Source organism: Pseudomonas sp. P1_F1_2 (assembly GCF_056405815.1).
Genome location: NZ_JBFUBK010000006.1, coordinates 1 through 55,526, shown reverse-complemented (window position 1 = coordinate 55,526; position 55,526 = coordinate 1). Strand labels below are relative to the sequence as shown.

The window sequence follows — 55,526 nt, the reverse complement described above, 5'->3', positions numbered from 1 at the left end:
ATTTTCCTTCGCGAATTGATCTCGAACGCCTCTGACGCTGTCGACAAATTACGTTTCGAAGCCCTGTCCAAGCCTGAGTTGCTGGAAGGTGGCGCCGAACTGAAAATCCGTGTGAGCTTCGACAAAGACGCCAAAACCGTCACCCTCGAAGACAACGGCATTGGCATGACCCGCGAAGACGCGATCACCCATCTGGGCACTATCGCTAAATCCGGTACCGCCGATTTCATGAAACACCTGTCCGGCGATCAGAAGAAAGATTCGCACCTGATCGGCCAGTTCGGTGTGGGTTTCTACTCTGCATTCATCGTCGCCGACAAAGTCGACGTGTTCAGCCGTCGTGCCGGTGATGCGGCCAGCGAAGGCGTGCACTGGTCGTCCAAGGGCGAAGGCGATTTCGAAGTCGCCACCGTTGAGAAAGCCGAGCGCGGCACTCGCATCGTCCTGCACCTGAAGTCCGGTGAAGACGAATTCGCCGATGGCTGGCGTCTGCGCAACATCATCAAGAAGTACTCCGACCACATCGCGCTGCCGATCGAGTTGCCCAAGGAAGCGGCCGCCGCAGAAGGCGAAGAGCAGCCAGCCGTTGAGTGGGAAACCGTCAACCGTGCCAGCGCCCTGTGGACTCGTCCTCGCACTGAAGTGAAAGACGAGGAATACCAGGAGTTCTACAAACACGTCGCTCACGATTTCGAGAACCCRCTGAGCTGGAGCCACAACAAGGTCGAAGGCAAGCTCGAATACAGCTCGCTGCTGTACGTGCCCGCCCGTGCTCCGTTCGATCTGTACCAGCGTGAAGCGCCGAAAGGCCTGAAGCTGTACGTGCAACGCGTGTTCGTGATGGACCAGGCTGAGTCGTTCCTGCCGCTGTATCTGCGCTTCATCAAAGGCGTGGTCGATTCCAACGACCTGTCGCTGAACGTGTCGCGGGAAATCCTGCAGAAAGACCCGATCATCGATTCGATGAAGTCGGCGCTGACCAAGCGCGTTCTGGACATGCTGGAAAAACTGGCGAAGAACGAGCCTGAGCAATACAAGAGCTTCTGGAAGAACTTCGGTCAGGTCATGAAAGAAGGCCCGGCAGAAGACTTCGCCAACAAAGAGAAAATCGCTGGCTTGCTGCGTTTCGCCTCGACCAATGGTGAGGAAGGCGAGCAAGTGGTTGGCCTGGCCGAATACCTGGCTCGCGCCAAGGAAGGTCAGGACAAGATTTACTACCTGACCGGCGAAACCTACGCGCAAGTCAAAAACAGCCCGCACCTGGAAGTCTTCCGCAAGAAAGGCATCGAAGTGCTGCTGCTGACCGATCGTATCGACGAGTGGCTGATGAGCTACCTCAACGACTTCGACGGCAAGAGCTTCGTTGACGTGGCGCGCGGTGACCTCGACCTGGGCAATCTGGACTCGGAAGAGGACAAGAAAGCCGCAGAAGAAGTCGCCAAGTCCAAAGAAGGTCTGGTTGAACGTCTGAAAACCGCACTGGGTGACTCGGTTGCTGAAGTACGGGTTTCCCATCGTTTGACCGATTCCCCGGCGATTCTGGCCATCGGCGAGCAGGACCTGGGCATGCAAATGCGTCAGATCCTGGAAGCCAGCGGTCAGAAGGTTCCGGACTCGAAGCCGATCTTCGAATTCAACCCGGCCCACCCACTGATCGAGAAGCTCGACAACGAGCAGAGCGAGGAGCGTTTCGGCGACCTGTCGCACATTCTCTTCGATCAGGCGGCACTGGCTGCCGGTGACAGCTTGAAAGACCCGGCCGCCTACGTGCGCCGTCTGAACAAGCTGCTGGTTGAACTGTCGGTTTAACTGCGTTGTAAAAAAACCCGCTTCGGCGGGTTTTTTTCATTCTGGTGCCTTTTGCTGGGAGAGAGTCATGAGTCAAATCACTGTTCGTACAGTCGTTTATCAAATTGATGGCCACTCGTATGAAAGCCGCCTGGCTTTCGACGCCGACCACAAAGGCCCGCGCCCGGGCTTGCTGATGGCGCCGAACTGGATGGGTGTGAGCGCCGGGGCCGAAGTGATTGCCAAGACGGTGGCGTCCAAGGGGTACGTGGTGCTGATCGCGGATGTGTACGGTCAGTCGGTTCGCCCGCAGAACGGCGACGAGGCGGGCGCGGCGATGATGCCGCTCAAACATGACCGTCCGTTGTTGCGCAAGCGCCTGCAGGCGGCGTTTGAACAACTGAAAAATCAGGACGAGGTGGCGGTCGATACCTCGAAACTGGCGGCATTCGGTTTTTGCTTCGGTGGTTGCTGCGCCCTGGACCTGGCACGCACGGGGGCACCGTTGAAAGCGGCGGTGTCGTTCCATGGCACGCTGGACTCGCCAAATCCGGCGGATGCCAAAAACATCAAGGGCTCGGTGCTGGTGCTGCACGGTGCCGCCGATCCATTGGTGCCCAAGGAGCAACTGCCGGCATTCGAAGCGGAAATGAATGCGGCGGGTGTGGACTGGCAATTGCTGAGCTACGGCGGGGCGGTGCATTCCTTTACCGATCCGCATGCCAATGTGCCAGGCATGATGATGTACGACGCGAAGATCGCTGCACGGGCGTTTACGTCGATGCACAATTTGCTGGATGAAGTGTTTAAAGGCTGACCACTGATTTTCGGATCGTTCCCACGCTCTGCGTGGGAACGCCTCTAGGGACGCTCTGCGTCCAGTGACGCGGAGCGTCACGGGCTGCATTCCCACGCAGAGCGTGGGAACGATGATGCGTGGGAACGATCGAAAAGCTAAGGCAGTTCGATCCGCTCGCTTTCTCCCGGCACTGTCGGCCAATCCCCGGCCGCCCAGCGCCGCCGCGCTTCATCGATGGCCGCCGGATCGCTGGCCACAAAATTCCAGTTGATCCGCCGTGGCCCGTCCAGCGGCGCGCCGCCGAACAACACGGCGTGGCAGTCGCTTTCGGCGAACAGGGTCATTTCTTCCCCCGCAGGCAACACCACCAGCGAATTCACCTCCAGCGTGTCGCCATTCAGCTGCGCTTCACCGCTCAAGACATACAACGCACGCTCTTCATGTTCGGTGGGAATCAGCAGTGTGGTCGCCGTTTGCAGGTTCAGTTCCGCGTACAACGTAGGGGACAGCACTGGCACCGGCGACTCCAGGCAAAAGCCTGCCCCGGCAATCATCCGGATCTTCACGCCAAGGTTATCGCTGACCGGCAAGGTGGCCGCCGGGTGATGGCTGTAGTGGCCTGGACCCTGCTCATGGTCCTTGGGTGAGGCCAGCCAGATCTGCAAGCCGTGCATCGTAAAGCCGCTCTCCTTCAATGCCATAGGCGTGCGCTCTACGTGGGCAATTGCGCTGCCGGCAGTCATCCAGCTGACATCACCGGCGCTCACCACCTGGTCGGAGCCGAGACTGTCCTTGTGCTGGATTTGCCCTTCGAACAAGTAGGTGAGGGTCGACAGGCCGATGTGCGGATGTTGTCGGATATTCATGCCTTTGCCCGCCGGATAAACGGTTTCGAGCATGTGGTCAAAAAACACGAAAGGCCCGACACTGCGGCATTTGGCGGACGGCAACGGGCGAAATATCGGCTGGCCTTCTACATCTTCGGCGCGGGGGCGGATCACGAGCGGAGTGTTCATGCTGCATTCCAGGCTGAGCGGGTGATGCGTGGAGCATAACCCGCTTGCGCAGCCCTTGCCGCTATTGGCTGAACGCCCCTTCGGACAAGTGGGTTTCGATGCTGACGTCAGTGGTCGTCATCAGTTTGTGGACCGGGCAACGGTCGGCCACGCGATGCAGTTCTTCGCGTTGCGCATCGGTGAGCACGCCTTTTAGGGTCAGTTTGACGTGCAGGGCGTATTTGCCTTTCTGCTCTTCGCTGTTGTCGCGTTTGACCTCGACGGTGACGCCGGTCAATGGGATGTCCTTCTTCTTGGCGTACATCTTCAGGGTCAGGGCTTTGCAGGCACCCAGAGCGGCATCGAAATAATCGTGGGGTTCTGGCGCCGAGCCCTCGCCGCCGGAAGTGGTCGGCACATCGGCAAACAGTTCATGGTCATCAATCTGCACACTGTGACGAAAACCTTCGGCGGAAACGGTATTGACGGTAACGGTCATGGAAAGCCTCCCAGGCTGGAAAAGTCGTTCGATCAAAAAAGACTGTGAAGTTATAGAGCATTGCGCCAGCGGCGCGTTCCACTTTCTTGCGGGGTTCATACGAGCGGGTTACCGGCTGGCCGCGCGCGGTTGCGAATGACGCCATCGCGGCCTATGGTCCAAGCGAGGTGTTGCCTGCGACTGTCGCATGATGACGCGCCGCAGGTTTGTGTCCATCCAGTACGAATCACTGCAGCGAGGTGACGACATGCCGAACGACTCCCGCCCTGCCGTCCTTGAGCTGATCGGCAATACGCCGCTGGTGCGCGTCAGCCGCTTCGATACCGGCCCGTGTACGCTGTTCCTCAAGCTCGAATCACAAAACCCCGGCGGATCGATCAAGGATCGCATCGGCCTGGCGATGATCGACGCCGCCGAGCGCGATGGTCGCCTGCAACCCGGTGGCACCATCGTCGAGGCCACGGCCGGCAACACCGGCCTGGGCCTGGCCCTTGTCGGCCGCGCCAAGGGTTATCGCGTGGTGTTGGTGGTGCCGGACAAGATGTCGACGGAGAAAGTCCTGCACCTCAAGGCGATGGGCGCCGAAGTGCACATCACCCGTTCCGATGTCGGCAAGGGCCATCCCGAGTATTACCAGGACGTGGCCGCGCGGCTGGCCAAGGAAATTCCCGACGCGTTCTTTGCCGATCAATTCAACAATCCGGCCAACCCTCTGGCGCACGAGTGCAGCACCGCGCCGGAGATCTGGGCACAGACCCAGCATGATGTCGATGCCATCGTCGTCGGCGTCGGTTCAGCCGGCACGCTGACCGGCTTGACCCGGTTCTTTAGCCGCGTGCAGCCAAACCTGGTCATGGTGCTGGCCGACCCGGTGGGCTCGGTGATGGCCGAATACAGCCGCAGCGGCACCCTTGGGACACCCGGTTCGTGGGCGGTGGAGGGCATTGGCGAAGATTTCATTCCCTCGATTGCCGACCTGTCCAGCGTGCGCCACGCGTATTCGATCAGCGACGAGGAAAGCTTCGATCATGCCCGCCAGCTGCTGCGCGCCGAAGGCATTCTCGGCGGATCATCGACCGGCACGTTGCTGGCGGCGGCGTTGCGTTATTGCCGTGAGCAAACCGAGCCGAAGCGGGTCGTGAGTTTTGTCTGTGACACCGGCACCCGCTACCTGTCGAAGGTCTACAACGATCAATGGATGAACGATCAGGGTCTGCTGCAATACAAGCGCTACGGTGATCTTCGCGATTTGATCTCGCGGCGCTTCGAGGACGGGCGGGTGATCAGCGTCGGCCCGGACGACACGTTGCTCACCGCTTTCCAGCGCATGCGCCTGGCCGATGTGTCGCAACTGCCCGTGCTGGTAGAGGGGCAGCGTTTGGTCGGCGTCATCGACGAATCCGACATTTTGCTGGGGGTGCACCAAGACCCATCGCACTTCCGCTTGACCGTCGCCAGCGCCATGACGGGCAAACTGCAAACCTTGCCGGCCGCTGCCAGCCTGGCTGAGCTGCAAGCCGAACTCGACCGTGGGTTGGTGGCGATCATTGCCGATGCCTCGGGCTTCCATGGCCTGATTACCCGCGTTGACCTACTCAATCATTTACGGAGATCTCTTGCATGAGTCAACACGATGAAAACGCTGCGCCACGTGGGTTCGCTACTCGGGTGATTCATGCCGGGCAGACGCCGGACCCTTCCACCGGGGCGCTGATGCCGCCGATTTACGCCAATTCCACCTATTTGCAGCAAAGCCCCGGCGTACACAAAGGCCTCGACTATGGGCGCTCGCACAACCCGACACGTTGGGCGCTGGAGCGCTGCGTGGCGGACCTCGAAGGCGGCACCAAGGCGTTCGCGTTCGCGTCCGGGCTGGCGGCGATCTCCACCGTGCTCGAATTGCTCGATGCCGACTCGCATATCGTCTCGGGCAATGATTTGTATGGCGGGACGTTTCGCCTGTTCGACAAAGTACGCCGGCGCAGCGCCGGGCATCGCTTCAGTTTCGTCGACCTGACGGATCTGGCGGCCTTTGAAGCGGCGCTGCAGGAGGACACGCGGATGGTCTGCGTCGAGACGCCGAGCAATCCGTTGTTGCGCCTGACTGACCTCGAAGCCATCGCGCGCATCTGTCGCCAGCGCGGCATCATTTGTGTGGCCGATAATACCTTTGCGAGCCCGTGGATCCAGCGTCCGCTGGAACTGGGCTTCGATATCGTGGTGCATTCGACCACCAAGTATTTGAACGGTCACTCTGACGTCATTGGTGGCATTGCGGTGGTCGGGCAGAATGCGGAGCTGGGCGAACGGCTGGGCTTTCTGCAAAACGCCGTGGGCGCTATCGCCGGGCCGTTTGACGCCTTCCTCACGTTACGCGGGGTGAAGACCCTGGCGTTGCGCATGGAACGCCACTGCAGCAACGCACTGGCGCTGGCGCAATGGCTGGAGCAACAACCGCAAGTGGCGCGTGTCTACTACCCAGGCCTGCCGTCACATCCGCAGCACGAACTGGCACAACGACAAATGCGCGGTTTTGGCGGCATGATCTCCCTCGACCTGAACTGCGACCTGGCCGGCGCCAAGCGCTTCCTTGAGAACGTGCAAATATTTGCGTTGGCGGAGAGTCTGGGCGGGGTGGAAAGCCTGATCGAGCATCCGGCGATCATGACTCACGCCAGCATCCCCGCCGATACCCGCGCACAACTTGGCATTGGCGATGCGCTGGTGCGGTTGTCCGTGGGCGTTGAGGACGTCGAAGACTTGCGTGCCGATCTGGCACAAGCGCTGGCGCTGATCTGAGTTTCAGCGGACAAAAAAAATCCGGAACCCTTATCGGATTCCGGATTTTCTTGTCGATCCTGGATTAGCTACCCTTGACCGATTTGCCGTTGACCGTGCCGTCGAGGAGCATGATGTTGTACTCCTTGCCGTCGGTTTCAACTTGTTGCAGACGGACCAGCAGGTAATCCCAGTCCTTGGCAAACCACAGGACGGTGATGCGCTTGTTTTGTGTCGGGTCGCGCACACGCTCGACCTTGATTGCATCGATCTTGCCAGCCTTGGTGTCTACTTTTTCAGAGCCCAGCACGCGGAAATCATAGGTGTCGACTTCGTTGCCATCGACTACCTGATAGCTCATGCTTTTCTTGCCGGCGGCGACATCGTGCTGCAAGGCCAACTGGTAAGTGGATTTATCGACCATGCCAGGGTTCAGCGGGACCTTGACTGCGTCACCGCGATCAGTGCCGGTGACCATTTTGGTGGCCCAGTCGAAATCCAGATCAGACTTCTTGGCTTTGCCCAGGCCGCCACGTTCAAAGTGGTAGGTCTGAGGTAGCAGAGTTTCCTTGTCGACGGTCAGGGTGCTTTCTTCAGTCAGGCTGGCGATCATCATCGACGCCTTGAAGCTGAGTTTCCAGACGCCGTTGGCTTCCTTGGTCAGGTTGCGTTCAGCCGTGCCACTCATGGGCAACTGCTTCCAGTCGGCGGTGTAGCTGGCGGAGAAAGGTTGAAGTTCCGAAGCCTGTGCCAGGGGCAGGGCAAACAGAGCGCAAGCGAAGAGCAGGGCGCGACGCATAATATCTCCTAAGTTCGAATCAAGTGGCCGCTGGCCGCGAGTAACTTCCCATCCAGTAAAGCACCTTGTTCGCTGAGTGCTAAGCGACCTTCGGCAAACCAGCGTACTGCCAACGGGTAGATCAGGTGTTCCTGAACGTGGACTCGCTGCGCCAGGCTTTGCGGCGAATCGTGCAACTCTACCGGTATTACTGCCTGTACGACCAGTGGTCCGCCATCGAGTTCCTCGGTGACGAAGTGCACGGAGCAGCCGTGCTCGGTATCGCCGGCCTCCAGCGCGCGCTGATGAGTGTGTAACCCTTTGTATTTGGGCAGCAGCGACGGGTGGATATTCAACAGGCGACCCGCATAGTGGCGCACGAAGTCAGCGCTGAGAATGCGCATGAAACCGGCCAGTACCACGAGTTTGGGATTGAAGGCGTCAATAAGCTCGATCAGCGCGGCATCGAAGGCCTCGCGGCCTTCGAAAGCCTTGTGATCCAGGGCGCGGGTGTCGATACCCGCGTCCTTGGCGCGCTGCAGGCCATAGGCATCGGCGCGGTTGGAAATCACCGCAGCAATGCGGACCGGGCTGTCGCCGGTCCGCGTGCTGTCGATCAAGGCCTGCAAGTTACTGCCGGTGCCGGAGAGCAGCACCACGACATCACAGGTCTTTGACATCAGTGAGCCTTGAGGTTCTTCAGTTCAACCTGGGCCGCGCCTTCGGCAGCGGTGGCGATCTGACCGATGACCCAAGGCTGCTCGCCGGCTTCACGCAAAACGTTCAGCGCGGTTTCAACGTGCTCTTGAGCGACGCAGATGACCATGCCCACGCCGCAGTTCAGCACGCGGTGCATTTCGTTTTCGTCGACGTTGCCTTTCTCTTGCAGCCAGTCGAACACGGCTGGGCGGTTCCAGCTCGCCACGTCAACCACGGCTTGTGCGCCTTTTGGCAGAACGCGCGGGATGTTGTCCAGCAGGCCGCCACCGGTGATGTGGGCCATGGCTTTGACAGCGCCGGTTTCCTTGATCAGCTTGAGCAGCGGCTTCACGTAGATACGGGTCGGGGCCATCAGCAGGTCGGTCAGCGGTTTGCCGTCGAGCTGGATGTTTTCGATGTCGGCACCCGACACTTCGATGATCTTGCGGATCAGCGAGTAGCCGTTGGAGTGCGGGCCGGAAGACGGCAGGGCGAGCAGGGCGTCGCCGGCTGCGACTTTGGAACCGTCGATGATCTCGGATTTTTCCACGACGCCGACGCAGAAACCGGCCAGGTCGTAGTCTTCGCCTTCGTACATGCCCGGCATTTCAGCGGTTTCGCCGCCAACCAGGGAGCAACCGGACAGTTCGCAGCCAGCACCGATGCCGGTGACGACCTGGGTCGCGGTTTCGACGTTGAGTTTGCCGGTAGCGTAGTAGTCGAGGAAGAACAGCGGTTCAGCGCCGCAGACCACCAGGTCGTTCACGCACATGGCCACCAGGTCGATGCCGATGCTGTCGTGCTTGTTCAGGTTCAGGGCCAGGCGCAGCTTGGTGCCCACGCCGTCGGTGCCGGAAACCAGCACAGGCTGCTTGTAGCCAGCCGGGATTTCGCAGAGGGCGCCGAAACCGCCCAGGCCGCCCATGACTTCCGGGCGCGCAGTGCGCTTGGCGACGCTCTTGATGCGTTCGACCAATGCTTCACCGGCGTCGATGTCTACACCGGCGTCCTTGTAGCTCAGGGAGGGTTGCTTGCTCATGATCCAGGCCTTTAGGGGGGATTCAGGGGTAACGACCGAGTCCAGCGGGGGACGCCGAAATCGACGGGGGCGATTGCCTCACGCGAAATTCGATGTGCCCGGCTGTTGCCGGTCTGCGAAGGCGCGCGATTTTATCAGGCTTGAGGGGCAGCGGCCATCCTCACGCCGACGGCAGGGGCATATCCTATTAAAAAAATTGATATTGAGCGTGTTAGTGGGCTGTATAAGGTAACGCGATTAACCGTCTATCGTTATGACAGTGCGAAAACTTATCGCGGCCGTGTGAATGTTTTGCACAGGGAAGTGGTCACAGCCCTGTTCGATCGTCTTCATGCGGTCTGTTCCAGCCGCTCTTGTCGTCAGGAATCTTCCATGCGTTTTTTTTCTAAATTGTTGTGTTTGAGCTGTTTTTCCCTGATCAGCCTCACGAGTCATGCCGAAAACGTGAAAGGCCTTTATCAGGTGCGCGAGCCTGTCACCAGTCAGGCGCCCGCGGAGCGTGATCAAGCGATCCAGCGGGCGCTGGACACGCTGGTGTTGCGTCTGACCGGCGATCCCAAGGCGGTGCAGAGTCCGGGGTTGGCAGCCCTGCGCAAAGATCCGCAGCAAATCATCAGCCAATTTGGTTTTGACGCGGGCCCTCCAGAAGTACTGAAGGTCGATTTTGATCCGAACACTACCGAGCAAGCATTGCGTCGTGCCGGGTTGTCGTTGTGGGGTGCCAATCGACCGTCGATCCTCGGTTGGTGGTTGAACGATGCCACCGAGGGTTCAAGTTTGGTGGGCGATGGCCAGGCCGCCGCTACACCGTTGCGTCGAGCGGCGCAGCACCGTGGTTTGCCGCTGCGTTTGCCGCTGGCGGACCTGAGTGAGCAACTGGTCGCTACGGCGCCCAACCTGGAAGGCACCGACGCAACGCCACTGCGCGGGGTCTCGGAACGTTACAACGCTGACGCCTTGCTCGCCGTGCATGCCCGCGAAGAGGGCGGCCAGTGGCAGGCCAAATGGAATTTGTGGATGGGCGACAAGAAGGAAGCGGGCAACGTACAGGGCGCGGATCAGGCCGCTGTGGCTGACGCTGTGATGCTGGCGGTCAGCGAGCGACTGGCGCCACGGTTTGTTGTCAAGCCGGGCGCTTCTGGCGAGCAATTGCTGGAAGTGCAGGGCATGAACCTGGAGCGCTATGCGGCGCTGGGGCGATTGCTCGACCCTTTTGGCGCGCGTCTGCAAAGTGTTGACGGTGATCGCATTCTTTATCGGGTTAACGGCAGTGCCGAGCAATTGCGCTCGCAGTTGTCGCTGGCGAAGTTGCAGGAAATGCCCGCCGGTGAAGTGCCCGCGCCCGTTGCGCCGGTTCAGCCCGTGGCGCAGGGTGCGACGCCTGCCGCGGCCCCAGCGCCGGCACCGGTGCCGCAATTGCGCTTCCGTTGGTAAGGTTTTCTTTCTTTATATAGATGCATATGGAGTGGTACATGGCCGATACGCGGCGTTGGTTCTGGTTGGGTGGAGTGGTTCTGCTCTGCGCGTTTATCTGGCTGTTGCATCCGATCCTGACACCGTTCCTGGTGGCGTTGCTGCTGGCCTATCTGTTCGATCCGCTGGTGGATCGGCTGGAGAAAGCCGGACTTTCAAGGACGTGGGGCGTGGTGGCGGTGTTCGCACTGTTCACGTTGATTTTCACCACGCTGCTGCTGGTGTTGGTGCCGCTGCTGGCCAGGCAGTTGTTTCGTTTGTATGAGCTGGCGCCGCAAATGCTCGACTGGCTGCAGCACACCGCATTGCCGTGGGCGCAGTCGAAGTTCGGGTTGTCGGAGGGGTTCTGGAAATTCGACAAGCTCAAGGCCGCGATCAGTGAACACATGGGGCAGACCAGCGATATTGTCGGTGTGGTGTTGAGCCAGGCCACAGCGTCCGGTCTTGCATTGATTGGCTGGTTGGCCAATCTGGTGTTGATCCCGGTGGTAAGTTTTTACCTGCTGCGGGACTGGGACCTGATGATGGCAAAAATCCGCAGCCTGCTGCCGCGCGATCGTGAAGAGCGCGTCGTCGAGCTCGCCGGTGAATGTCACGAAGTGCTCGGTGCGTTCGTGCGTGGGCAATTGCTGGTGATGGTGGCTTTGGGCGTGATCTACGCGTCGGGCCTGATGCTGGTGGGGCTGGAGTTGGGGCTGCTGATCGGCCTGATTGCCGGTCTGGCCGCGATCGTGCCGTACATGGGGTTTGTCATCGGGATTGGCGCGGCGTTGATTGCCGGTCTGTTTCAGTTCGGCGGCGAACTGTATCCCATGCTGGGGATCGTCGCGGTGTTTATGGTCGGGCAGGCGCTGGAGGGTATGGTGCTGACGCCATTGCTGGTTGGCGACCGGATTGGCCTGCATCCGGTGGCGGTGATCTTCGCGATTCTGGCAGGGGGAGAATTGTTCGGTTTTACCGGCGTGTTGCTGGCACTGCCGGTGGCGGCGGTGATCATGGTGCTGGTGCGCCATGTACAAGATTTGTATAGGGATTCAGATATGTACGGTGGTGTCGACAAACCTTGATTGCAACGGTTGTCGACGGTTCACAGAGGTCGGCCTGTTTTCGTGCCAGGTCGGCCTGCATCCCGGGTGTGCCAGAGGCCGGTGCTGTCAAAGAAACTGTCATAAAACCGGTGCGTTAACGCAAACCTTTGATTTTGCTTGTGGTCTGTCGCATTGTGCGACCAGCGTCACGGGTATAAACTTCGCAAACTTTACACAGAGGCCACTAACGGTTCCTTTGGAACTGTTCAGTCAGCATGAAACCGATTCAGCTGCCCCTAGGTGTGCGTCTGCGTGATGACGCTACCTTTATCAATTACTACCCTGGCGCCAATGCCGCAGCACTCGGCTATGTCGAGCGGCTATGCGAAGCCGACGCCGGCTGGACCGAAAGCCTGATTTATCTCTGGGGCAAGGACGGGGTAGGGCGTACGCATTTGTTGCAGGCGGCTTGCCTGCGCTTCGAGCAGTTGGGGGAGCCGGCGGTGTACCTGCCGTTGGCCGAGCTGCTGGATCGTGGCATCTCGATTCTCGATAACCTCGAACAATACGAACTGGTCTGCCTGGATGATTTGCAGGCGGTTGCCGGCCGGGCTGATTGGGAAGAGGCACTGTTCCATCTGTTCAATCGGTTGCGTGACAGTGGTCGGCGCTTGCTGATCGCCGCGTCGACATCCCCGCGTGAACTGCCGGTGAAGCTGGCAGACTTGAAGTCTCGCTTGACCCTGGCGCTGATCTTTCAGATGCGTCCACTCTCCGACGAAGACAAATTGCGCGCCTTGCAATTGCGTGCGTCGCGTCGCGGCCTACACCTGACCGATGAAGTCGGCCATTTTATTTTGACTCGCGGTACTCGCAGCATGAGTGCGCTTTTCGAGCTGCTTGAACGTCTCGATCAGGCCTCTCTTCAAGCTCAGCGCAAGCTGACAATCCCCTTCCTGAAGGAAACGCTGGGCTGGTAAAACCAAAGCCTGGCAGGGGTTTCGGCATATTTCAGGCGCCAGGAAATCCGCTTTCCTACAGAGCTGCAGGTTGCGCAAGCGTTTAAAATGGGCTTAAGCGCTTAGATGTTAACGAGAAACCGATAAGTCACATAAAGTTCGATTGAATTTGCAAATGAGGATGATAGCGGGCATAGTCTCGACTTCTTTACAACTATCAGCCACGGTCGTGCCCATGCTAAAGCGCTTCGCACCCCTCGTGCCTCTCGCACTCGTCACCCTGTTGTTCGGTTGCGCTGCTCACTCTCCAGTGTCCCAGCAAGAGCAACAACAGCAGGCTAAAAATTCAGTTACCGCACAATCTTCTTCCGTTCTTTTCCAGGAAGAACTGGCCACCGATAAAGAACTGGCCGACTTTGCCGACGGCAAGGCCTACCAGCTACCGGTTCTGGCCGACAGCATTCTTGAGCGTGGCATGTCCCTGATCGGTACCCGTTACCGTTTCGGCGGCACTTCTGAAGCCGGTTTTGATTGCAGCGGCTTCATCGGTTACCTGTTCCGTGAGGAAGCGGGCATGAACCTGCCTCGTTCTACTCGCGAAATGATCAACGTGGACGCTCCTCTGGTGGCTCGCAGCGCGCTGAAGCCAGGCGATCTGCTGTTCTTCGCGACCAATGGTCGTCGTGGTCGCGTCAGTCACGCCGGGATCTACCTGGGTGACAACCAGTTCATCCACTCCAGCAGCCGCAAAAGCGGTGGCGTCCGGGTCGACAGCCTGGGTGACAGCTACTGGAGCAAGACCTTTATCGAAGCCAAGCGCGCCCTCGCGATGGCACCGACAGTGGTCACCGCTCGCAAGTAAACGTACAAGTTGTAAGGCGAAGTTAAAGTCTTACTTGAAGTTTGCTGCGTAGGCGCTAGAATTCTGATCTTAATGATGGCAAACCGCCTGCGTCACGCGCAGGCGGTTTTCTTTTCTGCACTCCCAGCAGGAAAAAGCCGCAGCCAGATCAGGATGCTCTGCTTATGACGATGTCGGCCCGCCTTGCACTCATGTTCTTCGCAGCGCTGCTCAGCGCCTGCGCCAGCCGCACACCGCCTCCTGCGCCGGTGAATCGCGCGCCGATCGTCTTTGGTTCCTCCCAGGCATCTTCCCCTGAAGCAGAAGAGGTGCTCTTTCGCGCGTTGGGCCTGGTGGGCACGCCTTACCGTTGGGGCGGCAATACGCCGGACTCCGGTTTTGATTGCAGTGGGTTAATCGGCTTTGTCTATCGTGATGCCGCCGGCATTTCCCTGCCGCGTACCACGCACGAGATGATCAGCATGCAAGCCGCCAATGTGGGCAAGGAAGGTCTGCAAACCGGTGATCTCATCTTCTTCGCTACCAATGGCGGTTCTCAGGTGAGCCATGCCGGGATTTACGTGGGCGAGGGCCGCTTCGTTCATGCACCCGCCACGGGCGGCACGGTGAAGCTCGACAGCTTGTCCAAAGCCTATTGGCAACGGGCTTACCTGAGCGCCAAGCGCGTTCTGCAACCCGAGCACTTGGCGCGCAATCCCTAGTCACGCTGCTGCCCCGTGTAGGAGTGAGCCTGCTCGCGATAGCGTTGGGTCAGTCAATATCGATGTGACTGTCCCAACGCTATCGCGAGCAGGCTCACTCCTACAGGGGGTTGGGGGGCGGTTACTTAGCGGCTGACACGCGCCACACCTTGTTCCCGACATCATCCGCCACCAGCAAGCCACCCTGCTGGTCGATCACGACGCCTACCGGCCGACCCATGGCCTCTTCGTCTTTATTGAGAAAATCGGTCAGTACATCGACCGGTTTCCCGGTCGGTTTGCCGCCTGCGAATGGCACGAAGATCACTTTGTAGCCGCTGTGCGGTTTGCGGTTCCACGAACCGTGCTGACCGATAAAGGCCCCTTCCTTGAATTGCGCGGGCAGGCTGGTGCCTTCAGCGAACGTCAGCCCCAGCGATGCCGTGTGCGGACCCACTGCGTAGTCCGGCGCAATGGCCTTGGCCACAAGGTCCGGGTTTTGTGGCTCGACACGAATGTCGACATGTTGACCGTAGTAGCTGAACGGCCAGCCGTAGAACCCGCCATCCTTGACCGAGGTGATGTAGTCCGGCACCAGGTCGCTGCCGATTTCGTCCCGCTCATTGACCGCCGTCCACAGTGCGCCACTGCGGGGCTCCCAGGCCAACCCGTTTGGATTGCGAATGCCTGAAGCGAATATCCGGTGGTTGCCGGTGGCGCGGTCCACTTCCCAGATCGCTGCGCGACCTTCCTCTTGATCCAGGCCGTTTTCACCGACGTTGCTGTTGGAGCCCACCGTGACGTACAGCTTGCGGCCGTCCTTGCTGGCGATGACGTTTTTGGTCCAGTGATGATTCAGAGTGCCTCCCGGCAGATCGACCACCTTGGTCGGCGGTGACTTGATCGCGGTATCACCGTTTTTATAGTGAAAGCGCAGCAAACGGTCGGTGTCGGCCACGTACAGGTCATTGCCGACCAGCGTCATGCCGAAGGGCGAATTGAGGTTTTCCAGGAACACCGTGCGGGTTTCGGCGACGCCGTCGTGGTCCTTGTCACGCAGCAGGGTGATGCGGTTCGGGCTCGGTACTTTGGCGCCGGCACGGCCCATGGCTTTGCCCATGACCCAGCCACGAATGCCTTTGCCGTCATCGGGTTTGGGTGGCGCGCTGGTTTCGGCTACCAGCACGTCGCCGTTGGGTAGCACGTAGAGCCAGCGCGGGTGATCGAGGCCTTCGGCGAAGGCGGCCACTTGAGTGCCGGCAGCGGCAGTAGGTTTCGCGCCCTTCGGCCAGCCGATCGCCGGGGCGATATTCACCGTCGGTATCAGGGTTTTGTTGGGTTCAGGCAGCTTGGGTGACGGGCCGGTGCCGTCGGAGACTTGCAGGGTGGAAGTTTCACCACAGGCGGCAAGCCCTCCGGCGAGCACGATGACGATAGCGAGCGGGGACTTGCGCATGCTGGTCTTCCCTATGATTGCTCTGACTTAATCATAGAGAAGCTTCAGCGTGCGATGGTTCCGTCGATTAGCCGCGGGCTTCCTTGAACAACACGGCAACGCCTGGGTGATAGTTGCCGGCTTCGTTGCGCAACTTGCGATAGGCGTAGGGGAAATACCAGGCGACGGCACAGCAGTGTTCTTTTTGCAGATCGTCGACCATGTCCTGAAGTTCTTCAGGGGTGGCGCTTTGCTGGGCTTTTTGCGGGGCAACGAACAGGCAACCAAGTTTCAGGTCGCTGGCGTAGCTGATTCGTTTGGCGTCGCTGGTGATGTCCTGCAGTGCCTGCGTCAGGTTCAGGCTGTTGACCTTGGGCCAGCGTTGAGTGGCCTGAAGGTAGGCGCGCTCTTCGGCGGTTGCGATAAACAGATCGGCGCGGGCGTTGCGCTCGCCTTCTTCGTTCTGTTTGCGCGTCGACGTGTTTGGCAGCGTGACCATTTCCGCCATCCAGGCTGCTGCGGAGAGCAGGCCGAGGTTGGCTTTTTCATCGTGCCAATAAGGCGAGTCGTTATCACCGCGCACCGTGTTGTAGCGGTCGATACAGTCAAACCAGCGCTCCAGCACCGGCCGCAGGAATTCCAGCTTCGGATTGCTGATGATCATGCCTTGCATGTTGCTCACCCTTGTAATTGTGTTGTTGGGTTTTGTGGCGCTTTGATATCACTGCTGACAGTGTGGTGCAAGATTGGCGTCAGTAAATTGATCGGCGGCAGTATATCGCTCGCCGCAGCTTTGTCTTCATTTGACGCTCCACCCCCAACCCTCTAACCTTCGCGGCTTGTTTCAGGTGCTCTGTGGCAGTGGCCGACAGAGTGAAACAGGGAAGCCGGTGAGTGACTATCGTAAAACGACGAAACGTCACGATCCCGGCGCTGCCCCCGCAACGGTAAATGAGTGAAAACTGCGCCTTGAGCCACTGTGTCTATTGTCGACATGGGAAGGCGCGCAGTCCGGCATCACGCCGCTCATGAGCCCGGAGACCGGCCTGATTCATCCAGCGGCATCACGGTGGGCGATGCCAGGCTTCTTGCCGTCTATTCTTGTGCCCGCCCGCCGTTATCCAGCCTCAACGGAGAGCTCCCCCATGACCGATACCCCTGATCGTGACGAACGCCATTTGGCGCGCATGCAGCGCAAAAAAGCCGTGATCGACGAACGCATTGCCAATTCTCCCAACGAGTGCGGTTTGTTGCTGGTGCTGACCGGCAATGGCAAAGGCAAGAGCAGTTCGGCATTCGGCATGCTTGCCCGGTCCATGGGGCACGGCATGCAGTGCGGCGTGGTGCAATTCATCAAGGGGCGCAACAGCACCGGCGAGGAGCTGTTCTTCCGACGCTTCCCGGAGCAAGTGCGTTTCCATGTCATGGGCGAAGGCTTTACCTGGGAAACCCAGGACCGCCAGCGTGACATTGCCGCCGCCGAAGCTGCCTGGGCGGTGTCCCGCGAATTGCTCAGCGATCCGTCCATTGGTCTGGTGGTGCTGGATGAGCTGAACATCGCGCTCAAGCACGGTTATCTCGATCTCGATCAAGTGCTCAGCGACTTGCAAGCCCGTCCTCCGATGCAACACGTGGTGGTCACCGGTCGCGGTGCCAAGCCGGAAATGATCGAACTGGCCGACACCGTCACCGAAATGGGTGTGATCAAGCACGCGTTCCAGGCCGGGATCAAAGCGCAAAAAGGCGTCGAGCTGTGAATCAGCCACGTTGTTGCCCGGCGGTACTGATTGCCGCCCCGGCTTCCGGTCAGGGCAAGACCACCGTCACTGCCGCGCTGGCCCGTTTGCATCGCAATCAGGGGCGCAAGGTGCGTGTGTTCAAATGCGGTCCGGACTTTCTTGACCCGATGATCCTCGAGCGCGCCAGCGGTGCGCCGGTGTATCAATTGGACATGTGGATGGTCGGCGAGCAGGAAAGTCGGCGACTGCTGTGGGAAGCCGCTGCTGAAGCCGACTTGATCCTGATCGAAGGTGTCATGGGGCTGTTCGACGGCACGCCGTCCAGCGCCGACCTGGCGCGGCACTTCGGAGTGCCGGTGCTCGCGGTGATCGACGGCACTGCCATGGCGCAGACCTTCGGTGCACTGGCGTTAGGGCTGGCGCGCTATCAAGCGGATTTGCCGTTTGCCGGTGTATTGGCCAACCGCGTGGGCACGCTGCGCCATGCGCAATTGCTTGAAGGCAGCCTGACCGAAGGCTTGCGTTGGTACGGTGCGTTGTCGCGGGAAACCGGGATCGAGTTGCCGAGCCGTCATCTGGGGCTGGTGCAGGCCAGCGAGTTGAATGATTTGGACTTGCGTCTCGACGCGGCAGCCGATGCGCTGGCCAGCAGCTGTGAAGTGGCATTGCCGCCGGCGGTAGAGTTTGCCGCCCCGGATGTGATCGTTGCCGAGCCGTTGCTCGCGGACGTGCGCATTGCGGTGGCCCGTGACGAAGCGTTCGCCTTCACTTACGGCGCGAGCCTGGATTTGCTGCGAGTCATGGGCGCCGAGCTGTCGTTCTTCTCGCCGATCCGCGACCGCCAATTACCGGACGCCGACAGCCTCTACCTGCCGGGCGGTTATCCCGAATTGCATCATGTCGCACTGTCACAGAACACCCCGATGCTCAACGCAATCCGTGCGCACCATGCGGCCGGTAAACCGTTGTTGGCCGAGTGCGGCGGCATGCTGTACTTGCTCGACTCGTTGACCGATGTCGAGGGCACTCGTGCAGAGCTGGTCGGTTTGTTGAAAGGGGACGCGGTGATGCAAAAGCGTCTGGCCGCGTTGGCTTTGCAAGCGGTCGAACTGCCTGAAGGTTCGCTGCGCGGCCACACGTATCACCACTCCCTGACCAGCACCGAGCTTGAGCCTATCGCGCGCGGCCTCAGTCCGAACGGCGGTCGCGGCGCCGAGGCGGTTTATCGTGAGGGGCGGATGACCGCGTCGTACGTGCACTTCTATTTTCCATCCAATCCATCGGCCATTGCCGCGCTGTTTGCGCCGGACCTTGAGGCCGACTTGCTCGCGAAGCGGCCATGAGCGACAACGCTTTTTCAGATGCCGAACGCGCAGCGGTCTATCGCGCCATCGGCGAACGCCGCGACATGCGTCACTTCAGTGGCGGCACGGTCGAGCCCGAGCTGCTGCGACGCCTGCTCGAAGCGGCGCATCAGGCCCCTAGTGTCGGCCTGATGCAGCCCTGGCGTTTCATCCGCATCAGCGACCGAGACTTGCGCGACAAGATCCAGTTGCTGGTGGAAGAAGAGCGCGTGCGCACCGCCGAAGCCCTCGGCGAGCGCACCGACGAATTCATGAAGCTCAAGGTCGAAGGCATCAATGACTGTGCCGAAGTGCTGGTCGCCGCGCTGATGGACGATCGCGAGCGCCACATCTTCGGGCGTCGCACCTTGCCGGAAATGGACATGGCCTCGCTGTCCTGCGCCATCCAGAACTTATGGCTGGCTTCGCGCGCGGAAGGTCTGGGCATGGGCTGGGTGTCGCTGTTCGAGCCGCAAGCGCTGGCGGACCTGCTGGGTCTGCCGGCCGGGGCCAAGCCGCTGGCGGTTCTTTGTCTGGGGCCGGTCAAGGAATTCTATCCGGCGCCGATGCTGGTACTCGAAGGTTGGGCGCAAGCGCGCCCGCTGAGTGAGTTGCTGTATGAAAATTATTGGGGAGTGAGTCAATGAGTGTGGCGTTATTGAGTGTCGCCGCGGTTGCGCTGGACGCGCTGCTGGGTGAACCCAAACGCTGGCATCCGCTGGTGGCGTTCGGTCGTTTTGCCGATCGCATCGAGCAACGTTTCAATTCCGCCGGGCGCGGCTGGCGCAGTCATGGCGTCACGGCGTGGGTGATGGCTGTGTTGCCGCTGACCTTGCTGGCGACGGCATTGTCCTGGGCGCCTTATATTGGCTGGGTCGTCGAGATTCTTGCGTTGTATTGTGCCCTTGGTCTGCGCAGCCTCGGTGAACACGTCGAGCCGGTGGCCAAAGCGCTGCGCAGTGATGATCTGGAAGAGGCGCGCAAGCGTGTCGGGTATCTGGTCAGCCGCCAGACCAGTGAACTGGATAAGACTGAAGTCGCCCGCGCGGCCACCGAATCGGTGCTGGAGAACGGCAGCGATGCGGTGTTCGCCGCGTTGTTCTGGTTTGCCGTGGCCGGCGCACCGGGCGTGGTGCTCTACCGTTTGAGCAATACGCTGGACGCGATGTGGGGTTATCGCAATGAACGCTTTGAACGATTCGGCTGGGCGGCGGCGAAGATCGACGACATCCTCAACTACATTCCGGCACGTCTGGTGGCGTTGACCTACGCGCTGCTGGGTAAAACCCGTCTGGCGTTGAAATGCTGGCGCACGCAAGGCCCTACCTGGGACAGCCCGAATGCCGGCCCGGTCATGGCGGCGGGTGCTGGTGCATTGGGTGTCGAGTTGGGCGGAGCGGCGATTTATCACGGTGAACTGCATCAGCGTCCGCAACTGGGCGAAGGTGTGCCGGCGGATGCCGACTCCATTGAACGTGGCTGGCAATTGGTCCAGCGCGGGGTATGGTTGTGGTTACTGATTCTCTGCGTAGGGGCTGAATTCTATGCTTGAGCACGGCGGCCGGTTGCGCAAGGCGGCGCTCGAATACGGCATCGCGGAAACCGATTGGCTCGACCTGTCCACCGGTCTGGCGCCGTGGCCTTTTCCGATCCCGGATATCGAGCCGCGCGCCTGGGCCCGTTTACCGGAAAACGATGACGGCCTGGAGCAGGCGGCCTGCGACTATTACAGTGCAGCGCACGCGCTGCCGGTGGCTGGTTCGCAAATGGCTATCCAACTGCTGCCGCGTTTGCGCCGTGCCGGTAAGGTCGGGGTGCTGTCGCCGTGTTACGCCGAGCACGCCGAAGCCTGGCGGCGCTGTGGTTATATCGTGCGCGAAGTGCTGGAGCAGGAAGTCGACTTCTTTCTCGACAGCCTTGACGTGCTGGTAGTGGTCAACCCCAACAACCCGACTGGCCTGAGCCTGACGCCAGGCCGTCTGCTCGACTGGCACACTCGACTGGCGTCGCGCGGTGGTTGGCTGGTGGTGGACGAAGCGTTCATGGACAACACGCCGCAGCTGAGCCTGGCACCGTTTACTCATCAGGTTGGCTTGATCGTGTTGCGTTCGTTTGGCAAGTTTTTTGGCCTGGCCGGTGTGCGGCTGGGGTTTGTGCTGGCAGAACGCAAGTTGCTCAAATTGCTCGCCGAGCAAGTCGGGCCCTGGGCCGTCAGTGGACCAACCCGGGTGATTGGCCGAGCGTGTTTGCTGGACACCGAAGGGCACGCCCGCCAGCGCCATCGCAGCGAGGAGGCCAGCGAGCGTCTGGCGCGGCTGCTTGAACAGCAGGGCTTTAAATCTCAGGGGGGATGCGCTTTGTTTCAGTGGTTGATCACCGAACAGGCTGAGCAACTGCATGAGTTCATGGCGCGGCAGGGCATTTTGCTGCGGTTGTTTGCTCACAACAGCAGCCTGCGTTTTGGCTTGCCCGCCGACGAAGCGGACTGGGCGCGCCTCAAGCAAGCCTTCGAAGCCTACGCCAAGGAAACAAAATGACGACGTTGATGGTGCAGGGCACCACGTCCGACGCCGGTAAAAGCACGCTGGTGACGGCGCTGTGTCGCTGGGTGACCCGCCACGGCGTGCGCGTCGTGCCGTTCAAGCCGCAGAACATGGCGCTCAATAGCGCGGTGACCGCTGACGGTGGCGAAATCGGTCGCGCGCAAGCCGTGCAAGCCCAGGCCGCCAACCTCGAACCCCACACCGACATGAACCCGGTGCTGCTCAAACCCAACAGCGACACCGGCGCCCAAGTGATCATCCATGGTCGCGCCGTCACCACGATGAACGCGGTCGCCTATCACGACTACAAAACCATCGCCATGCAAGCGGTGCTGGCTTCTCACGAACGCTTGAGTGCGGCGTATCCGGTGGTGATGGTCGAAGGCGCGGGCTCGCCGGCCGAGATCAATCTGCGTGCCGGCGATATCGCCAACATGGGCTTCGCCGAAGCGGTGGATTGCCCGGTGGTGCTGATTGCCGACATCAATCGCGGCGGGGTTTTCGCGCATCTGGTGGGCACGCTGGAACTGCTGTCACCGACTGAACAGGCGCGGGTCAAAGGTTTCATCATCAACCGTTTTCGTGGCGACCTCGCCTTGCTGCAGCCGGGGTTGGACTGGCTGGAAGCGCGCACCGGCAAACCGGTGATCGGCGTGCTGCCCTACGTGATGGACTTGCACCTGGAGGCTGAAGACGGCATCGATCAGCGCCAGACCGACAAGGCTGACCATGTGCTCAAAGTGGTGGTGCCGGTGCTACCGCGCATCAGCAACCACACCGATTTCGATCCGTTGCGCCTGCATCCGCAAGTGGACCTGCAATTCATCGGCCCCGGCCAGGCGATTCCACCGGCCGACCTGATCATCCTGCCGGGCTCGAAAAGCGTACGCAGCGACCTCGCGTACCTGCGGGCCAATGGCTGGGAAACGGCGATCCGTCGTCATCTGCGTTACGGCGGTAAAGTGCTGGGGATTTGCGGAGGACTGCAAATGCTCGGTGAACAGGTGCATGACCCGCTGRGCCTTGAAGGCGCACCGGGCTCCAGCGCTGGCCTGGGGTTGCTGGCGTTCCAGACCCAACTCGAAGAAGAGAAACAATTGCGCAATGTGCGCGGTCGCCTGGCCCTGGAAGATGCAGTGGTCAGCGGCTATGAAATCCATGCGGGCGTAACCACCGGGCCGGCGTTGGAAAACGCGGCCGTGCAGTTGGACGATGGTCGCTGCGATGGCGCGCAAAGTGCCGATGGACAGATTTTCGGCACCTACCTGCATGGCCTGTTTGAATCGCCGGCAGCGTGCGGTGCGTTGTTGCGTTGGGCCGGTTTGCAGCAGGTGCAGGACGTCGATTACCACGCCTTGCGCGAGCGCGATATCGAACGGCTGGCGGATCTGGTGGAGAAGCATCTGGATACCGGGCTGTTGCGAGAGCTCTGCGGGTTTTGAGCTGAGTTAGAGGCCGCCATCGCGGGCAAGCCCGCTCCCACAGGTTGTGTGGGAGGGCAAGAAATCTGCGAACAGGCTCGATCCTTGTGGGAGCGGGCTTGCCCGCGATGAGGCCCCCAACGACACCGATGATTTAAAGGAATGAACATGCTGCAACTAATCCTCGGCGGCGCCCGCTCCGGCAAGAGCCGTCTGGCTGAAAAACTGGCGACAGACAGCCAACTGGCCGTGACCTACATCGCCACCAGCCAACCACTGGACGGCGAAATGAACGACCGCGTCGCCCATCACCGTGCCCGTCGTCCCGCCGAATGGGCCTTGATCGAAGAACCGGTCGAACTCGCCCGCGTCCTGCGCGAAACCGCCAGTGCCAACCGTTGCCTGCTGGTGGATTGCCTGACGCTGTGGATGACCAATCTGCTGATGCTCGACGACGCCGAACGTCTCAACGCTGAACGCGAAGCCCTGTTGGACTGCCTGGCCTCGTTGCCGGGTGAAATCATTTTTGTCAGCAACGAAACCGGAATGGGTGTCGTGCCGCTGGGCGAATTGACTCGCCGCTACGTCGATGAAGCCGGTTGGCTGCATCAAGCTCTGGCCGAGCGCTGCCAACGTGTCGTCCTGACCGTCGCCGGCCTGCCCCTGACTCTGAAAGGAACTGCGTTATGACTCAATCCTGGTGGCTGAACCCGTGCAAGTCGATCGATGCGCACGCCATCGAACAGGCTGTGGCGCGTCAACAGCAGCTGACCAAACCGGCCGGCTCGCTTGGCCGACTGGAATCGGTGGCGGTGCAATTGGCCGGATTGCAGGGGCAGCTCAAACCCAGTCTGGATCAACTGTGGATCGCGATTTTTGCCGGTGACCATGGTGTCGTGGCGGAAGGCGTGTCGGCGTTTCCTCAGGAAGTCACCGGGCAAATGCTCCACAACTTCGTCACCGGTGGCGCAGCGATCAGCGTGTTGGCGCGGCAATTGGGCGCGTCCCTGGAAGTGGTTGATCTGGGTACGGTGACGCCGACGCTGAATCTGTCGGGTGTGCGTCATCTGAACATTGGCCCCGGTACGGCGAATTTCGTCAAAGGCCCGGCCATGACCGCAGCCCAGGGTGAACTCGCCTTGCACGCCGGTCGTGACAGCGTGCGGCGCGCCCTCGCGGCAGGAGCGCAGTTGTTCATCGGCGGCGAAATGGGCATTGGCAACACCACTGCAGCCAGTGCGTTGGCCTGTGCCTTGCTCGATTGCCCGGTAGCGCATCTGGCCGGGCCGGGCACCGGTCTGGACGCGGCGGGTGTCAATCACAAAGCCCAGGTTATCGAGCGTGCGTTGGCGCTTCACAGTGCTCAGCGCGGGGACGTTTTGCAGACGTTGTTCAATCTGGGCGGCTTTGAAATAGCCGCGCTGGTGGGGGCGTACCTGGCGTGTGCGCAAGAAGGTGTGGCCGTGCTGGTAGACGGATTCATTTGCAGCGTCGCGGCATTGGTGGCGGTGCGTTTGAACCCCGAGTGTCGGCCGTGGTTGTTGTTTGGCCATCGGGGTGCCGAGCCGGGCCATCGCCATGTACTGGAAAGCCTGAACGCCGAACCTCTGTTGGACCTGGGCCTGCGACTGGGCGAGGGTAGCGGTGCCGCGTTGGCCGTGCCGTTGTTGCGTCTGGCTTGCGATCTGCACGGGCAGATGGCGACCTTCGCCGAAGCGGCGGTTGCGGATCGTCCGGTATGACGTTGCGTCTGGACGTGTTGCGCCATGGTGAGACCGAACTCGGTGGCGGGTTGCGCGGCAGTCTCGACGACGCGCTGACCGCCAAGGGCTGGGAGCAGATGCGCGCGGCGGTGATCGAGCAGGGGCCGTGGGACCGCTTGGTCAGTTCGCCGTTGCAGCGTTGTGCTCGGTTTGCGCAAGAGCTCGGTGCGCAACTGGGTTTGCCGGTGCAATTGGAGAAAGACCTGCAAGAACTGCACTTCGGTTCATGGGAAGGGCAGAGCGCAGCGGCGTTGATGGACACCGATGCCGAGGCGTTGGGGCTGTTCTGGGCTGATCCCTATTCGTTTACACCGCCGGATGGCGAGCGGGTGGCAGATTTTTCCGTTCGGGTATTGGCGGCCATCGAACGCCTGTCCGTGGCCTACGCTGGTGAGCGGGTTTTGTTGATCAGCCATGGTGGCGTCATGCGTTTGTTGCTGGCGCAAGCGCGCGGGTTGCCTCGGGAGCAGTTGCTCAATGTCGAAGTCGCTCATGGCGCGTTGTTTTCGTTGAGTGTCGAGGCCGGCGTCATTCTCAAGGAAGCGAACTGAACATGCTGCCGTTCTGGATCGCCCTGCAATTTTTGAGCAGTCTGCCGATTCGTCTGCCCGGCATGCCGACGCCAGAGGAATTGGGGCGGTCGCTGCTGTTTTATCCGTTGGTGGGGCTGCTGTTCGGTGTGGTTCTGTGGGCATTGAACTGGCTGTTGCTGGGCACGCCATTATTGCTGCATGCCGCGTTGTTGCTGACCGTTTGGGTATTGCTCAGCGGCGGGTTGCACCTGGACGGTCTGGCCGATAGCGCCGACGCATGGCTGGGTGGCTTCGGTGACCGTGAGCGCACACTGACGATTATGAAGGACCCGCGCAGCGGCCCGATTGCCGTGGTGACGCTGGTGTTGGTGCTGCTGCTGAAGTTCGCCGCATTGCTGGCGTTGATCGAGCAGCCGCACAGTATTTTCCTGGTCATCGTTCCGCTAATCGGCCGCAGCGCGATGCTGGGTTTATTCCTGACCACGCCGTACGTGCGCGCTGGCGGGTTGGGGCAAGCGCTGGCCGATCATCTGCCGCGATTGGCCGGTAAGCAGGTGTTGGCGGTCAGCGCATTGGCCTGTGTATTGATCGCGGGTCTGAGCGGTGTCGTCGCGGTAGTTTTAGCGGCGGTGGTGTTCGCCTGCTTACGGCGGCAAATGGTGCGGCGATTGGGTGGTACGACTGGCGACACCGCCGGCGCACTCCTGGAATTGCTGGAAGTGGCGGTGCTGGTGGGCTTGGCGATCTTCTAATCTTCCCACATCATGTAACTTGATTTAACACAACCACGGGTATATACACGCACCATGCTCGACTCCCAATGTTTATGCATCAACCTGCGTCGCGCCGCCCGTGGCGTCAGCAGGCATTACGACGGCGCTCTGGACGGCTTCGGAATCAACGTTGCCCAGTATTCTTTGCTGTGTAATTTGCAACGACTGGATCAACCGAGTATTTCCACCCTGGCCGAGGCCATGGGCCTGGACCGCAGCACCTTGGGGCGCAATTTGCGCGTGCTTGAAGGCGAAGGGCTGGTAGCGCTGGCCGAAGGCGAGGACATGCGCAATCGCATTGTTCGCCTGACCGAGGCCGGTGCCGAACGTCTGAAGGCCGCCTTGCCCGCCTGGGAGGCCGCGCAACAGCGGTTGGTGGACCGCCTGGGGGCCGAGAAACGTGAAACCTTGCTGCGACTGCTGGACGAACTGGCGTAAGGCCGGTTTTTCCGATCTTAAGCGGGTATATACCCGCTACCGGAGAATAAGAAATGACATCGATGTGGCGTACTTGCGGTTGGGTGTTATTGGGGAGTGCGCTGATCCTTGCGTTGTCATTGGGCGTGCGGCACGGCTTCGGACTGTTTCTGGCGCCGATGAGCGCGGAGTTCGGCTGGGGGCGTGAGACATTTGCGTTTGCCATCGCCTTGCAAAATCTGATCTGGGGCCTGGCGCAGCCCTTCACCGGCGCGCTGGCCGACCGTTTTGGCGCGGCGAAAGTGGTGCTGGTCGGTGGCGTGCTGTATGCGCTGGGCCTGGTGTTCATGGGCTTGTCCGATTCCGCCGTGACCCTGTCCCTGAGCGCCGGCCTGCTGATCGGCATCGGTCTGTCGGGCACCTCGTTCTCGGTGATCCTCGGCGTGGTGGGGCGTGCGGTGCCGCCCGAGAAGCGCAGCATGGGCATGGGTATCGCCAGTGCCGCCGGTTCGTTCGGTCAGTTCGCGATGTTGCCGGGCACGCTGGGCTTGATCGGCTGGCTCGGCTGGTCCGCCGCGTTGCTGGTGCTCGGCCTGTTGGTGGCGTTGATCGTGCCGCTGGTGAGCATGCTCAAGGACAAGCCGCTGCCGACGCTCGGCCATGAACAAACCCTCAGCGAAGCGCTGCGTGAAGCCTGTTCCCATTCTGGTTTCTGGCTGCTGGCGTTCGGCTTTTTCGTTTGCGGTTTCCAGGTGGTGTTCATCGGCGTGCATTTGCCGGCGTATCTGGTGGATCAGCACCTGCCGGCGACGGTCGGCACGACGGTGCTGGCGCTGATCGGGTTGTTCAACATCTTCGGCACCTACACCGCAGGCTGGCTTGGCGGGCGCATGTCAAAACCGCGCTTGCTCACCGGTTTGTACTTGCTGCGGGCGGTGGTGATTGCGCTGTTCCTGTGGGCGCCGGTCACCACGACCACGGCATACCTGTTCGGCATGGCCATGGGTTTCCTGTGGTTGTCGACCGTGCCGTTGACCAACGGCACCGTGGCGACCTTGTTCGGTGTCCGAAATCTGTCCATGCTCGGCGGGATTGTTTTCCTGTTTCACCAGCTCGGCTCGTTTCTGGGCGGCTGGTTGGGCGGGGTGGTGTACGACCGAACCGGGAGTTACGACTTGATCTGGCAAGTGGCAATTCTTTTGAGCCTGCTGGCCGCTGCCCTCAACTGGCCAGTGCGTGAGCGGCCGGTAGCGCGGTTGCAATCACAAATGAGTGCGATATGAACAGTCTGTGGCCGCGGATCGCTGTAGCGGCCGTCTGCGCCTTATTGCTGGCGTTGTCATGGTGGGGCTGGCATCAGGGCGGGCTCGCGTTGATGCAGTTGGGCATGGGTGCTTGCTAGCGAACGGCGAGGGCGAGTAACGTCGTTTTTGACGACTTATCAAGGATGCACCGACATGCTGATGCGCTGGATTGCAGTCCCCGTGTTACTGGTGACATCTGCCGGGCTGGCCTGTGCGGCCGAGTGCCCGGAGCTGTTGCAAGGATCATTGCAAAAGCTGCGCGCCAAGGAATCCATCGACCTGTGCCAACGGTTTGAAGGCAAGCCGTTGGTAGTGGTCAATACCGCGAGCTTCTGCGGTTTCGCCCCGCAGTTCAAAAGCCTCGAGGCGCTGAATCAGCGTTATAAAGGGCAGGGACTGGAAGTGCTGGGTGTTCCGTCCAATGACTTCAAGCAGGAGTCCAAGGACGGGGCCGAGACTGCCAAGGTCTGCTATGTGAATTACGGCGTGACCTTCACCATGACCGAACCGCAGTCAGTACGTGGCGCTGATGCGACCCACCTGTTCAAAGTGCTGGCCGAGCAGAGCAGTGCGCCGAAATGGAATTTCTACAAATACGTGGTTGATCGCAAAGGCAACGTCATCGCCAACTTTTCTAGCCTGACCAAACCCGACGATCCCGAGTTCATCGCCGCGGTGGAGCAAGCCCTGGCTTCCCAACCCTGATCGATGCCCAGTAAAAAGCCCCGCCTCTGTTACCAGAGAGCGGGGCTTTTTTGATTCAGCCGGCGAGTGGTTCAGGTTCGCCGTGAATCATCAGAAGCGGTAGGTCGCGCCGAGACCGAAACCGTTTGCACTGTTTTCGTACTTGGCGTTGTAGGTCTGGCCACGGTCGTTGGAGTTGTTGATCTTGACCGACTCTTCACGCAGGTACGAATACGCCACGTCGATGGTCAGGTCGTTGGTTGGGCTCCAGCCAGCGCCCAGGCTGAACGCCTTGCGATCGCCCGTCGGGATGCGTGGGGAGCGGTCGGCGTTGTTGGTCGGTGCCTGGTCAACGGACAGACCGCCACGCAGTACCCATTCCTTGTTCAGCTGATAGGACGCTCCGATGGCGGAAGCCCAGGTGTCGTGCCAGTTCTGTTCTTCGGTGATGGTACCGAATTGGCCGTTCAGAACGGTTGGAACACCACTGTTTTCGACGGTGATGTCTTTCAGGCGGCTCCAGCGAGTCCAGGTGCTGCCTGCGTACAGAGTCCACTTGTCGTCGAGCTGGTGAGTAACCGAGAAGTCCACCGATTCAGGCGTGGTCACGTCCAGCGAAGCGTCGTATTTCTGATTCGGGTTCTGGCCGATCAGGCCCAGCACGCCGTAGTTGACCTTGGTGTTGCCTTCGAGCTTGTACTTCACTTTCGAGTGGTAAGTCAGGCCGACGCGCGTGCTGTCGGTGGCTTGAACCAGCACGCCGATGTTGTAGCCCAGCGCGGTGTCGTCACCGGTGATCTTGACCTTGCCGTCTGGTGCAGCCTGGGTGATCGACAGGTTCGATTCCAGGGTGCCGTCGATGCGGTTGATGGTCGGGCCGAAACCGATGGAAACCTTGTCGTTGAAGGCATAGCTGACAGTCGGTTGCAGAGTGGCGATTTTTACTTCGCTCTTGCTACCGAAGTAACGACCGGCAAAGTTGTTTTCGTAGTCGGTTACCAGACCGAACGGCGCGTACACGCCAATACCGAAGGCCCAGTGGTCGTCGATTGGCTTGACGTAGTAGCCCATAGGTACGGCGATGAACGGTACCATGTCGCCGTCGTTGCTGCCGCCGTTCGGGAAGGAGCTTGCGTGGCTGATGTCAGTGTGTGCGTCGATCATCGCAACACCGCCAGTGACTTGTTCACGCTTGATGCGGGACATGCCGGCAGGGTTGCCAAAAATTGTACTTGCGTCATCGGCAGCGGAAGATCGCCCGGCAAAACCTGTACCCATCCCGCTAATGCTTTGTTCGTTAATGGCGAAGCCACTTGCAAAGATCTGGGTGGATGCCAGGGTAACGGCGAGGCTAAGGGTAGTTTTGAGCATTACTTTTTTCATTATTAGAACTCCTGGTGATCACCGGGGCGAAAACTACCAACATTTTCGTCCCAGCGCTATAGGCTGTATGGCTTGAGTTAGAGCGGTTTTGTAGGACAATCCGACCAGATTCGCGACCGGTTGCACGATCTTTCAGAACTGGTGGGTCAGCAAGCGACCTGATTCAGTGGTGAAACACAAGTTTGCCAGGCGCAGGTGAAGTCGCGCAGGCGTCCTTGAGGCTGAAAGGTCTGACGCCAGATGCGGGCCATGCCCAACAAGTCATCGGCGGCGGGGAGGGGCGTGTTCTGTTCTTCTACCAGCAGCCAGGCGATGGCGGTGGCGTAACGCAGGTTAACGGTCAATTCCAGGTGCGGCCCACTGAGAAAGGCATGTTGGCTGGCCAGGCCGCGCACGAGGCTCGCGCGTTCGGGGTCCAGGGCCAGGTAATGATCCCAGAGTGCCTGGTGGCGGGGTTCGGCGATTCGGTAGAGGCCGTGGCCACGGCGGTCATGCAGGGCGGAACCAAGGGCAGACTGGCTGGCGGCGATGCCCAGCAGCAGGGATTCGGCAGTTGCGCTATGGCGTCCGAGGTAAATCAGTGTCGGACGAATCACATAACGGCACAGTTCGCTGGCAGCGATACCCATAAAGCCCTCGAAACATGAAGTGGGCGGCGATACCTGAAGGGGCATTGGCAGCGGTGGATCGAATCAGGCTCGCCGGAAGCGGATCACGCCGCTTGAGTTGAAGTGTAGTGTCATATTCGCGTTGTAAAGGACTGTTTTTAAAATATTTCCAGCTTCGAGTTATAACCGTTATATCGGTTAGTGCTTAGCCGCTGGGGGTGAAAAGAGAAATAACGGGTAATAAAAAGCCCCGCTTTTTGAGCAGGGCTTTTCGGTTTTTCAGTCTTTCTGGCGTCTCAGGCGATCAATGCCTGGCGGGTACGCTCGATCACGGCCTGCAGCGGCTCTGCGCTGGAGTATTGATCGGGGTACAGGCGTTCGCTGTGACGAGCGATGCCGTGTTCGTTGACCAGGGTGAAACTGAAGCAGCCTTTGCGAGCGGCCATGATCAGGCAGTTCATTGGTGCAAAAGCGTTGGTTAGGGTGCGGATGGCATCCTGAGTGTGGATTTGAGTGGACATAGTGTTGGTGTTCCTACAAGCGACACGGATAAGAGCCGTGCAAAATTAAAACGTTCCAGTGACGACGACCACCGTTGGTCGAACGAAGAACCCGACTGGAACAAAGCAGCCAGTTTGAAGCGCTGATAATTGGCGCGCTTGGGCTGGCAGGTAGGTACTTAGGAGGGCAGGCAACACATCAAGGGCAAAGGTTCTGGGCCCGGGGTGAAGATCCTGATCAATTTGCAGGCTGGTTCGGTCAGAGTAAGTGAGCTTCGCAACACCCTTCGCTTTTGTTCGAAGGCTGTGTTGGCGCAAGGTTTACCTGGAAACCATCGAGGTGGTCGATCCTGTTTTGTCGGTGGAGGCTTCTCTTGAGGGAAGGCTGACCGCGAGGATTTGTTCGACCAGAATTGACTTTCAGCTTGGTACTAACGCCGCGGATACTAACGGATTGAATTTCAGAAAGGAAGTGTGTTAGCAAAAAGAATTCGTGAGGTCGGACGATGTGCCCCGCAATCGTCCACATTCCGACCGGTGGTGGCGGTCGTTCATCGGGCCGCGATCTGCCTGGATCAAGGGTTTTCCCGGTTTATCCCCAGAAGCCAGGCAAATATGCGCCGAAAAAGGGCAGCGATATAACCGCCTCGTAGGTACTTGTGCACATAAGTTGCGCAGACTGTAACCCCACTGTCATCCACGCCTCAGTCGCAGTGGGTGCCTGTGTTGAAAATTTAAGTCAATGAAAAACATCGCTTTTTTTTACTGGTGAAAAAATCGTCAGTTTGACTGCGAGCCCCATTCCACAGGGCTTTGCGCGAGTTCAAGGGCGGTTGTCCACTGAGTTATCCACAGCTTCTGTGGATTGTCCCGAGCGCTTGCTCTAGCACGGGCGTGCCGGGTTTTTTTGGGCTTTACCTGTAAGAAAAAAAGAGTAGAGTTGCGCGCCTTCGGATTTGCCCTACAGTGCTTTATGAAGTTTCGCTCAGTATCAAACCCTGCTACCTCAACGCCCTCAAGTGTTACCCCGCCCAAGCGCTTTTCAATGCGCGTGGCAGAGTGGTTGCTGGACAGTCCACGCCTTGGGGATAACCCCAACATCAAGCACTTCGCCGGGCGTTTGCTTAAACAGCCTGCCCGTGAAGGCGTCGTGGCCGCGCAAAGCCGTCTCGGGCAATTGATGTGCCGCGAATGCGGCAATGCCCGTGATCGCCGCATCGGCCAGGACCTGTTGCGCCAAGCCGCGCGAGCAGGAGATACACGCGCCCTACAGGAACTGGGCCTGATCGAAGACTGAGCTGTCCAAGTCCGGTTGCCTTGGTTAACCTTCAAGCTTTATCTCATCAGCAGGAATCTCTATGGCTATGGACTTGACCAGCCTATTACTCGGTCTGGCGGGCGCTGGCCTGCCATTGCTGGTACTGGCCTGGCAAATTCAGCGCCGTGCGAGCTCCTCACAGGCCGAGGTTGCACTGCTGGAAGAACGGCTGGCCATGGCCCAACTGGCGCAGGACGGCTTGAACGCCCAACTCGATGCGTGTCGCGATGAAGTCGCTGATCTGAGCCAGGCTAACGCCGCCAGACAAGCAGACCTCGCCGCCGCGCGCCGTGAAGTCGAACTGCTGCAAATCGAGCGCGACGACGCCCGAGATGCGGCCCATGCCTGGAATATTGAGCGCTCCGGCAAAGAGGCTGAGTTGCGTCGCCTGGACACCCAGGCGGCGTCCCTCAAGGCCGAGTTGCGTGAGCAGCAGGAAAGCCATCAGCAGCGCCTCAGTGACCTGCAAGGTTCGCGAGATGAGCTGCGGGCGCAGTTTGCAGAACTGGCGGGCAAGATTTTCGACGAGCGCGAGCAACGCTTTGCCGAAACCAGCCAGCAGCGATTGGGACAGTTGCTTGATCCTCTGAAGGAACGCATTCAGTCCTTCGAAAAACGCGTCGAGGAAAGTTATCAGGCCGAAGCCCGCGAGCGTTTCTCGCTCGCCAAGGAGCTGGAGCGCCTGCAGCAGCTGAACCTGCGCCTGAGCGACGAAGCCACCAACCTCACTCGTGCGCTCAAAGGGCAGAAAACCCAAGGCAACTGGGGCGAGCTGATTCTCGAGCGAGTGCTGGAACACGCGGGCCTGGAGAAGGGCCGTGAGTACCAGACCCAGGTCAACCTCAAGGGCCCGGACGGGGAGCGTTTCCAGCCGGATGTGATTATTTACCTTCCGGGCGACAAGCAGGTGGTGGTCGACTCCAAGGTCAGCCTTACGGCCTATCAGCAATACGTGGCGGCTGAAGATGACGCCATCGGCCAGATCGCCATCAAGCAGCATGTCCTGTCGCTGCGCAATCACGTCAAAGGCCTGGCCGGCAAGGATTACAAACGGCTCGACGGCTTGCACAGCCTGGATTTCGTTTTGCTCTTCGTACCGATCGAAGCCGCATTCTCCGCCGCCTTGCAGGCCGAGCCGACACTGTTCCAGGAAGCCTTCGACCGCAACATTGTGATCGTCAGTCCCACCACGTTGTTGGCCACGCTGCGGGTCATCGACAGCCTGTGGAAGCAGGAACGGCAAAGTCAGAACGCCCGTGAAATCGCCGAGCGAGCGGGGTGGCTGTACGACAAGTTCGTGTTGTTCATCCAGGACCTGGACGAAGTCGGCAATCGCTTGCAGCAACTGGACAAAGCCTACAGCTCTGCGCGCAACAAGCTGACAGAGGGGCGCGGTAACCTGGTTAGTCGCAGCGAACAATTGAAGTTACTCGGCGCGCGAGCCAGCAAGAGTTTGCCGGCCGATTTGCTGGAGCGGGCGATGACCGATGTGGATGGCCTGGTCGAGTTGCCCGAGTAAATTTTCAGTTAGGGCGCGGCCTGCCGCGCTACAACGGCAAATGCCGACTCAGCAGCGCCCGTAATGCCGCCGGTTTCACCGGTTTGGCCAAGTAATCCAGCCCCGCCGCATGCACTTGCGCCACCATCTCCGGCCGGCCATCGGCACTGATCACCACGCCAGGCACCGGCTCTCCCATTTGGGTGCGCAGCCACGCCATCAGCTCCGTCCCGGTGTCGCCATGATCGAGGTGGTAATCCACCAGTGCCAGTTGCGGGCGCACGCCGTCTTCGAGCAGCGCTGCGCATTCATCCCGATTGCGCGCGGTCCAGACCTGGCAACCCCAGCGCGTCAGCAGGCTGTTCATGCCGATCAGGATGCTGTCTTCATTGTCGATGCACAGCACCTGCGCGCCGCTCAACACATGGCCGTTGAGTTCAGCGGTCGGCGTCGCCACGACGGTTTGCGCCCGGGCCAGCGGCACGCTGACGCTGAACACACTGCCACGCCCCAGCCAGGAGCGAACGCGCAGCGTGTGACCCAGCACGCGACACAGACCATCGGCAATCGCCAGACCCAACCCCAGGCCTTTCTCCGCGCGAGTCTGGTGACTGTCGAGACGTTTGAATTCTTCGAAAATCACCTGCAGTTTGTCTGGCGCAATGCCCGGTCCCCGATCCCAGACCTCCAGGCACAACTCGCCCTTGCGCCGGCGAACGCCGAGCAGCACGGGCCCTTTGGCGTAGCGAAATGCATTCGTCAGGAAGTTTTGCAGAATTCGTCGCAGCAGTTTGATGTCACTGTCGACCCGCAATGCGCTACTGCGAACGTTGAACGTCAGCCCTTGTTCCTGAGCCTGCGCCTTGAACTCGGCGCCGAGCGTGTCGAACAGTTCGTTGAGCGCGAATGGCTTGATGTCAGGGTTGATCTTGCCGTTTTCCAGACGGGAAATGTCCAGCAGGTCACTGATCAAATCTTCGGCAGAGCGCAATGAGCTGTCCAGGTGATGGACCAGCTTCTGTGCCTCAGCGGACAAGCCATCGTCCTGGTGGGACAGGGCGGCGGAGAACAGGCGCGCGGCGTTCAGTGGTTGCATCAAGTCATGGCTGACGGCTGCGAGAAAACGGGTTTTCGATTGGTTGGCGGACTCGGCGGTGCCCTTGGCTTCGGTCAACGCGACGTTGAGTTGCGACAGTTCGTGGGTGCGTTCGGTCACCCGCTGCTCCAGGCCTTCATTGGCTTCGGTCAGCGCCTGTTCGGCTTCGCGGAACGCGGTGATGTCGGTGAAACTCATGACGAAACCACCACCGGGCATCGGGTTGCCGATCAGCTCGATTACCCGCCCGTTGGGGAACAGTCGTTCAGAGGTATGGGCGCGCCCCTGGCGCATCCAGTGCAGACGGCGGGCAACGTGCACCTCGGCTTCGCCGGGGCCGCATAAACCGCGCTCGGCGTTGTAGCGAATGATGTCGGCAATCGGCCGGCCGACGCTGATCAGTCCATCCGGGTAATTGAACAGCTCCAGATAGCGCCGGTTCCAGGCCACCAGTTTCAGCGACTGATCGACCACGCTGATGCCCTGGGTAATGTTTTCGATGGCGCCTTGCAGCAGGGCGCGGTTGAACTGCAGCACTTCCGACGCCTCGTCGGCGATCCGCACGACGTCCTCAAGCTGCATTTCCCGACCTTCGATGGCGGCTTTTACCACTGCGCGTGTCGAGGAGGCACCGAGTACACCCGCCAGCAAACGTTCGGTGTGGGCGATCCATTCACTGTCGGCGTTTTGATTCGGGTTGAAGCCTTTGCCCTGACGGTAGGCGAATCGGATGAAGCTCTGGCGCGCCCGTTCTTCGCCGACGAAACGCGCCGCCAGTTGCAGCAAATCGTCGATCTGCACCGCCAGCATCGAACGGGCGCTGGGGCGTGCGCTGATTTCCTGGCCGATGAAACGACCGGCCTGCCAGTGCTCCGACACCCGTGTACGCGACAACACCGACACCCAGGCAAATAACGTGAAATTACCGGCCAGCGACAGCACCACGCCTTGGGTTAGCGGGGTGATCGGCAGGTTCATCGGGTTGCTGTGCAACCAGGCCAAGCCCGGAAAGCTCTCCAGCGGCCAGCCGAGGCCACGGGCCGCAATCGGCAAGATCAGCGTGTAAAACCACAGGAATGTCCCGGCAGCGAGGCCGGCAAATACACCGCGGCGGTTGGCCTGTTTCCAGTACAGCGCGCCGAGCATGGCCGGTGCCAGTTGTGTCACGGCAGCAAAGGCAATCTGGCCGATGGTTGCCAGGCTGGCGGTCGAACCCAGCAGGCGATAACTGACGTAGGCCAGGAGCAAAATCACCACGATGCTCACGCGGCGCACCGAGAGCATCCACTGGCGGAACACTTCGAACGGCCGCTCGGCATTATTGCGTCGCAGCAACCATGGCAACAGCATGTCGTTGGACACCATGGTCGACAGTGCCACGCTGGCGACGATCACCATGCCGGTTGCCGCCGAAGCGCCACCGATAAACGCCAGCAAGGCAAGGGCGGGGTGAGCCTGCGCCAGGGGCAGGCTGATGACGAAGGAGTCCGGCAACACCGAGCTGGGCAGCAGCATCTGGCCGGCGAGGGCGATGGGTACTACAAACAATGCCGCCAACGCCAGGTAGGCCGGGAACACCCATTTGGCCAGGCGCAGATCCTGAGGATCAATGTTTTCCACCACCGTCACATGGAACTGCCGGGGCAGGCAGATGATCGCCATCATCGCCACGCCGGTCTGCACCACCATCGAGGGCCAATTGACGGTTTCCTTCCAGTATTGCTCCAGGCGCGGTGCGAGCATGGCCTGGTTGAACAGATCGTCGAAACCGTCGTACAGACCAAACGTGACAAAAGCGCCGACGGCAAGAAAGGCGAACAGCTTGACCAGTGATTCAAATGCAATCGCCAGCACCATGCCACGGTGGTGTTCCGTGGCATCGAGGTTGCGGGTACCGAAGACAATGGTGAACAGCGCCAGCACCAGCGACACAATCAGCGCCGTGTCCTGAGCGCGAACCCCCATGGCGTCGGCGCCCGCGCCAATCAGCAGGTTCACGCCAAGCACGATGCCCTTGAGCTGCAGTGCGATGTAGGGCAGCACGCCCACCAGGCAAATCAGCGCCACCACCACCGCCAACGACTGAGATTTGCCGTAACGGGCGGCGATAAAGTCGGCGATGGAGGTGATGTTTTCCTGCTTGCTGATCATCACCATTTTTTGCAGGACCCAGGGCGCGCCCACTAACAGCAGGATCGGCCCGAGGTAAATCGGCAGGAACGACCAGAGCTGTTCCGCGGCCTGGCCCACGGCGCCAAAGAAGGTCCAACTGGTGCAATAAACGGCCAGCGACAGGCTGTACACCCAAGCGCGCACTCGCGGCGGCAACGGTGTGCTGCGACGGTCACCGTAAAAGGCGATGGCGAACATGATGGCCATATAGGCCAGGGCGACGGCGGCGATCAGCCCGCTGGACAGCGACATGGGAACTCCAGACAAAAGACAGCCGGGACTCCCGCCCGGTCAGACAGTCTCGCACGACCGCCCCGGTTAGTCAGTGTCGACCAAGGTCGAGACTTGGCGCGGGGGCGCAGGGGGATCAAGGGTGTATTTTCGGGTCCCTTTGCGAGCAAGCCCTTACTGGTTCAACGCAATCGCGATCAACCGATGCAGCTCCTCAACCTCCAGCGGCGCCTGCGCAAACAGGATACGAAACACAATGGGCGCCGCCACCATGTTGATCAGCCGATCGACATCCGGTTTGGGCTCATTCGGGTAGCGATCCAGAATCAGCTGTAACTGTCCGCCAATGATCGTCGCGCAATAACTGGGTTTGAGGCTTGATTGCACGTCGCGCAGCATGTTGCGACCGGGTTCGGAGCTCATCTCGTCCAGATACTGTTCCGCCCAGGCCTGCACATCACCCGAGAGGCTGCCGGTATTGGCCGACTCGGTTTCCGGTTGCATTCGGGCGAGCGCGACGTCCGCCAGCAGCGCTGACAAATCCCCCCAGCGTCGATAGATGGTGGACGGCGTAACCCCTGCGCGCGCTGCGATTTGCGGCACGGTCACGCTGGCGCGGTCCTGCTCTTCGAGCAGTGCGTGCACGGCTTTGTGAATTGATTCCTGCACCCGGGCGCTTCGGCCGCCGGGACGTAAAGTGGGGCCTGTCATTGCGTGTTTCCTGTTCTCGCCGCAACCCGCTGACTAGCTGGGCATCGGTGGTAAAAGCCATGCAGCGGACCTTAACACAAAGAATTTGCTTTAAGCCTTGGTCGGTAGCACACTCCGCAAAAGCAAAAAATTAGCTTTTGCGGAGTGTGCTGATGTCCAGTTCCCATTCAAACCGTGCCAGCCTGTGGTTCCTGGCGATCACTTTACTCAGTTTTCTGGCGGCTTCCACGGCGCCGACGCCGTTGTATCGCTTGTACCAGGAGCAGATGCATTTTTCGGCGGCCACCCTGACCCTGATTTTCGGCGTCTATGCCTTGAGCCTGCTGGCCGCGCTGCTGACGGTCGGGTCGCTGTCGGATTACCTCGGGCGCAAACCGGTGATTTTCACCGCTGTCGTGCTGAATGCTCTGGCGATGTTGCTGTTTATCTACGCTGACAGCGTCACGTGGCTGATCAGCGCGCGGGTGCTGCAAGGGTTTGCCACCGGCATGGCAACCGCGGTGCTCAGTGCCACGCTGCTGGACACTGACCGCCAGCAAGGGCCGTTGATCAATAGCGTTGCGCCGTTGATCGGCATGGCCCTCGGCGGTATGGGCTGCGGCTTACTGGCAGAATTTGCCCCGGCGCCGCTGCACTTGACCTACTGGCTGCTGCTGGTTCTGTTTGCGTTGCAGGCGTTGTACAGCTGGCGTTTACCGGAAAGTGTCTCGCGACAGGCCGGGGCATGGGCGTCATTGCGACCGACCCTGCATGTGCCGGTTCAGGCGCGCCCCACCTTGTGGCGGGTGTTGCCGCTCAACACCGCGACGTGGGCGCTCGGTGGTTTTTATGCGTCCCTGGCGCCTTCGTTGGTACGCGCGGCCACCGGTTCCACCTCGAACCTGATTGCCGGCTCGACCGTTGCCGCGCTGACACTCACCGGGGCATTGATGATTTTCACCCTGCGCAATCGACCTGCCGCCCTGGCGCTACGGTTGGGGGCGAGTCTGCTGCCGATGGGCATTGTCCTGGTGTTACTGGGCGTGCACAGCGCCAGCCTGTCGCTGTTTTTCCTGGGTACGCTTGTCGCTGGATGTGGCTTCGGTGCCGGTTTTCTGGGGGCCGTGCGCAGTCTGGTGCCGTTGGCTTTACCCCATGAGCGCGCAGGGTTGATGTCGGCGTTTTATGTGCTCAGTTACCTGGCGTTCTGTTTGCCATCGTTGCTGGCGGGGAATCTGATCCGAGCCTTCGGGTTGGTCGCAACAACCGATGGGTATGGCCTGATTTTGATTGTGTTGTCCGTTGGCGCGTTACTGGCCTTGATGCTTCAGCGCTCATTGAAAGTCTGTGGCGCTGATGTGCGTTGATCGTTAGCCTAGGCCTCGCCACTCATTCGACGGACCGCCCCGATGAAAATCATCCGCAGCAAATCCTTCACCGCTGACCGTGCCTGGGGGGCGCTGGACATCGCCAACATGAACGGCATCACCACGCGTTTGCACTGGACCGATCAGCCTTATAAATGGCACGTCAACGATGGCCAGGAAGTGTTCGTGGTGCTGGATGGGCAGGTGCAGATGCGTTACCGCGAAGAGGGCATCGAGAAGGCAGCGCTGCTCGACGTCGGCGACATTTTTTATGCGTCCGTCGGCACCGAGCATGTGGCCCATCCGCAGGGCGCGGCACGGATATTGGTGATCGAATCAGAAGGCAGTATTTGACTCTATATCTGCAAAACAGATAACAGTTAGAGATATTACCCGTTATATAGATATTCTATTCGGTTCTACCATGGGCTCTACCTCATCAGAGGACAGGAGTTCGCCATGACATGCCCCAATAGCGTCAAAACCGGTTTCAAACCCTTAAGCCATTTGCAGCACCCGCGTGAAGTCATCCGTCAGTTCACACCCAACTGGTTTGCCGCGACCATGGGCACCGGCGTGCTCGCGTTGGCGCTGGCGCAATTGCCCGTCGCCATACCCGGCTTGCGCGCGCTCGCCGAAGGCCTGTGGCTGTTCAATATTTTGTTGTTCGTGTTGTTCAGCGTCATGTACGCGGCCCGCTGGGTACTGTTCTTCGACGAAGCCCGGCGCATTTTCGGCCACTCCACCGTGTCGATGTTTTTCGGCACCATCCCGATGGGCCTCGCGACCATCATCAATGGCTTCCTGGTGTTTGGCCTGCCGCGCTGGGGCGACGGTGTGATTCATGTCGCCGAAATGCTCTGGTGGCTGGATGTGGCGATGTCGCTCGCGTGCGGCGTACTGATTCCTTACATGATGTTCACTCGTCAGGAACACAGCATCGACCAGATGACCGCCGTTTGGCTGTTGCCGGTGGTGGCCGCAGAAGTCGCGGCGGCCAGCGGTGGTTTGCTGGCGCCGCACTTGGTGGACGCTCATTCGCAACTGGTGGTGCTGGTGACGAGCTACGTGCTGTGGGCCTTTTCCCTGCCGGTCGCGTTCAGCATTCTGACGATCCTGTTGTTGCGCATGGCGCTGCATAAACTGCCCCACGAAAACATGGCTGCTTCGAGCTGGCTGGCGCTGGGCCCGATTGGTACCGGGGCACTGGGCATGTTGCTGCTGGGGGCCGACGCACCGGCAATCTTCGCCGCCAACGGTCTGCCGGGCATAGGGGAAGTCGCCGCCGGCCTGGGGCTGGTGGCCGGGATCACGCTGTGGGGGCTTGGCTTGTGGTGGATGCTGATCGCGGTGCTGATCACCGTGCGCTACCTGCGCGACGGCATTCCGTTCAACCTCGGCTGGTGGGGGTTTACTTTCCCGTTGGGTGTTTACTCGCTGACGACGTTGAAACTGGCCAGCACCTTGAACCTGACGTTCTTCAGTGTCTTTGGCTGCGTGCTGGTGGCCCTGCTGGTGGTGATGTGGATGATCGTTGCCCAACGCACGCTGAAAGGCGCCTGGCGCGGTGAGCTGTTTGTCTCGCCATGCATTGCAGGATTAAAGAAATAACCTGCAAAGATTAGGTAATGTGTGGCCTGGATCGACGTTCGACATTCCAATAACCGTATCCACGCCACTCGCTACCTAACATCAGGGACACATGGAAGATGAGTCACCCCTCACAGTTCACCTTGCTCCGCACCCGGCGTTTCCTGCCGTTTTTCGTGACGCAGTCCCTCGGGGCGTTCAACGACAATATCTTCAAGCAGTCGTTGATCCTGGCCATTTTGTACAAACTGACCATCGACGGTGACCGCTCGATCTACGTCAACCTCTGTGCGCTGTTGTTCATCCTTCCGTTTTTTCTGTTTTCGGCGCTGGCCGGGCAGTTCGGCGAGAAGTTCGCCAAGGACCGTTTGATCCGTCTGATCAAGCTCGGCGAAATCGTCATCATGGCGGTCGGCGCAGTCGGCTTTCTCTTCGATCATCTGTCATTGATGCTGGTCGCGCTGTTTGCCATGGGCACCCACTCGGCGCTGTTCGGGCCGGTGAAATACTCGATCTTGCCCCAGGCCCTGCGCGAAGAAGAACTGGTCGGCGGTAACGGGCTGGTGGAAATGGGGACCTTCCTGGCCATTCTCGCCGGGACCATCGGCGCCGGCATCATGATGTCGTCCAGTCACTACGCGCCGATCGTCTCCAGCGCGATCATTGGTGTTGCGGTGCTCGGTTACCTGGCCAGTCGCAGCATTCCACGGGCGGCGGCGGCTTCACCGCAAATGCGCCTGAACTGGAACATCTTCAGTCAATCCTGGGCCACCTTGAAACTGGGYCTGGGGCAGACCCCGGCAGTGTCGCGTTCGATCGTCGGCAACTCGTGGTTCTGGTTTGTCGGGGCGATTTATCTGACGCAAATTCCGGCCTATGCCAAGGAATGGATGCACGGCGACGAAACCGTGGTGACCCTGATTCTGACGGTGTTTTCGGTCGGTATCGCGCTCGGCTCGATGCTGTGCGAAAAGCTCTCCGGGCGCAAAGTCGAGATAGGCCTGGTGCCGTTCGGCTCGTTTGGCCTGACCGTGTTTGGCCTGCTGCTGTGGTGGCATTCCGGTGGAATTGCGGACAGCGTGACGGGCCATGGCTGGGTCGAAATCCTCGGGTTTGGCCACACCTGGCTGGTGCTGATCGACATCCTGGGTCTGGGGATCTTTGGCGGTTTCTACATCGTGCCGCTGTATGCGCTGATCCAGTCGCGCACCGCCGAGAATGAACGGGCACGAGTGATTGCCGCCAACAACATTCTCAACGCGCTGTTTATGGTGGTGTCGGCGATTGTCTCGATCGTGTTGTTGAGCATGGTCAAACTGTCGATTCCGCAGCTGTTCCTGGTGGTGTCGCTGCTGAACATCGGCGTCAACGCCTACATCTTCAAAATCGTCCCCGAATTCAGCATGCGTTTCATGATCTGGTTGCTCAGTCACTCCATGTACCGCGTGGAGCATCGCAATCTTGATCTGATTCCCGATGAGGGCGCGGCGTTGCTGGTGTGCAATCACGTGTCCTTTGTCGATGCACTTCTGATTGGCGGCGCAGTGCGTCGGCCGATTCGCTTTGTGATGTATTACAAAATCTACAACTTGCCGGTGCGGAACTTTATCTTCCGCACGGCCGGGACAATTCCCATAGCGGGTCGTCAGGAAGACATTCAAATCTACGAAAGAGCCTTCAAGCGGATAGCGCAGTATCTGAAGGATGGCGAGTTGGTGTGCATCTTCCCGGAAGGCAAATTGACTGCGGATGGGGAGATCAACGAATTCAAGGGCGGGTTGGCGCGGATTCTCGAAGAGACACCGGTGCCGGTGATTCCGCTGGCGTTGCAGGGCTTGTGGGGGAGTTTCTTCAGCCGTGATCCGGGCAAAGGCGTGTTTCACCGGTTGTGGTCGCGGGTGACGTTGGTGGCGGGGCCGGCGGTGGCCGTTGAGGCGGCGCAGCCGGCGGCGTTGCAGGCGATGGTCGGCGAGTTGCGCGGCACCGTTAGATAGTGGGTGAATGTACCGGACTCATCGCGGGCAAGCCCGGCTCCCACAGGTTTTGTGTTGTGCCACAGATTTTAGGCGCTCCAAGGACCCTGTAGGAGCCGGGCTTGCCCGCGATGGCGTCAGTGGCCTAAGCGCTAACCTTTAGGCYGATCAACCCGGCAATGATCAACGCCACACTGGCCAGCCGAAACAACGCCATCGACTCACCAAACAGAATGATCCCCGCGATCACCGTGCCCACGGCACCCACGCCCGTCCAGATCGCATAGGCCGTACCCAGCGGCAATTCCTTCATGGCAAGGCCCAGCAAACCAAGGCTGATGGCCATGGCTGCAACGGTCAAAGCGGTGGGCAGGGGACGGCTGAAACCGTCGGTGTACTTCAGGCCGACGGCCCAGCCGACTTCGAACAGGCCGGCGAAAAACAGGATGATCCAGGACATGAAAGACCTCCATCGATTGACGGGGTCGTCCCCAGATTAATGACTCGATCGAGCCGCGAGGTCGTCCTCGCAATGCGCCATAGAGTGCCAATCATTAATCCGGGGATCAAGTTGTGGCTCAGTCGGCGACGGGCCGTGCCGCCAGTTTTCGATCTTCTTTCTCGCTCATGCGACGGAAATACGTTGAGAGCAGCGCCCCGGAAATGTTGTGCCACACGCTGAACAAAGCGCTCGGCACCGCCGCCAGCGGGGAGAAGTGGGCACTGGCCAACGCAGCGCCCAAACCGGAGTTTTGCATGCCGACTTCCAGCGCGAGGGATTTGCGTTGCGCCAGTGGTAGCTTGAACAGGCGCCCGGTGAAGTAACCCAGCAGATACCCGAAGCTGTTGTGCAGCATCACCACCGCCATGATCAGCAGGCCGGACTCGGCGATCTTCGCCTGGCTGGCGGCCACCACGGCGGTGACGATGATCACGATGCTCACCACCGAAATCAGCGGCAAGACTTCCTCGGCATGACGCACCTTGGCGCCGAGCACGCGTTGAGCCACCACGCCAAGAATGATCGGCAACAGCACCACTTGCAGAATCGACCAGAACAGCTCCATGAAGGACACCGGCAACCAGGCCGACGCCAGCAGCCAGATCAGTGCCGGGGTCAGCAGTGGGGCGAGGAGGGTGGTGACGGCGGCGATGGCCACCGACAGCGCCAGATCGCCGCGCGCCAGCCAGGTCATCACGTTCGACGAGGTACCGCTTGGGCAGCAACCGACCAGGATAACGCCGACGGCGATTTCCGGTGGCAGGTGGAACGCCTGGCAGAGCAACCACGCCACACCGGGCATGATCACGAAATGGGCAACCACGCCCAAGGCCACGCGCCACGGATGGCGGGCGACTTCGGCGAAGTCTTCAAGTTTGAGGGTCAGGCCCATGCCGAACATCACCAACCCCAGCAGCGGCACGATCGCGCCTTTGAGGCCGATGAACCAGGCCGGTTGCAGGAACGCCACGACTGCAAAAATCAGTACCCAGTAAGCAAAAGTGTTGCCGACAAAACGACTCAATGCAGCCAGTGCGCGCATGGCTTGATCCTTATTATTCAGTAGCAATCCCAGGGTGGAATTCAATCATTGTGAGAGCCGGGCTTGCCCGCGATAGCGGTGTATCAGTCAGCCGATTGATAGCTGACTGATCGCCATCGCGGGCAAGCCCGGCTCCCACAATTAGTTCGGTTTCGTTAGTAGAAACCGGTTGTTATCAGATCCCCTGCGGCGTCTCTTCGCCGCCCAGCGCTTCTACCAGTGCCGGCAGGAAGTCACCGAAAGTCAGCATCATCAACGTGAAGCTGGCGTCCAGTTGACCGAGGGCCTCTTCGCCGCCGTCCTGTTCGGCCTGGTCTTGCAGCAGGTCTTCGAACTTCAGGCGCTTGACCACCATCTTGTCGTCGAGCACGAAAGACAGTTTGTCCTGCCAGGCCAGCGACAGCTGAGTGACCACTTTGCCGGTGCTCAGGTGCAGCTGGATTTCTTCGCTGGTCAGGTCTTGACGCTTGCAGCGCACGATGCCGCCGTCTTCGTGGGTATCACGCAGCTCGCATTCGTCCAGCACGAAGAAATCGTCCGCCGCTTTCTGCGTGGTGACCCATTCGGTCATGGTGGCGGTCGGCGACATTTTTACGGTCAGTGGACGTACTGGCAGGGTGCCGATCACTTCGCGCAGGGTGGACAGCAGGTCTTCGGCACGTTTCGGGCTGGCCGAGTTGACGAGGATCAGGCCCTGCTTCGGTGCAATGGCGGCGAACGTCGAGGAGCGGCGAATAAAGGCACGAGGCAGGAAAGCCTGGATGATTTCATCCTTGATCTGGTCGCGTTCCTTTTTGTAGACCTTGCGCATTTGCTCGGCTTCGATTTCGTCGACCTTTTCCTTCACGGCGTCGCGCACGACGCTGCCCGGCAAAATGCGTTCTTCTTTACGCGCCGAGACCAGCAGGAAGTCGCCGCTGACGTGAACCAGCGGCGCATCTTCGCCTTTACCGAATGGCGCGACGAAACCGTAGGTGGTCAACTCCTGGCTTGCACATGGACGCGCCAGTTTGGTGGCCAGTGCAGTTTCCAACGCCTCGGCATCAACAGGCAGATCTTGGGTCAGGCGATAGATAAGCAGGTTTTTGAACCACATGGGGTAAGTCTCTCCTTATATACAAAGGTGGGCATTATTCTCTTAGCGGCGCCATAGGCCAACCCTTCGCTAAGCCTTTGGAAGGCCTGAGAAAATTATTTAAAAAAGTGCTTGCCAGAGGTGAGGTCGCTCCGTAGAATGCGCGCCACACCGAACGTGAAGGGTGATTAGCTCAGCTGGGAGAGCGTCTGCCTTACAAGCAGAATGTCGGCGGTTCGATCCCGTCATCACCCACCATTCGCATTCAGTGTTACGCGCAGCGGTAGTTCAGTCGGTTAGAATACCGGCCTGTCACGCCGGGGGTCGCGGGTTCGAGTCCCGTCCGCTGCGCCATATTCGGTAACCTGGAACGCTGAACGCCAGGTCACCACGGAAAAGCCCGCTAACGCGGGTTTTTTTCTGTCTGAAGTTTGCATGTTGTTCCTGTGGGTTGCGTCGTTTCACTGGTTTTTAGATTTATTTGAAAAATTATTCAATTAAATCAACACTTTACGAAAACCTGTGGCATAATGTGCCCCGCAACGAAGGTAAAGGGTGATTAGCTCAGCTGGGAGAGCGTCTGCCTTACAAGCAGAATGTCGGCGGTTCGATCCCGTCATCACCCACCATTACTTTCAACGCTACGCGCAGCGGTAGTTCAGTCGGTTAGAATACCGGCCTGTCACGCCGGGGGTCGCGGGTTCGAGTCCCGTCCGCTGCGCCATATTCGGTAACCTGGAACACTGAACGCCAGGTCACCACACAGAAAGCCCGCTTAATGCGGGCTTTTTGCTGTCCGGGGTTTGGCAATTGCCGGGCCTCCACAAAAAAAGCGACCTGTCYGGGTCGCTTTTTTCGTCTCTATCGGCTTATTGCTCAGCGTTGCGACTGTGCCGGTAGTCGCTCACGGCTTCATACACCGCCTTACGCAGACGGTTGATGCCGCCAATCGGCCGATGAGCCTCCAGGCCAAACCACGGATTGAACGACTGGTTGTCGCATTGCAGGTTCAGCGCTGGCGTGTCGAAGTCCTGCGCGGGGACTTTGATCCGCGCCACGGTCTGGAACGGCGCCTCGTTTTCACTCCATTCGATGCTGGTGTCTTCGATGGGCATGTAGTGGCTTGGGTCCTGGCGCTGAATCTGCAAGACGAAACAGGCCGGCACCCGATCCGTAGATAATTGCTGGTTCAGCGCGTTGCGCAGAAAGTTCGGCAATTTCTGGTTTTGCGCGGGCAGGGTGTAGGCCGGGCAGCTATCCGGGTCCGGTATCACCCGGAACTTGGCATTGGCTTCACCAAACTTGTAGGGCGACACCGAAAAGTAGGTGGTCCGGGTTGGACTTTCCGGAGCAGGCGACAAGGTCGCCAACGCGATAAACAGATGGCGAACCTGCCAACTGCGCGGGTCCCACCCCGGAAAAAACGCCATCAGCTTCTTGCCGTCAGCCTGAGCCGCCACATTCTGACGATACTCGGCGACATCGCTGACGAAAAAATTCGGGTGACTGAACATCACGAAGTCCTGTTCGGCGCGACGCTGTTGGTCGGCGAGCAGTTGTTTACCAGGCACATCAAGCAATTTGATCGCCATGCCCCGGGCATCGCGAATACTGTCGAACTGCGGATACGCATTGCCGTTGGACAGGCGCATCGTCGCTTGCCAGGTTTTGCCGGGCTCGCTGAACACACCTTGGCGCATCTCTCCAGCCAGGTCCGGCAACACCTGAACTTCGGCTTTCACGCAGCCATGGGCCTTGGCATGGGCGTCGCGCAGGTAGCGGGTGGGCTCGCGGTGTTGATCGACAATGCGCACGGCCGTCTGAATCACGTCCTGGGTCATCGCGGCTTCGCCTTCCGGAATCAATTCATCTGCCGAAACCGGGCCACTGTGCTGCCAGGCAAACCACGCCGTGGCCAGCGCCCAGGCGAGCACGCCAAGACCCAGCAGCCACAAAAGGGTTTTGCCGAGAAAAGCGCCCAAGCGCATCCAAAGTGTGCTCATGGCAATTGTGTCTCCAGCGGGCCGCCCAATACTTTCAGGTATTCCAGCAGCGCCCAGCGTTCCTCTGGCAGCAGCAGACGACCAATCACGCCATTGCCGCGCTGGCCGGCACGGAACTCGTGGCCGCTGTTGTGATTGCCGGTGATGCGTGTGTCGAACACAAAGCCATCGGTAAAGGCCTCGGTGCGATAACCAAGGTGTTGGGGGTCGTACTCGAACGTACCTTTATAGAAGGTGGTGGCGCGTTCATCCTGAGGCGAGAGCAATTGATAAATGCTCGGTACTGAGCCGTTGTGCAGAAAGGGCGCCGTCGCCCAGACACCCGCCAACGGTCGTGCCTTGTAGGCGCGCAATTCCCGCACACCAATCGGCAGGCCGAAACCATTCATGGCAGGTTGTTCCTCCGTGGGAATTTTCGCGTCGCGGTAGGCGCGGTTGCCAACGAAAGCGGTGATGTAGGCCAACCCTTTGGCCGACGACAGCTTGCTCAAGTCCAGCGGTTCAGTGGGTGTCGGCTGTAGGTGAACGTCCAGTTGTTTCAGCTCAGTCACATCCCATTGCAAGGCGCTCAAGTCAAAACGATGGTCGGCAATGTTGTTGGCGGCCCCCGGGTCTGTGCCAATGACATCCACCGGCAGCATTTTCAGATGCTGCACCCAGCGTCCGTCACTTTCGACCGAGCGCGGTATATGGCAACCGGCGCAATTTTCACTGAACAACTCGCGACCCTTGGCGGCCAGGGGCTTGTCGACTGCGCCGAGCAGTGCTTCAGGCCAGGCCGGTGGTTTGAGTCGTTGCAGGGTTTGTTCGATCTGGTGCAGGTCGCGCAGTCGGACACTCGACGGGTAGCGCTCATCGCCTTTAAGCGGCTGGCCGCTGGCATCGAAGAAGCTCAGGGTGGCGCCCACGCCCAACGATTCGCCGATGTTGCGGGCCATGGGTTGTTGCGCCGAACCGTTCCATTGCACCCAATTGAACGTCCACATGTCCCACAGCTGCGGGTAGTCCACCGGGGCGTTAGCCACGCGGTAGTTGTCGGCGGAAATCGCATCGCCGAAGGCCGCATTGGCGATGCGCCCGAAGGCGTCGGTGCGGCCCGGTCCTTCCTCGGTGGGGTAGAGCCCACGGTGGGTGTCGTTCCAGGCAACTTTGACGAAGGTCAGGAGAGACGCCCTGAAGTCATTGCGCAGCTGTTGATGTCGGGCGTCGTAGTCCTCGCCCAGCACGTTGCGGGCGAAGCGCTCGAATTTCCAGGGGTTGAGGTAAGTCGAGGTCAGACTGGCGACCAGCGCTTGTCCGAAACTGCCCCCTTTCAATGTAGGCACACTGGAAGGCAACACATGCTGCGCCGAGCCACCGTCAATGCGAATCGCCTGGCCTTTGAAGCGCAATTCGCCCGTATGGCAGGCCGCGCACGTGATGTCGAGAAACTCGTCCTGACTGCCGGGGTTTTTGTGACGGGCAAACCCGACGGGCAGATTGCCGGGGTTGTCGGGTGTGGCTTTCAGGCCAGGGTCGATCAGGAAACCAAAGCGTGCGAGGTAGTCCGGCGAAGCGAATCGTTGCTGCGAGAAGGGCAGCTCGAGGGCGTTGAACCAGTCATAGTGCAAGCCTTTGACCTGAGTGCCTTGAGGGGTGAAATAGTAAGTCTGGCGGTCCTCTGCGCTCCATTGCTCCAGGTAATGCACCTGTTGAGCGGGCGACCAGCTCGGTAACTTGGGGTTGGCGACGTAGTACAACGCTACGGTCAGGCCAAGACCCAGCAATACAGCGACCAGCATTAAGAGGCGAGATAAGAGGCGCAAGATGAACTTCCTTGTCGAGTTGTAGCTCTCTTATGCCTCAGTGTCTGAGGTGCGGCAAGTGGCCATTACGCCATGTTATGGGATCCGGGATCAGTGTCTGTAGGAGTCAGATGACAGAAGCTTCATCATCCCATTGCTCAAATGGGTTAAAACACCTGAACTTATCAGAAGTTTCCCGCTCTCATGCCGGTAGCCATTGGTCGTGGCCGCCTGATAAGCTCGCGGCTTTACTCGATTGCCCTTTAGGCGCATGAACAAGGAAATAGCATGAAACAGCATCGGTTGGCGGCGGCGGTAGCCCTGGTTAGCCTGGTACTCGCGGGTTGTGATTCGCAGACCAGCGTAGAGCTGAAAACTCCGGCGCAAAAAGCTTCCTACGGCATTGGCCTGAACATGGGCAAAAGCCTGGCTCAAGAAGGCATGGATGACCTGGATTCCAAGGCCGTAGCCCAGGGCATCGAAGATGCCGTCGGCAAGAAAGAGCAGAAACTCAAAGACGAGGAGCTGGTCGAAGCCTTCGCCGCGCTGCAAAAGCGTGCTGAAGAGCGTATGGCCAAGATGAGCGAAGAGTCGGCCGCTGCCGGCAAGAAGTTCCTCGAAGAAAACGCCAAGAAGGCCGGCGTAGTGACCACCGCTTCGGGCTTGCAATACGAAGTGGAAAAGAAAGCCGATGGCGCACAGCCTAAGCCGACTGATGTAGTGACCGTTCACTACACCGGCAAGCTGACCAACGGCACCGTTTTCGACAGCTCCGTCGAGCGCGGTAGCCCGATCGATCTGCCGGTCAGCGGTGTGATCCCGGGTTGGGTCGAAGGCCTGCAACTGATGCACGTTGGCGAGAAGTACAAACTGTACATCCCTAGCGAACTGGCTTACGGCGCCCAAAGCCCAAGCCCGGCAATTCCAGCCAACTCGGTGCTGGTGTTTGACCTGGAACTGCTGGCGATCAAAGATCCAGCCAAAGAAGACGCCGCCAAGTAATCTGCGTCTGCTTTGACAACAACGCCTCGCTTAATGCGGGGCGTTGTTGCATCTGGCGTTTAGCGAAGGTAAACAAAGCGAACGGTTGCTGTACGCTGGAGTCATAGCCATTGAAGAGGCCCGTGCTAGCGGTGCCGGCGCTCCAAGTCAATGAAATCTTGGGTTTTTTTATGTGAGTAAAAAACGCCCGATCTGAGCGAGACCCTTATGAAACGGGGGTTTCAGCCGTGAAATGCAGCTCTGTTCACAAGGTTATCCACAATTTGTGTGGATAACATTTCAGTGGGAGGAATGATGAAAGCACCCTGGAGTTTCGCTCGATTCTTGCCACTCGCCGGGCGCCTGCTCGCACGCGGGCGTTTGCCGACGCTGCTGTTCGCTGTCGCCAGCAAAGGTGCCAGCCAGGGTAATCGCCTGGGCAAGGTCAAAGACGATTTGCGCTTGTTGCAGGCACTGTGCCTGGCCTACTGGCGTGGGGAATACCGTGCCATCAGCCCGAAGGCGCTGATCTCGGTGGTCGCAGGCCTGATGTATTTCCTCAGTCCGGTGGATGCCATTCCGGATTTCCTTCCCGTGTTCGGCATGCTCGATGACATCGCAGTGCTGGCCTGGCTGATGAAAGTGCTCGACGACGAACTCAACGCCTTCCGCCTCTGGCGCAAACGTCAGGTGCCGGAAAAGCTGGCGGTGGTCGAGCGTCTGCCTGACACCCCGGAAAAACTTCAGCTTCAGGGCCCGAGAAAACACTGAACTGATTGAGAATCCCCCTTTATTCATACCCCCGCGCGACCTTGGCCGCTGTTAGGATTACACTTCTAGGGAAAAGTGCCGACTCGCTAAGTGTCGTTGTCCTACGGGGAAGTCATGGATATTCAGATAATCACACGCGAAGGCGAGCCCGAGTATGCAGTTTTACCGTGGGCTCAATATCAGGCTCTACTGAAAGCAGCAGGCATCAACGAGCAACCGCCACGCGAAGCGCCAGTGCCTCACGTGGCAACACCAGAACCGATTCTTCCCGGTCTGGATCAACTACGCAGTTTGCGCGAAGGGAAGGGCATCGCCATTGAAGCGTTGGCCCGCACGGTAGGCATCAGCCCGTCTTATCTGGCCTTGATCGAAAGTGGCGAGCGTCAACCCGACGCTGCGATTCGCCGCAGCCTGGCCTGGGAATTGACGGTGCCAGGGTGGAGGGATGAATCGTGAGCGTACGCATCAGTCGTCAACATTGGGACGGATTGCTTGGGGAGCTGGATCAGGCGCGACGTCAGCGCCATCTCTTGACGTATCGAGCGTTGCTGGAGCGTTTGCAATTGCCCACGCCGGCCATGCAAACCCTGACGGCAGCCCTTGAACATCTGGCCGCACTGGATGCCAGGGCCGAACAGCCGTTGCGCAGTTCGCTGGTAATCAGCCAGGGTGCCAGCCGTCTGCCGCGCACCGGCTTCTTCGAATGTGTCGAGCGTCTGGGGCGTTTTTCCGGGCCGTCTGACGGTGTCGCCGCCGCGTCCTGGCATGCATCGGAAGTGGTGCGAGTGTTCGAATACGAATACCCCGAATCGGCAGAGGCCTGAGTGTTTTTAAAGCTCAAGGCGCGGGCTGGTTACTGGCTGGCTCGCCGTTTGTTTCATTGGTCATGGTTTGTGCGCCAGCCGCGGGGCTGGCACTGGCTCGAAGGCCAGTTCGCACGCATGGCGAACCTGGGTGACGTTGGCGCTCAGAGCTTCTATGGCCACATTTTGACCTTTCGCGGTGTCGGGCTGGGTGCTCGTGAAGAGGGCGTTCGACTGCTGCGCCTGGCGGCGTTGGCGGGTGACGGCAAGGCCGCCTACCAGGTCGGTGTGATCAGCCTGGCCGGCACGCCGAGCAAGGCGCCGGACCCACTTGAAGCCGCGCGCTGGTGGGGCATGGCCGCCAAGGCCGGGCATCCATTGGCCGAGCTCAAATTGAAAGAGCTGGCGTCTCGCGGTCCTACACAGTAACTCCCAAAAAATTGTTTGATAAATGAACGTGGCGTGAGGGCAACCTCACGCCACGTTTTTGTTTGTGCCTGTCTGGCGTTTTGTGAGGGCGAATTAGAGATTTGCCCTACGGCCATTGCCTACTTCCCTGACTTCTTTCCGGTTTGATCCCCGGCAAAGTCTCGCGCGCCCATTTTCTGCGCGAGGGATTGCCCATGATTGACCCGATTGTTCACCCGCACATCGCCCGCATCGAGCAGGAACTCGACAGTTTTCCAGACACGCTTTCGCTATACCGCGAGCAGCTCAAGCGCTGGTTTAACCGAACGGCGGACACGGCCAGTCACGCCGTGGATATGCCTGCGCTGATGGGTATGGAACGGCTGATCAAACTGGGCAATACCACGACGGCGGTGAGCAGTGGCGATGCGGATTTTCTGTCCAGTGTGGCGCAGTGTCCGGCAGGCGGCATTCTGCAGATCGAGAGCAAGTTCGAGTCGGTTTATGACATCCCGTTGGGGAATATTTCGGTGGATGTGATTGCCAAGGATGGCGGCGAGATTAAATCGGTCAAGCTCGATGAAAACGGTAAAGGGCAGTTCGAAGGGATACCCGGCAAGTTCTACCGCGTGCATGTTCAGAGCGAGGTCACGCCTGAGCAAATTGATGAGCTTTTTGCCTCCTATGACGGCCTGAGCAAAGAGCTGGACGGGTGGCTGCGCAGCGAGTGGCAAGGGTTCAAACCGCAGTGGTCGCAATCGGCTTTTGCTGCGGCGGGCAACGGCATGCTCGCCGGGAGTTGGGCGGCGGTGGTCGGGGTGTGGGACAGCATCAGCCTGCTGTCGGACATTCTTAAGGATCCTCGCAAGTTCGCTGAGCGGTTGGGCAGTGGTGCCGATCACTTGGTCGAACTGGCTGAACAATTTCCGGCCACGATGGAGAAGGTTCAGTTGCTGGCCAGCGACGAAGCGGCGCTGTGTTTGCTGCTGCGCACAGCCAGCTTGTGGTTGGAGATGCTGCCGCCGAGTGTGGTTGCGGGTGAATCGACAAAGATCACCAGCCATGTGATTGCCTCATTACTGATCGACCTGTTGATCGCTTCTGCGCTGGTGTCCACGCGAGTCGGAATACCCGTCGCCAAAGCCTATTTAACCTCCCGCGGACTTCATTACGGAAAGGTTCTGTCCGGTCTCGCGATACGTTTTGTCGAGGCCACCTTCAACATCCTCAACCGCTTCATGAAGTACGTCGACCACTACAAAACCGTCGCCGCCCGCGGCGGCGCGGCCGGCCTGAAAAAGGGCCGGATGCAGCTGCGCTGGGAGCCCAAACGCAACACCACCCTCAAGCAAAACGAACTCCACGACGACGCCTCAAAACAAGCCACCAACCCCAACGGCGACAGTGCCGATTCCGCTGCCAACACCGCCACCAACAAATGCCCGGTGTCGATGGTCACCGGCGAAGAACTGCTGACCCTCACTGACGGTACGCTGGACGGCCTCCTGCCGTTCGACTTCACCCGGCTCTACCGCACCAGCGCTGCCGAGCTCGATAGCGGCCTCGGTTTCGGCTGGAGTCATTCCTTATCCCATCGACTGGAAATCGATGGCGACAGCGTCATCTGGATTGACCACGAAAACCGTCGCAGCGCTTTCCCACTGCCGAGCAGCGAGCGTCCGGCCATCCACAACAGCCTGTCGCGTGCGGCGATTTACCTCGGTACTGAACCGCAAGAACTGATCCTCGCCCAGGCCGGCGACGACACGCGCTTTTACCATTTTCACCACGGCCAACTCACGGCGATCAGTGACGCCTACGCCAACCGCTTGCGCATCACCCGCGACCGCCAGGCGCGCATTCAGCGCCTCGACAACGGTGCCGGTCGCGCCTTGCTGTTGCGTTATGAACGCAATCATCTGGTCGCCGTCGACTATCARGTATTTGCCCCGACGCAGACCCTCGAAGCGTCCTGGCAGACCGAGCAAACATTGGTCAGTTACACCTACGACGAACGCGCACAGCTTATCGAAGCGACCAACGCCGCCGACGAAAGCGAGCGCTACGACTACGACGACCAGCACGTCATCCTCCAGCGGCAACTGGCCGGCGGGGCGAGTTTTTTCTGGGAGTGGGAGCGCTCCGGCAAGGCGGCACGCTGCATCCGCCACTGGGCCTCGTTYGCGCAGATGGACGCGCGCTAYGTCTGGGATGACGCCGGTAGCGTCACCGTCCACAACATCGATGGCAGCGAAGAAGTTTACGTCCACGACGAGCGTGCGCGGCTGGTGCGCAAGGTCGACCTGGACGGTGGCGAACAGCTCAAGGCCTACGACGAGCAAGGGCGGCTGATCGCCGAGCAGGATGCGCTCGGCGCCGTCACCGAATACCGCTATGACGAAGTCGGACGCCTGGTGGCGCTGATTCCGCCAGAAGACGAGCCAACGGCCTACGAGTACCGCAACGGTTTCCTGCATGCGCGCTATCGCGGCCAAGCCATTTGGAAGTACCACCGTAACGCTCAGGGCGACGTCACTGAAGCGACCGACCCCGATGGCCAAASCACCCATTACCACTACGATGCCCAAGGACGTTTGCTGTCGATCCGCTACCCGGACACCAGCCGCCATGTATTCGTCTGGAATGCCTTGGGGCAATTGCTCGAAGAGACCTTGCCGGACGGTGGTCAACGGCGCTTTTCCTACGATGCCTTGGGGCGGCAGYTTACCCGTCAGGACGAACATGGCGCCGTCACGAAGTACCAATGGGACGCCGTCGGTCGACTGATCCAGACGAMCCTGCCGACAGGCGCCAGTCGCGCCTATAGCTACAACGCCTACGGAAAARTCACCGCCGAACGCGACGAACTGGGGCGCGTCACGCGTTACGAGTACGTCGACGATCTGCACCTGGTCAGCCGCCGTCTCAACGCCGATGGCACTCAGCTGAAATATCGCTACGACAACGCGCAGCTGTTACTCACGGAAATCGAGAACGAATCCGGTGAAAAATATCAGCTGGACTACACGCCCAGCGGCCTGATCCGACAGGAAACCGGCTTCGACGGCCAACGCACCGCGTACGCCTACGACCTCAACGGGCATCTGCTGGAGAAAACCGAGTTCGGYGCTGATGGTTCGCAGCTCGTTACCGCCTATGAACGGGATGCGGCCGGGCGCTTGCTCGTCAAAACGCTGCCTGACGGCATCCGGGTCGAGTACCGCTACGACCGACTCGGTCGGCTGATTAGCGTCGACGACGGCCACGACCACCCGCTGGAATTCGAGTACGACCGACAGGACCGGCTGATCACCGAACATCAGGGCTGGGGCACGCTGCGTTATGCCTACGACGCCTGCGGCCTGCTCACGCGCCTGCGCCTGCCCGCCTGCGCCTGCC

At 59.9% G+C, this 55,526-nt stretch carries 52 protein-coding genes, 4 tRNA genes and 1 riboswitch (1 of these 57 running past the window's edge); of the genes, 39 read left to right on the top strand and 17 right to left on the bottom strand.

The genetic code is table 11. The annotated features are described in order from the left end of the window. Together htpG and AC1D2P_RS03030 are read left to right on the top strand one after the other, a co-directional pair. On the top strand, positions 1 to 1,809 hold the 3' portion of the coding sequence (gene htpG / locus AC1D2P_RS03035) for a molecular chaperone HtpG (RefSeq protein WP_046032945.1). Its footprint begins 96 nt before the window's first position; 1,809 of the gene's 1,905 nt are visible here — the last part of the coding sequence; the start codon falls outside the window, past its left edge; it ends in the stop codon at positions 1,807 to 1,809. 67 nt (positions 1,810 to 1,876) lie between these two features. Then, positions 1,877 to 2,605 carry a dienelactone hydrolase family protein gene (locus tag AC1D2P_RS03030; RefSeq protein ID WP_477758465.1) on the top strand — a complete coding sequence of 243 codons (729 nt, stop codon included), beginning with the start codon at positions 1,877 to 1,879 and terminating at the stop codon, positions 2,603 to 2,605. A 137-nt stretch (positions 2,606 to 2,742) separates the two neighbouring features. Here AC1D2P_RS03030 and AC1D2P_RS03025 read toward each other — a convergent pair whose 3' ends face one another. Together AC1D2P_RS03025 and AC1D2P_RS03020 are read right to left on the bottom strand one after the other, a co-directional pair. Next, the gene (locus tag AC1D2P_RS03025) at positions 2,743 to 3,603 is read right to left on the bottom strand and encodes a pirin family protein (RefSeq protein ID WP_477758464.1); all 861 of its coding nucleotides are present in this window, start codon (positions 3,601 to 3,603) and stop codon (positions 2,743 to 2,745) included. Between the two features lie 61 nt (positions 3,604 to 3,664). Then, complete coding sequence (locus AC1D2P_RS03020; protein WP_477758463.1) at positions 3,665 to 4,081, bottom strand: OsmC family protein; 417 nt, start codon at positions 4,079 to 4,081, stop codon at positions 3,665 to 3,667. Between the two features lie 247 nt (positions 4,082 to 4,328). On the opposite strand from AC1D2P_RS03020, the gene AC1D2P_RS03015 reads away from it, so the two are divergent. Further along, positions 4,329 to 5,705, top strand: coding sequence for a pyridoxal-phosphate dependent enzyme (locus AC1D2P_RS03015; protein ID WP_046032901.1), 1,377 nt, complete (start codon positions 4,329 to 4,331; stop codon positions 5,703 to 5,705). After that, positions 5,702 to 6,880: a trans-sulfuration enzyme family protein gene (locus tag AC1D2P_RS03010; RefSeq protein WP_109786443.1), complete on the top strand. Its 1,179-nt coding sequence runs from the start codon at positions 5,702 to 5,704 to the stop codon at positions 6,878 to 6,880. Before AC1D2P_RS03015 ends, AC1D2P_RS03010 begins: the two co-directional genes overlap by 4 nt. A gap of 64 nt (positions 6,881 to 6,944) precedes the next feature. Here AC1D2P_RS03010 and AC1D2P_RS03005 read toward each other — a convergent pair whose 3' ends face one another. Genes AC1D2P_RS03005 through purM form a run of 3 tightly spaced genes read right to left on the bottom strand, consistent with a single transcriptional unit; the run spans position 6,945 to position 9,375 of the window. Continuing rightward, complete coding sequence (locus AC1D2P_RS03005; protein WP_046032903.1) at positions 6,945 to 7,658, bottom strand: DUF3108 domain-containing protein; 714 nt, start codon at positions 7,656 to 7,658, stop codon at positions 6,945 to 6,947. Between the two features lie 8 nt (positions 7,659 to 7,666). Further along, positions 7,667 to 8,317 carry a phosphoribosylglycinamide formyltransferase gene (purN, locus tag AC1D2P_RS03000; protein ID WP_046032904.1) on the bottom strand — a complete coding sequence of 217 codons (651 nt, stop codon included), beginning with the start codon at positions 8,315 to 8,317 and terminating at the stop codon, positions 7,667 to 7,669. After that, positions 8,317 to 9,375, bottom strand: a complete 1,059-nt coding sequence (purM, locus tag AC1D2P_RS02995) for a phosphoribosylformylglycinamidine cyclo-ligase (protein WP_008033526.1) — start codon at positions 9,373 to 9,375, stop codon at positions 8,317 to 8,319. The genes purN and purM overlap by 1 nt, the downstream gene beginning before the upstream one ends. Positions 9,376 to 9,747: 372 nt before the next feature. On the opposite strand from purM, the gene AC1D2P_RS02990 reads away from it, so the two are divergent. The 5 genes from AC1D2P_RS02990 (at position 9,748) to AC1D2P_RS02970 (ending at position 14,398) form a co-directional block, all read left to right on the top strand. Continuing rightward, complete coding sequence (locus AC1D2P_RS02990; RefSeq protein WP_477758462.1) at positions 9,748 to 10,809, top strand: DUF2066 domain-containing protein; 1,062 nt, start codon at positions 9,748 to 9,750, stop codon at positions 10,807 to 10,809. Between the two features lie 38 nt (positions 10,810 to 10,847). Beyond that, positions 10,848 to 11,915 carry an AI-2E family transporter gene (locus tag AC1D2P_RS02985; RefSeq protein WP_046032906.1) on the top strand — a complete coding sequence of 356 codons (1,068 nt, stop codon included), beginning with the start codon at positions 10,848 to 10,850 and terminating at the stop codon, positions 11,913 to 11,915. A 236-nt stretch (positions 11,916 to 12,151) separates the two neighbouring features. Further along, the gene (hda, locus tag AC1D2P_RS02980; RefSeq protein ID WP_010456804.1) at positions 12,152 to 12,856 is read left to right on the top strand and encodes a DnaA regulatory inactivator Hda; all 705 of its coding nucleotides are present in this window, start codon (positions 12,152 to 12,154) and stop codon (positions 12,854 to 12,856) included. Positions 12,857 to 13,070: 214 nt separating this feature from the next. Next, positions 13,071 to 13,697 (top strand): C40 family peptidase, encoded by a 627-nt coding sequence (locus AC1D2P_RS02975; protein ID WP_046032907.1) that lies wholly within the window; start codon positions 13,071 to 13,073, stop codon positions 13,695 to 13,697. 164 nt (positions 13,698 to 13,861) lie between these two features. Further along, positions 13,862 to 14,398: a C40 family peptidase gene (locus AC1D2P_RS02970; RefSeq protein WP_046032908.1), complete on the top strand. Its 537-nt coding sequence runs from the start codon at positions 13,862 to 13,864 to the stop codon at positions 14,396 to 14,398. Between the two features lie 121 nt (positions 14,399 to 14,519). Here the strand turns inward: AC1D2P_RS02970 and AC1D2P_RS02965 are convergent, their stop codons facing one another. Next, the gene (locus AC1D2P_RS02965; protein ID WP_477758461.1) at positions 14,520 to 15,833 is read right to left on the bottom strand and encodes a PQQ-dependent sugar dehydrogenase; all 1,314 of its coding nucleotides are present in this window, start codon (positions 15,831 to 15,833) and stop codon (positions 14,520 to 14,522) included. 67 nt (positions 15,834 to 15,900) lie between these two features. Further along, positions 15,901 to 16,485: a hypothetical protein gene (locus tag AC1D2P_RS02960; RefSeq protein ID WP_077430638.1), complete on the bottom strand. Its 585-nt coding sequence runs from the start codon at positions 16,483 to 16,485 to the stop codon at positions 15,901 to 15,903. 156 nt (positions 16,486 to 16,641) lie between these two features. Then, a riboswitch (cobalamin riboswitch) is annotated at positions 16,642 to 16,876 on the top strand. Between the two features lie 81 nt (positions 16,877 to 16,957). Between AC1D2P_RS02960 and cobO the strand changes: the two genes are divergently transcribed. The 14 genes from cobO (at position 16,958) to AC1D2P_RS02890 (ending at position 28,353) form a co-directional block, all read left to right on the top strand. After that, a complete protein-coding gene (gene cobO / locus AC1D2P_RS02955) occupies positions 16,958 to 17,569 on the top strand; it encodes a cob(I)yrinic acid a,c-diamide adenosyltransferase (protein WP_027922439.1) in 612 nt (203 codons plus the stop codon). Then, on the top strand, positions 17,566 to 18,894 hold the full coding sequence (locus AC1D2P_RS02950; protein ID WP_477758460.1) for a cobyrinate a,c-diamide synthase: 1,329 nt from the start codon (positions 17,566 to 17,568) through the stop codon (positions 18,892 to 18,894). Before cobO ends, AC1D2P_RS02950 begins: the two co-directional genes overlap by 4 nt. Then, positions 18,891 to 19,541, top strand: coding sequence for a 5,6-dimethylbenzimidazole synthase (gene bluB / locus AC1D2P_RS02945; protein ID WP_046032912.1), 651 nt, complete (start codon positions 18,891 to 18,893; stop codon positions 19,539 to 19,541). Before AC1D2P_RS02950 ends, bluB begins: the two co-directional genes overlap by 4 nt. Continuing rightward, positions 19,538 to 20,446 carry an adenosylcobinamide-phosphate synthase CbiB gene (cbiB, locus tag AC1D2P_RS02940; RefSeq protein WP_477758459.1) on the top strand — a complete coding sequence of 303 codons (909 nt, stop codon included), beginning with the start codon at positions 19,538 to 19,540 and terminating at the stop codon, positions 20,444 to 20,446. Before bluB ends, cbiB begins: the two co-directional genes overlap by 4 nt. Further along, positions 20,439 to 21,431, top strand: coding sequence for a threonine-phosphate decarboxylase CobD (gene cobD, locus AC1D2P_RS02935; protein ID WP_223524147.1), 993 nt, complete (start codon positions 20,439 to 20,441; stop codon positions 21,429 to 21,431). Before cbiB ends, cobD begins: the two co-directional genes overlap by 8 nt. Beyond that, positions 21,428 to 22,879 carry a cobyric acid synthase gene (locus AC1D2P_RS02930; protein ID WP_477811301.1) on the top strand — a complete coding sequence of 484 codons (1,452 nt, stop codon included), beginning with the start codon at positions 21,428 to 21,430 and terminating at the stop codon, positions 22,877 to 22,879. Before cobD ends, AC1D2P_RS02930 begins: the two co-directional genes overlap by 4 nt. A 147-nt stretch (positions 22,880 to 23,026) precedes the next feature. Beyond that, on the top strand, positions 23,027 to 23,548 hold the full coding sequence (gene cobU / locus AC1D2P_RS02925; RefSeq protein WP_223524141.1) for a bifunctional adenosylcobinamide kinase/adenosylcobinamide-phosphate guanylyltransferase: 522 nt from the start codon (positions 23,027 to 23,029) through the stop codon (positions 23,546 to 23,548). After that, positions 23,545 to 24,600, top strand: coding sequence for a nicotinate-nucleotide--dimethylbenzimidazole phosphoribosyltransferase (gene cobT / locus AC1D2P_RS02920; protein WP_477758458.1), 1,056 nt, complete (start codon positions 23,545 to 23,547; stop codon positions 24,598 to 24,600). The genes cobU and cobT overlap by 4 nt, the downstream gene beginning before the upstream one ends. After that, positions 24,597 to 25,172: an alpha-ribazole phosphatase family protein gene (gene cobC / locus AC1D2P_RS02915; RefSeq protein WP_477758457.1), complete on the top strand. Its 576-nt coding sequence runs from the start codon at positions 24,597 to 24,599 to the stop codon at positions 25,170 to 25,172. Before cobT ends, cobC begins: the two co-directional genes overlap by 4 nt. A 2-nt stretch (positions 25,173 to 25,174) precedes the next feature. Then, positions 25,175 to 25,906 (top strand): adenosylcobinamide-GDP ribazoletransferase, encoded by a 732-nt coding sequence (locus AC1D2P_RS02910; RefSeq protein ID WP_223524132.1) that lies wholly within the window; start codon positions 25,175 to 25,177, stop codon positions 25,904 to 25,906. Positions 25,907 to 25,960: 54 nt separating this feature from the next. Further along, positions 25,961 to 26,365 carry a MarR family winged helix-turn-helix transcriptional regulator gene (locus AC1D2P_RS02905; protein ID WP_046032920.1) on the top strand — a complete coding sequence of 135 codons (405 nt, stop codon included), beginning with the start codon at positions 25,961 to 25,963 and terminating at the stop codon, positions 26,363 to 26,365. Positions 26,366 to 26,418: 53 nt separating this feature from the next. Then, entirely contained in the window at positions 26,419 to 27,627 is a 1,209-nt protein-coding gene (locus AC1D2P_RS02900; RefSeq protein WP_109786451.1) for an MFS transporter, read from the top strand. After that, positions 27,624 to 27,746 carry a hypothetical protein gene (locus tag AC1D2P_RS02895; protein ID WP_007977581.1) on the top strand — a complete coding sequence of 41 codons (123 nt, stop codon included), beginning with the start codon at positions 27,624 to 27,626 and terminating at the stop codon, positions 27,744 to 27,746. Before AC1D2P_RS02900 ends, AC1D2P_RS02895 begins: the two co-directional genes overlap by 4 nt. Positions 27,747 to 27,801: 55 nt before the next feature. After that, positions 27,802 to 28,353: a glutathione peroxidase gene (locus tag AC1D2P_RS02890; protein WP_109786452.1), complete on the top strand. Its 552-nt coding sequence runs from the start codon at positions 27,802 to 27,804 to the stop codon at positions 28,351 to 28,353. A 90-nt stretch (positions 28,354 to 28,443) separates the two neighbouring features. On the opposite strand, the gene AC1D2P_RS02885 is transcribed toward AC1D2P_RS02890, so the two are convergent. The 3 genes from AC1D2P_RS02885 to AC1D2P_RS02875 form a co-directional block, all read right to left on the bottom strand. After that, on the bottom strand, positions 28,444 to 29,715 hold the full coding sequence (locus AC1D2P_RS02885; protein ID WP_109786453.1) for an OmpP1/FadL family transporter: 1,272 nt from the start codon (positions 29,713 to 29,715) through the stop codon (positions 28,444 to 28,446). Positions 29,716 to 29,861: 146 nt separating this feature from the next. Beyond that, positions 29,862 to 30,344, bottom strand: coding sequence for a hypothetical protein (locus tag AC1D2P_RS02880; protein ID WP_046032924.1), 483 nt, complete (start codon positions 30,342 to 30,344; stop codon positions 29,862 to 29,864). 275 nt (positions 30,345 to 30,619) lie between these two features. Then, complete coding sequence (locus tag AC1D2P_RS02875; protein ID WP_019407963.1) at positions 30,620 to 30,844, bottom strand: hypothetical protein; 225 nt, start codon at positions 30,842 to 30,844, stop codon at positions 30,620 to 30,622. A gap of 952 nt (positions 30,845 to 31,796) precedes the next feature. Here AC1D2P_RS02875 and AC1D2P_RS02870 point away from each other — a divergent pair. Both AC1D2P_RS02870 and AC1D2P_RS02865 read left to right on the top strand, forming a co-directional pair. After that, entirely contained in the window at positions 31,797 to 32,120 is a 324-nt protein-coding gene (locus AC1D2P_RS02870) for an SEL1-like repeat protein (RefSeq protein WP_077432170.1), read from the top strand. 175 nt (positions 32,121 to 32,295) lie between these two features. Further along, entirely contained in the window at positions 32,296 to 33,660 is a 1,365-nt protein-coding gene (locus AC1D2P_RS02865; protein WP_177412296.1) for a DNA recombination protein RmuC, read from the top strand. Positions 33,661 to 33,688: 28 nt separating this feature from the next. On the opposite strand, the gene AC1D2P_RS02860 is transcribed toward AC1D2P_RS02865, so the two are convergent. Both AC1D2P_RS02860 and AC1D2P_RS02855 read right to left on the bottom strand, forming a co-directional pair. Beyond that, complete coding sequence (locus tag AC1D2P_RS02860; RefSeq protein WP_477758456.1) at positions 33,689 to 37,159, bottom strand: hybrid sensor histidine kinase/response regulator; 3,471 nt, start codon at positions 37,157 to 37,159, stop codon at positions 33,689 to 33,691. A 153-nt stretch (positions 37,160 to 37,312) separates the two neighbouring features. Then, entirely contained in the window at positions 37,313 to 37,849 is a 537-nt protein-coding gene (locus AC1D2P_RS02855; protein ID WP_046032928.1) for a TetR/AcrR family transcriptional regulator, read from the bottom strand. A gap of 152 nt (positions 37,850 to 38,001) precedes the next feature. Between AC1D2P_RS02855 and AC1D2P_RS02850 the strand changes: the two genes are divergently transcribed. The 4 genes from AC1D2P_RS02850 (at position 38,002) to AC1D2P_RS02835 (ending at position 42,779) form a co-directional block, all read left to right on the top strand. Then, positions 38,002 to 39,195, top strand: a complete 1,194-nt coding sequence (locus AC1D2P_RS02850; RefSeq protein WP_046032929.1) for an MFS transporter — start codon at positions 38,002 to 38,004, stop codon at positions 39,193 to 39,195. Positions 39,196 to 39,237: 42 nt separating this feature from the next. Then, a complete protein-coding gene (locus tag AC1D2P_RS02845; RefSeq protein ID WP_046032930.1) occupies positions 39,238 to 39,549 on the top strand; it encodes a cupin domain-containing protein in 312 nt (103 codons plus the stop codon). A 105-nt stretch (positions 39,550 to 39,654) separates the two neighbouring features. After that, a complete protein-coding gene (locus AC1D2P_RS02840; protein ID WP_477758455.1) occupies positions 39,655 to 40,806 on the top strand; it encodes a TDT family transporter in 1,152 nt (383 codons plus the stop codon). Positions 40,807 to 40,904: 98 nt separating this feature from the next. After that, on the top strand, positions 40,905 to 42,779 hold the full coding sequence (locus AC1D2P_RS02835; protein WP_477758454.1) for an MFS transporter: 1,875 nt from the start codon (positions 40,905 to 40,907) through the stop codon (positions 42,777 to 42,779). 124 nt (positions 42,780 to 42,903) lie between these two features. Here the strand turns inward: AC1D2P_RS02835 and sugE are convergent, their stop codons facing one another. The 3 genes from sugE to rdgC form a co-directional block, all read right to left on the bottom strand. Beyond that, positions 42,904 to 43,218, bottom strand: a complete 315-nt coding sequence (sugE, locus tag AC1D2P_RS02830; RefSeq protein WP_477811300.1) for a quaternary ammonium compound efflux SMR transporter SugE — start codon at positions 43,216 to 43,218, stop codon at positions 42,904 to 42,906. Positions 43,219 to 43,336: 118 nt separating this feature from the next. Further along, entirely contained in the window at positions 43,337 to 44,302 is a 966-nt protein-coding gene (locus AC1D2P_RS02825; RefSeq protein WP_477758453.1) for a bile acid:sodium symporter family protein, read from the bottom strand. 175 nt (positions 44,303 to 44,477) lie between these two features. Then, positions 44,478 to 45,398, bottom strand: coding sequence for a recombination-associated protein RdgC (rdgC, locus tag AC1D2P_RS02820; protein ID WP_046032934.1), 921 nt, complete (start codon positions 45,396 to 45,398; stop codon positions 44,478 to 44,480). Between the two features lie 161 nt (positions 45,399 to 45,559). Between rdgC and AC1D2P_RS02815 the strand changes: the two genes are divergently transcribed. From AC1D2P_RS02815 to AC1D2P_RS02800, 4 genes are all read left to right on the top strand, one after another. Further along, positions 45,560 to 45,635 (top strand) — tRNA-Val (locus AC1D2P_RS02815). A gap of 19 nt (positions 45,636 to 45,654) precedes the next feature. Further along, a tRNA-Asp gene (locus AC1D2P_RS02810) sits at positions 45,655 to 45,731 on the top strand. Positions 45,732 to 45,930: 199 nt separating this feature from the next. After that, positions 45,931 to 46,006: transfer RNA gene (locus AC1D2P_RS02805), tRNA-Val, on the top strand. 18 nt (positions 46,007 to 46,024) lie between these two features. Continuing rightward, positions 46,025 to 46,101, top strand: a tRNA-Asp gene (locus AC1D2P_RS02800). Positions 46,102 to 46,246: 145 nt separating this feature from the next. Here the strand turns inward: AC1D2P_RS02800 and AC1D2P_RS02795 are convergent. Both AC1D2P_RS02795 and AC1D2P_RS02790 read right to left on the bottom strand, forming a co-directional pair. Next, entirely contained in the window at positions 46,247 to 47,380 is a 1,134-nt protein-coding gene (locus AC1D2P_RS02795) for a catalase family protein (RefSeq protein ID WP_109787724.1), read from the bottom strand. Then, a complete protein-coding gene (locus AC1D2P_RS02790) occupies positions 47,377 to 49,185 on the bottom strand; it encodes a di-heme-cytochrome C peroxidase (RefSeq protein WP_223524125.1) in 1,809 nt (602 codons plus the stop codon). The genes AC1D2P_RS02795 and AC1D2P_RS02790 overlap by 4 nt, the downstream gene beginning before the upstream one ends. 267 nt (positions 49,186 to 49,452) lie before the next feature. On the opposite strand from AC1D2P_RS02790, the gene AC1D2P_RS02785 reads away from it, so the two are divergent. The 6 genes from AC1D2P_RS02785 to AC1D2P_RS02760 form a co-directional block, all read left to right on the top strand. Next, positions 49,453 to 50,166, top strand: coding sequence for an FKBP-type peptidyl-prolyl cis-trans isomerase (locus AC1D2P_RS02785; RefSeq protein ID WP_008060887.1), 714 nt, complete (start codon positions 49,453 to 49,455; stop codon positions 50,164 to 50,166). Positions 50,167 to 50,460: 294 nt separating this feature from the next. Next, positions 50,461 to 50,916: a YkvA family protein gene (locus AC1D2P_RS02780; RefSeq protein ID WP_046032937.1), complete on the top strand. Its 456-nt coding sequence runs from the start codon at positions 50,461 to 50,463 to the stop codon at positions 50,914 to 50,916. Positions 50,917 to 51,030: 114 nt separating this feature from the next. Further along, positions 51,031 to 51,372, top strand: coding sequence for a helix-turn-helix domain-containing protein (locus AC1D2P_RS02775; RefSeq protein WP_223524122.1), 342 nt, complete (start codon positions 51,031 to 51,033; stop codon positions 51,370 to 51,372). Next, positions 51,369 to 51,740, top strand: coding sequence for a hypothetical protein (locus AC1D2P_RS02770; RefSeq protein WP_007898892.1), 372 nt, complete (start codon positions 51,369 to 51,371; stop codon positions 51,738 to 51,740). The genes AC1D2P_RS02775 and AC1D2P_RS02770 overlap by 4 nt, the downstream gene beginning before the upstream one ends. Next, positions 51,741 to 52,148: an SEL1-like repeat protein gene (locus AC1D2P_RS02765; RefSeq protein ID WP_223524119.1), complete on the top strand. Its 408-nt coding sequence runs from the start codon at positions 51,741 to 51,743 to the stop codon at positions 52,146 to 52,148. Between the two features lie 194 nt (positions 52,149 to 52,342). Next, a partial coding sequence (locus tag AC1D2P_RS02760) for a DUF6531 domain-containing protein (RefSeq protein ID WP_477811299.1) occupies positions 52,343 to 55,526 on the top strand: 3,184 nt, incomplete at its 3' end.

What these genes read in the sequence shown, in the direction of transcription:
- AC1D2P_RS02780 (WP_046032937.1), top strand. Translation starts at nt 50,461, where the DNA reads ATGAAAGCACCCTGGAGTTTCGCTCGATTCTTGCCACTCGCCGGGCGC.
- AC1D2P_RS02985 (WP_046032906.1), top strand. Translation starts at nt 10,848, where the DNA reads ATGGCCGATACGCGGCGTTGGTTCTGGTTGGGTGGAGTGGTTCTGCTC.
- AC1D2P_RS02840 (WP_477758455.1), top strand. Translation starts at nt 39,655, where the DNA reads ATGACATGCCCCAATAGCGTCAAAACCGGTTTCAAACCCTTAAGCCAT.
- hda (WP_010456804.1), top strand. Translation starts at nt 12,152, where the DNA reads ATGAAACCGATTCAGCTGCCCCTAGGTGTGCGTCTGCGTGATGACGCT.
- AC1D2P_RS02975 (WP_046032907.1), top strand. Translation starts at nt 13,071, where the DNA reads ATGCTAAAGCGCTTCGCACCCCTCGTGCCTCTCGCACTCGTCACCCTG.
- AC1D2P_RS02870 (WP_077432170.1), top strand. Translation starts at nt 31,797, where the DNA reads ATGAAGTTTCGCTCAGTATCAAACCCTGCTACCTCAACGCCCTCAAGT.
- AC1D2P_RS02775 (WP_223524122.1), top strand. Translation starts at nt 51,031, where the DNA reads ATGGATATTCAGATAATCACACGCGAAGGCGAGCCCGAGTATGCAGTT.
- purM (WP_008033526.1), bottom strand. Translation starts at nt 9,375, where the DNA reads ATGAGCAAGCAACCCTCCCTGAGCTACAAGGACGCCGGTGTAGACATC.
- AC1D2P_RS02875 (WP_019407963.1), bottom strand. Translation starts at nt 30,844, where the DNA reads ATGTCCACTCAAATCCACACTCAGGATGCCATCCGCACCCTAACCAAC.
- AC1D2P_RS02885 (WP_109786453.1), bottom strand. Translation starts at nt 29,715, where the DNA reads ATGAAAAAAGTAATGCTCAAAACTACCCTTAGCCTCGCCGTTACCCTG.
- AC1D2P_RS02850 (WP_046032929.1), top strand. Translation starts at nt 38,002, where the DNA reads ATGTCCAGTTCCCATTCAAACCGTGCCAGCCTGTGGTTCCTGGCGATC.
- cobD (WP_223524147.1), top strand. Translation starts at nt 20,439, where the DNA reads ATGCTTGAGCACGGCGGCCGGTTGCGCAAGGCGGCGCTCGAATACGGC.
- AC1D2P_RS03025 (WP_477758464.1), bottom strand. Translation starts at nt 3,603, where the DNA reads ATGAACACTCCGCTCGTGATCCGCCCCCGCGCCGAAGATGTAGAAGGC.
- AC1D2P_RS02990 (WP_477758462.1), top strand. Translation starts at nt 9,748, where the DNA reads ATGCGTTTTTTTTCTAAATTGTTGTGTTTGAGCTGTTTTTCCCTGATC.
- AC1D2P_RS03010 (WP_109786443.1), top strand. Translation starts at nt 5,702, where the DNA reads ATGAGTCAACACGATGAAAACGCTGCGCCACGTGGGTTCGCTACTCGG.
- cobT (WP_477758458.1), top strand. Translation starts at nt 23,545, where the DNA reads ATGACTCAATCCTGGTGGCTGAACCCGTGCAAGTCGATCGATGCGCAC.
- AC1D2P_RS02855 (WP_046032928.1), bottom strand. Translation starts at nt 37,849, where the DNA reads ATGACAGGCCCCACTTTACGTCCCGGCGGCCGAAGCGCCCGGGTGCAG.
- AC1D2P_RS02880 (WP_046032924.1), bottom strand. Translation starts at nt 30,344, where the DNA reads ATGGGTATCGCTGCCAGCGAACTGTGCCGTTATGTGATTCGTCCGACA.
- AC1D2P_RS02795 (WP_109787724.1), bottom strand. Translation starts at nt 47,380, where the DNA reads ATGAGCACACTTTGGATGCGCTTGGGCGCTTTTCTCGGCAAAACCCTT.
- AC1D2P_RS02900 (WP_109786451.1), top strand. Translation starts at nt 26,419, where the DNA reads ATGACATCGATGTGGCGTACTTGCGGTTGGGTGTTATTGGGGAGTGCG.
- cobU (WP_223524141.1), top strand. Translation starts at nt 23,027, where the DNA reads ATGCTGCAACTAATCCTCGGCGGCGCCCGCTCCGGCAAGAGCCGTCTG.
- AC1D2P_RS03015 (WP_046032901.1), top strand. Translation starts at nt 4,329, where the DNA reads ATGCCGAACGACTCCCGCCCTGCCGTCCTTGAGCTGATCGGCAATACG.
- AC1D2P_RS02960 (WP_077430638.1), bottom strand. Translation starts at nt 16,485, where the DNA reads ATGCAAGGCATGATCATCAGCAATCCGAAGCTGGAATTCCTGCGGCCG.
- AC1D2P_RS02890 (WP_109786452.1), top strand. Translation starts at nt 27,802, where the DNA reads ATGCTGATGCGCTGGATTGCAGTCCCCGTGTTACTGGTGACATCTGCC.
- rdgC (WP_046032934.1), bottom strand. Translation starts at nt 45,398, where the DNA reads ATGTGGTTCAAAAACCTGCTTATCTATCGCCTGACCCAAGATCTGCCT.
- bluB (WP_046032912.1), top strand. Translation starts at nt 18,891, where the DNA reads ATGAGCGACAACGCTTTTTCAGATGCCGAACGCGCAGCGGTCTATCGC.
- cobO (WP_027922439.1), top strand. Translation starts at nt 16,958, where the DNA reads ATGACCGATACCCCTGATCGTGACGAACGCCATTTGGCGCGCATGCAG.
- AC1D2P_RS03020 (WP_477758463.1), bottom strand. Translation starts at nt 4,081, where the DNA reads ATGACCGTTACCGTCAATACCGTTTCCGCCGAAGGTTTTCGTCACAGT.
- AC1D2P_RS03005 (WP_046032903.1), bottom strand. Translation starts at nt 7,658, where the DNA reads ATGCGTCGCGCCCTGCTCTTCGCTTGCGCTCTGTTTGCCCTGCCCCTG.
- purN (WP_046032904.1), bottom strand. Translation starts at nt 8,317, where the DNA reads ATGTCAAAGACCTGTGATGTCGTGGTGCTGCTCTCCGGCACCGGCAGT.
- AC1D2P_RS03030 (WP_477758465.1), top strand. Translation starts at nt 1,877, where the DNA reads ATGAGTCAAATCACTGTTCGTACAGTCGTTTATCAAATTGATGGCCAC.
- AC1D2P_RS02910 (WP_223524132.1), top strand. Translation starts at nt 25,175, where the DNA reads ATGCTGCCGTTCTGGATCGCCCTGCAATTTTTGAGCAGTCTGCCGATT.
- AC1D2P_RS02845 (WP_046032930.1), top strand. Translation starts at nt 39,238, where the DNA reads ATGAAAATCATCCGCAGCAAATCCTTCACCGCTGACCGTGCCTGGGGG.
- AC1D2P_RS02905 (WP_046032920.1), top strand. Translation starts at nt 25,961, where the DNA reads ATGCTCGACTCCCAATGTTTATGCATCAACCTGCGTCGCGCCGCCCGT.
- cbiB (WP_477758459.1), top strand. Translation starts at nt 19,538, where the DNA reads ATGAGTGTGGCGTTATTGAGTGTCGCCGCGGTTGCGCTGGACGCGCTG.
- AC1D2P_RS02860 (WP_477758456.1), bottom strand. Translation starts at nt 37,159, where the DNA reads ATGTCGCTGTCCAGCGGGCTGATCGCCGCCGTCGCCCTGGCCTATATG.
- AC1D2P_RS02970 (WP_046032908.1), top strand. Translation starts at nt 13,862, where the DNA reads ATGACGATGTCGGCCCGCCTTGCACTCATGTTCTTCGCAGCGCTGCTC.
- AC1D2P_RS02965 (WP_477758461.1), bottom strand. Translation starts at nt 15,833, where the DNA reads ATGCGCAAGTCCCCGCTCGCTATCGTCATCGTGCTCGCCGGAGGGCTT.
- AC1D2P_RS02785 (WP_008060887.1), top strand. Translation starts at nt 49,453, where the DNA reads ATGAAACAGCATCGGTTGGCGGCGGCGGTAGCCCTGGTTAGCCTGGTA.
- cobC (WP_477758457.1), top strand. Translation starts at nt 24,597, where the DNA reads ATGACGTTGCGTCTGGACGTGTTGCGCCATGGTGAGACCGAACTCGGT.
- AC1D2P_RS02825 (WP_477758453.1), bottom strand. Translation starts at nt 44,302, where the DNA reads ATGCGCGCACTGGCTGCATTGAGTCGTTTTGTCGGCAACACTTTTGCT.
- AC1D2P_RS02895 (WP_007977581.1), top strand. Translation starts at nt 27,624, where the DNA reads ATGAACAGTCTGTGGCCGCGGATCGCTGTAGCGGCCGTCTGCGCCTTA.